This window comes from Amycolatopsis sp. ATCC 39116, from assembly GCF_000231075.2.
Lineage (GTDB): Bacteria > Actinomycetota > Actinomycetes > Mycobacteriales > Pseudonocardiaceae > Amycolatopsis_E > Amycolatopsis_E tucumanensis.
Genome location: NZ_AFWY03000060.1, coordinates 1 through 48,302 on the forward strand (window position 1 = coordinate 1; position 48,302 = coordinate 48,302).

Consider the following 48,302-nt stretch of genomic DNA (forward strand, 5'->3'; position numbering starts at 1 on the left):
GGCGCGCTGCCCGCGCTGATCGCCGCGGCCGCCGGCAGCCGGCGCGCCCGCAGCGCGGACACCAGCGCGGCCAACGCGACCACGGCCGGCATCCCGAGCAACGCCGCGACGTCCACCCAGACGTCGATGCCGACCGCTCCCGCGCCGAAGACCTGAAACGCGTCGGCCAGCAGCGGCCGCGCGACCACGTTCCCGAGCACCGTGCCCAGCACGCACCCGACGGCGGACGGGACCAGGACCATCACCAGGTAGACCCCCATCACCTGGTCCGGGGTGAAGCCGAGCGCCTTGAGCATCCCGATGTCGCGGTAGCCGGCCACCACCGCGCCGCCGACCACGTTGGCGACGATCAGCACCGCGACCGCGAGCCCGAGGAACCCGAAGACGACCAGGAACGGCACGTACACCCCGACCTCGGTGACGAGCTGCTGCTTCACCGTGAGGTAGGACTGCGCGCCCAGCAGCGCCCCGGGCGGCAGCCCGGCCGTCACCGCCGCTTGCCCGGCGGCGATGTCCGTGGCGGTCGCGGCCGCGGCGAACCGGTAGAGCACCTGGCTCGCGGTGGGCTGCAGCGCCACCGCCTGGGCGGGGGTGACCCACGCGTCGGCGGACGCGCTCACCGAGTAGGCGAACCCGACGACGGTCAGCGCGCGCTGCCCCGGAACCTCGATCCGGCTCCCGAGCGGCACCAGGGTGGTGCCGGGGACCAGGTTCAGGACGATCTCGCCCGGCGCGGCCGCCCACCGGCCCTCCCACACGTCCACCCGGTCCACCGGCCCGCCGGGGTCCGCGCGCCCCACGGTGGTCAGGGACGGCCCGACGCGTTGCGCGCTCTGCGAGGTGTCTAGGGTCAGCTGGGCGAACGGCCCGGCCACCGCCTCGGCGCCCGCGGCGGCCCTGGTCAGCTGATCGTCGGTCACCTGGGTGCGGTCGAACGCCGCGACCAGGTCCGCGCCGCTCTGCTGCTCGTGCGCCCGGTCGAACGGGGCCGACGACGACACCAGCAGCCCGAGCGCCAGCACGATCGTCGCCGTGGAGATGGTCACGACCAGGCCGATCACCGCGGTCTGGAGCCGTCGGCGCCCCACCGCGGCCCGCGCCACCCGCCACACCGCGCTCACGGCGTCCGCTCCAGGCTGGTCTCGCGCGCGACCCGCCCGTCGGCGACCTCGACCACGCGGCTCGCGCACCGGGTGGCGAGCCGCTCGTCGTGCGTGACCAGCAGCAGCGTCTGCCCGATCTGGTTGAGGTCGAGCAGCAGGTCCATCACCTGCTCGCCGGACCGGCTGTCCAGCGCGCCGGTCGGCTCGTCGGCCAGCAGCAGCGCGGGCCGGTTCATCAGCGCCCGCGCGACCGCGACGCGCTGCCGCTCGCCGCCGCTCAACCGGGCCGGGTAGACGTTGCGGCGCCCGGCGATGCCGAGTTCGCCGAGCAGTTCGAGCGCGCGCTTGCGGGCCTGGCCGGCCGGGGTGCCGGTGAGCTGGGCGGCCAGCGCCACGTTGTCCAGCGCGGGCAGGTCGTCGAGCAGGTTGAAGAACTGGAAGATCATGCCGATCCGGCGACGGCGGAACAGTGCCAGCCCGGTCTCGTTCAGCTTCCCCAGGTCCTCGCCGTGCACGACGACCGAGCCGGACGTCGGGCGGTCGAGCCCGGCCACCATGTTCAGCAGCGTGGATTTGCCGCTGCCGGAGGGCCCCATTACGGCGACCGCCTCCCCGGCCCGGATCTCCAGGGAGACCCCGTCCAGGGCGACCGATTCGCTGTACTCCTTGCGCACGTCGGTCAACCGCACGACTGCGCCGTCATCTCTGGTCACGCCGGCCATCCTGCGGGCAGCGGCCCGATGCGGGCATCGGTCCGGGGAGGTAACTCCCGGCGCGGGTCATCCCGGGGATGTAGTCCGGCGGTGGATGCGCGTCGCTCCGGGTCCTGACACAGTTGCCGGGTGTGGGAACTGGTTGTCGCCGCGCTGGCGTGCCTGGTGGCCGCCGTGCTGGCGGTCCGGCTCGGGCGCGCGCGGCGGGCGTTCGCGAGGGCGCTGGAGGAGCGCGGCTGGCTGCTGGAGCGGGAACGGGAGAGTGCGGCGCGCAGCGCGGTGGACGACGAGCGGGCGCGGATCGCGCGGGAGCTGCACGACATCGTCAGCCACAACGTGAGCGTCATGGTGGTGCAGACCGGGGCCGCGCGCCGGGTGCTCGCGACCGAACCCGCGCAGGCCGCGACGGCGCTGGAAGCGGTCGAGGCGGCCGGGCGGGACACGATGACCGAGCTGCGGAACCTGCTCGGCGTGCTCGCCCCGCCCGCCGACGGTGACGAGACCGCGGACCTGTCGCCGCAGCCCAGCCTGAGCAGGCTCAGCCCGCTGATCGACCGGATCGCGTTCGCCGGGCTGCCGGTGGAGGTCCGCGTGTCCGGCGAGCCGCGGCCGCTGCCGTCCGGAGTGGACCTGACGGCGTACCGGATCATCCAGGAAGCGCTCACCAACGCACTCAAGCACGGCGACGGGCGGCAGGCGGAGGTGACCGTGCGGTACTCCGACCGCTACCTGCGTGTCGAGGTGCTCAACAGCGGGCCCAGCGTGCTGTCCGGGGACGCCCCGGCCCCGTCCGGCGAGACCGAGGAGGGACGCGGCCTGCTCGGGCTGCGTCAGCGCGTGGCCGTGTTCGGCGGCGACCTGGACGCCCGGCGGCGCATCGGCGGCGGGTTCCGGGTCCGGGCGAAGATCCCGCTGGAGCGGCCGTGACCGGGCCGCGCGTGGTGATCGCCGACGACCAGGCCTTGGTGCGCACCGGCTTCCGGATGATCCTCGCCTCCGGCGGCGTCGACGTCGTGGGCGAGGCCGCGGACGGCGCGGAGGCCGTCGCCACCGTCCGCGATCTGGAGCCGGACGTCGTGCTCATGGACATCCGGATGCCGGCGATGGACGGCCTGGAGGCCGCGCGCCGCATCCTGGCGCGCGACCCCGGCTGCCGGGTGCTCATGCTGACCACGTTCGACCTCGACCGCTACGTCTACGACGCGCTCGCCGCGGGGGCCAGCGGGTTCCTGCTCAAGGACGTCACCCCGGAGCACCTGGTGGCCGCGGTGCGCCTGGTCGGCACCGGCGACGCGCTGCTGGCCCCGTCGATCACCCGGCGGCTGGTGGAGCGCTTCGCCGCGGCGCGACCACGTCCGGCGCTGCACCGCGATCTCGCCGTCCTGACCCCGCGCGAACTGGAGGTTCTCACCCTCGTCGCGCGGGGCCGGTCGAACGCCGAGATCGCCGCGGAGCTGACGCTCAGCGAGGCGACGGTCAAGACCCACGTGGCCCGCATCTTCGCCAAGCTGTCGTTGCGCGACCGCGCCCAGGCCGTCGTCCTCGCCTACGAAACCGGGCTGGTCTCCCCCGGCGACTGAACCGGGGTGGTCAGCACGCGGTCGTGCCCGGCCTCGCGCACCGGGCCGGTCAGCTCGAACGCGGCGCGGCAGGGCAGGTCGTCGGCCGAGCGGCCGGCGAACACCTCGATCGTGCCGGGTTCGACGATCCGGCGCAGGTCCAGCCCGGTGAAGGCGAGCCGGTCGGCGTGCAGCCGGAACGTCACCGTCCGCGCCTCCCCCGCGTCGAGGGTGATCCGCGCGAACCCGGCCAGCTGCCGCACCGGGCGGGTCACCTGCGCGAGCACGTCATTCACGTACAGCTGCACCACCTCGTCCCCGGCGCGGTCGCCGGAGTTGCGCACCCGCACCGAGACCTCGACCTCGCCGTCGGTCGGCACCTCACGCGCGCTCAGCGTCAGGCCCTCGTAGTCGAACGTGGTGTAGGAGATGCCGTGCCCGAACGGGAACAGCGGGCTCGGGTCGAGGTTGCTGATGCCCTCGCTGTTGCCGCCGAGCGGGGGCTGCAGGTAGGTGCTCGGCTGCGCGCCTGCCACCCGCGGCACCTGCACCGGGAGACGTCCGCCGAAGTTCGTCCGTCCGGACAGGACACCCGCCAGCGCCGGGCCGCCCTCCTCGCCGGGCATGAACGCCTGCACCAGTGCCGCCGCCCCGGTGTGGTCCCCCAGCGCGTACGGACGGCCGGACACCACGACCACCACCACCGGCGTGCCGGTGGCCAACAGTTCGGTCAGCAGCTCGTCCTGCACGCCGGGCAGCCGCAGGTCCGGGGCGTCGCAACCCTCGCCGGAGGTGCCCTCGCCGAACAGGCCCGCCCGGTCGCCGACCACGGCGATGCACACGTCCGCGTCCCGCGCGGCGTCCACCGCTTCGGCGAAGCCGGACCGGTCCTCGTCGCGGATCGGGCAGCCGGTCGCCGAGGTGATCACCGCGTCCGGCAGTTCCGCGCGCAGCGACTCCAGCAGCGACGGCGCCTCGACCCCGATGCCGTACTCGGGATAGCGCGGCAGCACGTGGTTCGGGTACGAGTAGCAGCCCATGAACGCCAGCGGGTCGTCCGCGCAGGGGCCGACGACCGCGATCCGCTTCGCGCGCAACGGCAGCGTGCCGTCGTTGGCCAGCAACACCACCGACTTCTCCGCCAGCTCCCGAGCGATCGCCCGGTTGCGCGGCGAGTCCAGGTCCACCGGCCGCGCCCGCGGCGCCCAGTCCGCGTCGAGCAGGCCCAGCTCCGCCTTCTGCCGCAGCAGCCTGCCGACCGCACGGTCCACAAGGGACTCCGGCACCTCGCCCGAACGCACCAGCTCGATGAGTTCCTTGCCATAGCACAGGGTGTCCGGCAGCTCGACGTCGATGCCCGCGGCCAGCGCGAGCGCCCCGGCCTGCCCGGTGCTGTCGGCGACCCGGTGCATACTGCCCAGGAACGCGATGGCCCAGTAGTCGGACACCACTACGCCCTCGAAACCCCACTCGTCCCGCAGGATCCCGGTCAGCAGCGGCGCGTTCGCCGCCGCGGGCACCCCGTCGAGGTCGACGTAGGCGTTCATCACCGACCGCGCCCCGCCCTCGCGGATCGCCATCTCGAAGGGCGGCAGGATCACGTCCCGCAGCTCCCGCTGGCCGATCGACACCGGCGCGTGGTTGCGGGCCGCGCGCGACGCCGAATACCCGGCGAAGTGCTTGAGCGTGGCGACGATCCCGTTGCGCTCCAAGCCACGCACGTACGCGGCGCCGAGCGTGCCGACCAGGTACGGGTCCTCGCCGAGGGTCTCCTCGACCCGGCCCCACCGGTAGTCCCGCACGACGTCCAGCACCGGCGACAGGCCCTGGTGCGCGCCGGAGGCGCGCATGTCGTCCGCGATCGCCGAGGCCATCCGCTCGACCAGTTCCGGGTCGAACGTCGCCGCCCACGCCAGTGCCGCCGGGTACACGGTGGCGCCGTAGGTGGTGAACCCGGTCAGGCACTCCTCGTGCACGATCGCCGGGATGCCCAACCGGGTCTCCTCGACGATCTCGCGCTGCAGCGCCTCGACCCGCGCCGCGCCCTCGGCCGCGCTGACCGGCGCCGTGCCGAACACCCGCGTCAGGTGCCCGATGCCGTTCTCCCGCGCCTGCTCGAACGGCACCCCGCCACGCGCGAAGACGTCCTGCATCGGCGCGACGTTGCCGTTCAGCTGCTCGTTGCCCGGCCATGCGCTGCCCAGCTGCGCCACCTTCTCTTCGAGGGTCATCTCCGCCAGCAGCGCCTCGGCTCGGGCTGCGGCGGGCAGCGCGCTGTCACGCCAGGTCGGTTCCGTCATGGTGCTCCTCGCAGGTTCGTCGTCGAATCGCGCACCACCAGGTTGGTGGCCAGCTCCACGTGGTGGGAGTCGAGGGTTTCGCCGGCAGCGAGCCGCATCAGCGTGCGCAGCGCGACGCGGCCCATGTCCTGCAACGGCTGCCGCACCGTGGTCAGCGCGGGCGTGGCCAGTTCGGCGAGCATGGTGTCGTCGAACCCGACGACCGACAGGTCCTCGGGCACCCGCAGTCCCCGCCGCCGGGCCGCTTCCATCACGCCCAGCGCGGTCGCGTCGCTGCCGGCGAACACGGCGGTCGGCGGCTCCGGCAGGTCGAGCAGCCGCCCGCCCATCTCCAGCCCGTCCGGGTAGCCGAACGCGCCGTGCAGGATCAGCCGCGGATCGACGGTCACGCCGGCGTTCTCCAGCGCCGCGCGGTAGCCGTGCTGGCGGGCCTGGCTGCAGGAGGCCTGCACCGGCCCGCCCGCGTAGGCGATGCGCCGGTGGCCCAGCTGCAGGAGGTGCTCGGTGGCGGACACCCCGCCGTTCCAGTTGGTCGCGCCGACGCTGGTCACCTCGACGCGCGGCAGGTTCAGCGGATCGATGACCACGAGCGGCAGCCCGGCGCGCGCGAAGCCCTCGACCTGGGCGCGGGTCAGCTCGGAGGTGACCACGATCAGCCCCTCGCGCCCGGCCAGGCGCAGGCGCCGCGCCCAGTCGTCGTCGTCGGACTCCGGCAGGCGCCCGACCACGACGTCCACCCCGGTTTCCGCGCCCGCCTCGGTGACCCCGCGCAGGACCTCCAGCGAGTAGGGGCTCACCAGGTCGTCGAACACCAGGTCCACCACGCGCGCCGGCCCTACCGTGCGCCGACCGGACTGGGGCACGTAACCCAGTTCCTTCAACACGTCCTGGACCCGCTGCCGGGTCGCCGCCGCCACGTCGCCGCGACCGTTGAGCACCTTGGAGACGGTCGGCAGCGAAACCCCGGCGGCCTCCGCGACCATCGCGAGCGTCGCGCGCTGGGAACCGGCAGGCACCGCACCCTCCAACCACATTTCTTGCCGAAAAGTTTCAGGCGACTATAACGCTATTTTCCTTGCCGAAACAGCTCTTGACGCGTCCGAGTGGGCCGCATATCTTCCGACACACACCAGAGTGTTTCCGAAAACTTTCGGACCTTCGATGGGGAAGGCGCATCATGACACTGGTCAAGCGGCGCACCGCCGTGATCGCGGCCGGACTGGCCGCGGTTCTCTCCCTCACCACCGCGTGCGGCTCCAGCGGTCCGTCCGGCGGGGGCGGCGCCACCGCGTGGGCGCTCACCGGCGGCGACGAGCAGACGTTCCGGACGTCCTTCGAGTCGTCCGGGGTCGACGCGCAGTACTTCGGCAACGACGCGTACAAGCAGAAGATCCGCACCGCGATCGGTGCGAACGAGGCGCCGACGCTGGTCTTCAGCTGGAGCGGCGGCCTGCTCAAGTCCTGGGTGGACTCCGGCAAGATCATGGACCTGTCCGCCGAGGCCGCGAACGACCCGGCGTTCGTGAACCGGTTCCTGCCGTCGGTGGCGCGCACCGGCGTGCTCGACGGCAAGACCTACGCCGTGCCGAACAACGGCATGCAGCCGGTCGTGTTGTTCTACAACAAGGAACTGTTCGACCAGATCGGCGCGCAGCCGCCGAAGACGTGGGACGACATGATGGCCCTGGTGCCGCGGTTCAACCAGGCCGGCATCGCGCCGTTCTCCCTCGGCGGGCAGAGCAAGTGGCCGCAGCTGATGTGGGAGGAGTACCTCGTCGACCGCATCGGCGGGCCCGAGGTGTTCAACAACATCGTCGCCGGCAAGCCCGGCGCGTGGTCGGATCCGGCGATCATCCGCGCCAACACGATGATCCAGCAGCTCGTCGACGCCGGCGGCTTCGTCCGCGGCTTCAACTCGATCGCGACCGACAGCAACGCCGACACCGCGCTGCTGTTCACCGGCAAGGCCGCGATGTACCTGATGGGCTCCTGGGCCTTCCCCACCATCAAGCAGGCCGACCCCGAGTTCATCTCGAGCGGCAAGCTCGGCTGGACCACGTTCCCCACCGTGTCCGGCGGCAAGGGCGACCCGGCGAACATCGTCGGCAACCCGGCCAACTACTGGTCCGTCTCGGCCACCGCGAGCGAGGAGCAGAAGCAGTCGGCGCTGCGGTACCTGCGCGAGGACCTGATGAACGACTCCTACGTCGACTCGCTGCTCGCCGGCGGTTCGGTGCCGCCGCTGACCGGCATCGAGGACAAGCTCGCGAAGACCGAGGACCCGCAGTACCTGTCCTACGTGTACGAAATGGCCAGCAAGGCGCCGAACTTCCAGCTGTCCTGGGACCAGGCGCTCTCCCCCGGCCAGGCCGACGCGCTGCTGACCAACCTGGAGCAGCTGTTCCTCAAGCAGATCACGCCGGAGCAGTTCTCCGCCAACATGAACGCGACGATCGGGCAATGAGCACGGTTCTCGAACAGCGGGACCGGGCGCCGGCACGCACGCCGGCGCCCGGCTGGGGCCGGCTGCGGACCGGCCCCAGCCCGCTGATGGCGGTGCCCGCGCTGGCGTTCTTCGGGGTGTTCGCGATCGTGCCGCTCGGCGGGGTCGCGGTGCTGAGCTTCATGGAGTGGGACGGCATCGGCGACCCGTCGTGGGCCGGGCTGGCGAACTGGGCCGCGGCGCTCGCCGACCCGGCGACCTACCACGCGATCTGGCTGTCCGTGCAGGTGATGGTGGTCAGCTGGCTGGTGCAGACGCCGATCTCGCTGCTGCTCGGCGTGCTCATCGCCGGGCGCGGCCGGTACCGCGCGCTGCTCGGGGTGCTGTACTTCCTGCCGATGCTGCTGTCCGCGGCGGCCATCGCGATCGCGTTCAAGGCGCTGCTCGACCCGAACTTCGGCATGAGCCGCCCGTTCGGTCTGGACTTCCTGTCGCAGGACTGGCTCGGCGACCCGACACTGGCGTTGTACGTGGTGATCTTCGTGATCGCCTGGCAGTTCGTGCCCTTCCACACGCTGCTCTACCAGGGCGGGGTGCGGCAGATCCCGAAGTCGCTGTACGAGGCGGCGGAGCTGGACGGGGCCGGCCGGGTGCGGCAGTTCTTCCACATCACGCTGCCGCAGCTGCGCTACACGATCATCACGTCGTCGACGATGATGCTGGTCGGCTCGCTGACCTACTTCGACCTGGTGTTCGTGCTGACCGGCGGCGGTCCGGGCGACGCGACGCGGATGCTGCCGCTGGACATGTACCTGTCCGGGTTCTCCGGCAACGACATGGGGCGGGCGAGCACGCTGGCCGTGCTGCTGGTGGTCGCCGGGCTCGCGCTGGCGCTGGGGTTGTCGAGGCTGTCCAGCTTCCGGCGGGGCAGCCAGCTGGAGGGGGCGTGATGCGGACCCGTCCGAACTACCTCGGCGGCCTCGCCGGGTTCGTGTGGCTGGCCGTCGTGCTGGTGCCGGTGTACTACGTGGTGGTGACGAGCCTGCGCAACCAGCGCGGGTTCTACGACGCGAACCCGTTGTCGGTGCCCACCTCGCCGACGTTCAGCGCGTACGAGCTGGTGCTGCGCAACGACTTCTGGCGCTACTTCGCCAACAGCGTGGTCGTGACGCTGGCGACGGTGGCGATCGCGGTCGCGGTCGCGTTGATGGCCGCCTACTACGTGGTGCGCGGCACGACGTGGTTCTCGCGGTTCACCTACCGCGGCTACCTGCTGGGCCTGGCGATCCCGATCCAGGCGACGATCATCCCGGTGTACTACCTGATCACGCGGGCGCAGCTGTACGACACGCTGCTGGCGATCATCCTGCCGTCGGTGGCGTTCGCGATCCCGCTGTCGGTGATCATCCTGGCGAACTTCCTGCGGGACGTGCCGAACGAGCTGTTCGAGTCGATGCGGGTGGACGGCGCCGGTGACTGGCGGATGCTGTTCAGCCTGGTGCTGCCGATGATCCGGCCCGCCGTGGTGACGGTCGCGGTGTACGACGGGCTGAACGTGTGGAACGGGTTCCTGTTCCCGCTGATCCTGACGCAGAGCCCGGACCAGCGGGTGCTGCCGCTCGCGTTGTGGTCGTTCCAGGGGCAGTTCCGGGTGAACATCCCGGCGGTGCTGGCGGCGGTCGTGCTGTCGACGCTGCCGGTGCTGGCGCTGTACATCCTGGGCCGGCGGCAGCTGGTCAGCGGCCTGACGGCGGGTTTCGGGAAGTGAGGTCGCGGACGGGCAGGAGTTCGATGGCCGCGCCGGACCGTTCGAGCAGGTGCGCGTGCTCGGCGCGCCTCGGGTCGGCCCGGTAGGCCCCGAACTCCTGCTCGCCCGGGAACCCGACGAGGTGCACCTCGGTGCCGTCGTCGAGGGACCGGACCCGCCGCTCGAGGCGGCCGCCGTACTCGCCCAGGAGGGGCAGGACGGCGTCCTCGTAGGCGTCGAAGGCTTCCGCGCCGCCTCCGGGGAGCCGCGCGATGAGCAGGAACGTGATGGTCATGGGCTCATCCAACCCGGCCACCCTGTTGGGCCGCTCCCACTCCCGGCACCAAGTTGCCGCGCAGCGACACGACCCGCATCACCGCCCGCGCACCACGCCCCGCACATCCGCCGCCGACGGCGCGCCCAGCGCACGCGAGATCCCCCGCGCCGCAGCGGTCATCACCGGCACCAGCGCCCTCGGCTCGCACTCGTCCACGTGCACGACCAAGCCCAATGCGGCCACCACCTCGTCACCGGCACCGCGGATCGGCGCCGCGATCGCCACCGCCTCCAGCGTCAGCTGCTCCTCCGCCACCGCGACCCCGGTGCGCCGCACCTCCGCCAGCACCCGCCGCAGCTCCCGCGCGTCGGTGATCGTCTTGTGCGTGAAGCGCTTCAGCGGCGCCTCCAGCACCTGTTCCTGCACCTCGCGACCCGCGTGGGCCAGCAGCGCGAGCCCGGTCCCCGTGGCGTGCAACGGCCACCGCTGCCCCAGCCGGCTCAGCACCGTCACCGTGCCGCGCGCCCGCAGCGTCTCGACGTACACCACCTCGTGCCCGTCCCGCACCGCCAGGTGCACGTGCGCCCGCGTGGAGTGGAACAGGTCCTCCAGGAACGGCTGCGCCAGTTCGCGCAGTTCCAGCCCGCGCGGCGCGAGCGCTGCCAGCTCCAGCAGGTGCAGCCCGATCCGGTAGCGGCCGTCGTCGTCGCGTTCGAGGGCGCCCCAGTTCACCAGCTCGCCGGCGAGCCGGTGCGCGGTCGTCAGCGAAAGACCCGCCCGTCGGCTGATTTCGCTCAACGTCAGCAGGCTGCGGCCCGGTGTGAACGCGTCGAGCACGGCGAGCAGCCGTCCCGCCGCGGTCATGGGGATCGGTCTCCGCACAGCCCTGTCCACGGCGGCTCCTCCGGGGGTCGGCGCTGACTCCGTCGGTTCCATCCTTGATCGTGTGCCGCCGCTCATACAACGGGCCTTCCGCATGGTGGAAGCCCTGTTGCGCCGTGGTCACACGCGCGAGTGGTCAAGTTGGCTCGATCGAGTTTCCGCGGCGCGCCCGCGGAGGACGACGTGGTTACGTGGCGGACCCCAAACCCCGACCACACCGAGGAAGATCGCTTGTGACGGCAACGACCACCCGGCAGGAAACCGTCCCGCTCACGTTCGGCGGATTCGAGTTCGCGGGCCGCATCGTGCGCGGCGGCGGCAGACTCGCGCCGATCGTCCTGGTGGGCGGCGCGTTCCAGCACAAGGACGCGTGGGGCCGGGTGGAACGCGATCTGCTCCGGCACGCCGACGTGATCACCGTCGACCTGCCCGGCTGGGGCGCGGCGGACCGGCTGCCGCCCGGCTACGGCGTGGACTTCCTCGCCGGCGCGCTCGGCCACCTGCTCGACCACGTCGCGCCGGAGCCGGTGCACGTCGTCGGCGCCTCCTACGGCAGCGGCGTCGCGCACCGGTGGGCCCAGCTGCGTCCCGAACGGGTGCGCCGCCTGCTGCTCGTCGGCACGATGACGCACGTGACCGGGCGGCTGCGCCGGCGCATCGCCCGCAGCGTGGAGCTGGCCGAGCAGGGCAGGCACGCGGAGTTCACCGCCGAGGTGCTGGACCTGATGCTGAGCCGCGCGCCGGGCATCCGGCGGCAGGCCGCGGTCCGCCGGTGCCTCGACAGCCTGGTGGGCGCGATGACCGACGCCGACATCGCCAAGTACCTGGACAACACCCGGCGGCTGCTCGACCACCCCGGCGACGACGGCCGCGTCCTGCCCGTCCCCGTGCTGGTCACCACCGGGGAGCACGATCCGCTGACCACGCCGGTCCTGAGCCGGGCGGCCGCGGCCCGGTGCGCCGACGCCCGCTTCACCGCGATCCACGACGCCGACCACCTCGTGCACCTGGAGCGGCCGGCCGAGGTGGTGGACCTCGCGTTGCGGTTCTTCGCCGGTGAGCCGCTGTCCGGTCTGCCGTACTGCACCCCGGTCGAGCACGTGGTCTGCGGGGTGGCGCGGTGAAGCACGCCTTGTTCGTCAACGTCGCCGACCACGGGCACGTCAACCCCACCCTCGCCGTGGTGTCGGAGCTGGTGTCGCGCGGCTGGCGGGTGAGCTACGCGGTCGGCGCGGACTTCGTCCCGCAGGTGCGCGCGGCCGGTGCTGAACCGGTGGTGCTGCCGGACGTCCGGGACGGCAGCCCGCCGCCGGAGGACCTGATGGCGGGCGTGGCGATGTACCACCGGGACGCCGAGGCCGCCCTCCCCGTGCTGGAGGCCCTCGGCGAGGTGCCCGACGTGGTCGCCTACGACTTCGTCGCGTTCGCGGGCAAGGTCGTGGCGCGCAAGCTCGGCTTGCCGATGGTGCAGCTGTCGCCGACGCACGCGTTGTTCCCCGGCTGGGAGCGGATCGCGTTCGGCGTCGAGAACCTCTCGGACCTGCCGGTGTACCAGCGGTTCCAGCGGTTCCTGGACGCCAACGGCCTCGGCTGTTCGGTCGAGGAGTTCCAGGCGGTGGGCGACCCGAAGGTGGTGTTCGTGCCACGGGCGTTCCAGATTTCGCCGGACCTGCTCGGGCCGGAGCACACCTTCGCCGGTCCCGCGCTGGGCGACCGGTCTTTCCAGGGGTCGTGGCGGCCGCCCGCGGGGAAACCGGTGCTGCTGGTCTCGCTCGGGTCGTGCTTCACCGACCAGCCGGACTTCTTCCGGGCCTGCGTCGACCTGGCCGCGGGCTTGGGCTGGCACACCGTGATGGCGATCGGGCGGCACGTCGATCCGGCGGCGCTGGGGCCGGTTCCGGACGGGGTCGAGATCGCGCCGATGGTGCCGCAGCTCGACGTGCTGGCCGCCGCGTCGGCGTTCGTCACGCACGCCGGGATGGGCAGCCTGCTGGAGGCGCTGTACCACGGGGTGCCGATGGTCGCGGTCCCGCAGATGGCCGAGCAGCGGCTGAACGCGGCGCGCCTCGCCGAGCTGGGGCTGGGTGTCACGCTCGACCGCGCGGAGGTGTCGGCGCAGACGCTGCACAACGCGGTGCTGCGGGTGTCGTCCGACGCCGGCATCGCGGCGAACGTGGCGGGCATGCGGGAGATCGTGCGGGCGTGCGGCGGGGCGGCGGAGGCCGCGGACGTGATCGAGAAGGCCTCGGTCCGGGAAGGAGCCGCGCTGTGACGACCCTGGAGAGCCCGGTCCGCGACGTCATGCTGGAGACCGACCGCGGCCGGTTCGCCGCGTGCCGGGCGGGGTCCGGCGAGCCGGTGGTGCTGGTGGCCGGGTACCTGGGGTCCAAAGAGGACTTCGCGCCGCTGTTGCCGCTGCTGGCCGGCGCCGGGTACGCGGCGTGGGCGGTCGACCACCACGGCCAGCACGAAAGCCCGGGCTCCGACGATCCGAGCGCGTACACGTTGTCCGCGATGGCGCAGGACTTGCTGGCGGTGATCGGCGAGGTCGGCGAGGGCGAGCCGGCGCACGTGGTGGCGCACTGCGCGGGCGCCGCGGTCGCGCACGCCGCCGCGGTGGCCCTGCCGCGGGCGGTGCGCAGTTTCGCGCCGCTGGGCAGCCTGCTGACCGGTTCGGAGAAGGAGACGGCGTTCCTCACCTGGTGCGCGGACGCGGTCGCCGCGGAGGGGGCGGCGGGCCTGCGCACCCTGGTCGACCACTGGGTCCGCACGGATCCGGACCGTGCGGACCTGATGCGGGCCCGGTTGTCGACCACGCGCACCGGTCACCTCATCGGGTTCGCGCGGCTGCTGTGCGGGCCGCGGGCGGGGGTCGGCGAGCTGGCCGGTTCCGGGGTGCCGCTGTTGTTCGTGCACGGCGCGGACGACGAGTTCACCGGTTCGCCCGAGGAGTACCAGCGCACGGCCCGCCGGTTCGGCCGGGACGCGGTCGCCGTCGAAGGCGCCGGCCACTGCGTGCAACTGGACCGTCCACAAGAGACGGCCGAGGCGCTCACCGGGTTCTGGCGCGCAGTTTCAGCAGATCGTCGGCGAGTTCCGGCAGCGGAAGGTCGTTGACCTCGGTCACCGTGCGGACGGCTTCCTCAGGGAACGCGCCCGCGCCGGTGCAGGCGCCCGCGATCGCGCCGGCGATGGCCGCGATGGTGTCCGTGTCCCCGCCGAGGCTCGCCGCCGTGCAGCAGGCCTGCCACGGGTTTTCCGCGTGGCGGAGCACCGCGAACGCGGCGGGCACCGATTCCTGGGTGGCGACGCTGGTGCCGATCAACGCGGGCACGTCGGCCGGATCCATGGTGCGGCTCCAGCGGATGCGCGCGGCGACGTCCCCGGCCGCGACCCAGTTCCCCCGCTTGGCGGCTCGTTCCGCGGCTTCCACGGCGAAGTCGATCGCCTCGGGCAGACTCGCCCCGTCGACGCCCGCACTCACCGCCGCGGCGACCGCGGCAGCCCCCGCGAGGGCGACGCCCGTGTTGTGGGTGACCCAACTGGCTTCGACCACGCTGTCCACGAGCAGGTCGAGGTCGGCCGGATTCGCGATCCCCACCGGGGCGATGCGCATGGCCGCACCGTTCGTGGTGCCGTACTTGCCGGCCTTCTCGAGAGCTTCCCCCGCGGCGACGGCCGTGAGAGCGGCGCGCGTGGAGGGCCCGAGCAACCCCCGGATGCCGCGGCTGCGCAGGTCCCGCTCCCACTCCAGGAGCGCATCGGCGAGCCCGTGCGGATCGATCCGCCCACCCCCGGAGACCAGCAGCCGCGCGACGATCACCGCCTGCTGGGTGTCATCGGTGACACCGCCCGCAGGCAACCCCCGAGCCGCCGCGAAGCCAGTGACAGGTTCGATTTCCGCCGGTGACAGTCCTTCCGTGGGCATACCGAGCGCATCCCCGATGGCCAGACCCGCCAGGGCCGCCAAAGCACGTTCCCTCACCACCCCACGATCCCACCACCGAAGACGGCGCGCCAGCGCCCGCTTTGAACACAACTGAAGCTGGGTGGTCATCCCGTCGCCTGACACCGGCGCGATCACCTTGAGCCAGGGCCGCAACCTCTCTGCCCACCGGCGGCCGGACATGCCAACCTTGCGGCCCTGGCTCAAGGTGATATGCACAAACCGGAAGGCGACGGGATGACCACCCGGCGACCACCCACCCGAGGTGAGCCGAGGCACCCAACCCCTGGTCATCCCGGAGCCTGCCCGTCCGGCGAGGACTCTTTTGATCTTTAAAAGCCACGCTGTCGCGCGGGAAAAGCGCCTCACGGCGCTCGAAAGGTCACCTTCCGACCACCCCCGCCCCCTCTCCCTGAGTGTGTTTCAGTCGCCGAGCAGCCGTGTCAAGGCGGGAAAGCGTGCCTTGACACGACTGATCGACGACCAAAGATCGGCTGCGGATCGGGGGCGGGGGAGGTCTGGTTGGGGTAGTCGCTTGCTTTTCGTTGCCGGGCGGCGGTTAGTGCGTCAGGTATCGCTCTGCCACCACCGTCGGGTACTCGACCGGGCGTCCCTTCGCCACGGACCATGCCAGCCTCAGGTACTGGGCGTGTGTCCAGGCCAGGGGCGTCGCCGAGGCGGTTGGTGTTCCCGGCCGCACCTCTGGGTAGGGCGGGTTCACGTCCCACACCTGCTCCGGTAGCAAGCCCGTCGCACCGGCGCAGGCCGCGATGTCCCGCAACCGTCCCGCCGCTGCTGCCCGGTCGCCGGCCAGCAGCTCGTACTCCCCTCGCTCGCCGGCGAAGATCGGCCACAGCCGGCCGTACGTGCGCAAGACGTCTGCCCTGTTCACGTTCCACGGGCCGCCGTCGGCTTGTTCGCCGTATCCGTCTCCCGAGTACCGGTGCCAGTGCCTGCCCGCCGGGGTCACCGTCGAGATCTGCTCGTCGACGACGGCCAGCGAGTTCACCACCACCGGGTCGTGCGGCTGCCGCATCCCGAGCCGCACCAGTTCCAGGAAACCGGCGTCTACGACCGCTCGCTGGTCGGCCGGGTCCGGGTTGTTGTTGCCCAGGTTGTAGGTGGTCCCGGCGTTCGGGTCGCCGTCCTTGGTGAGGCGCACGAAGTACGGGCGCGGTGCGTGCGGCCCGTTCCGCGTGACCGTCCAGCCGTCGACCGCCGCGTGCCAGCGGTCCGCCGCCTCCAGGAACCGAGCTGGATCGCGGCCCGCGCGCCGCATCAGGTCCGCCAGGCACACCAAGCCCGCGATCACCGACGCGATCGTCGACGGCGAGTACCCGCTCTGCTCCTCCCACCGCTCCTGCTCGGTGTACGGCGACGGGTACCCGTCCTTCGAGTACGACAACAGGAAATCACTACCACGCTCCAGACTGTCCACTGTGGCTGGATCGTCCCGGTCGAGGAGCCACGCCAGCAGCATCGGCGCGGCGGTCTCGTCGAGCTGGATCGACGTCCAGAACGGCTCCCCCGACACCTTGGTGTTCTGTGGCCAGTGCCCGTCCGGCTGCTGGATCCGCAGCAGGTAGTCCAGCGACCGCTCGGCGGCGGCGCGGTCACCGGCGGCGAGCAGGCCCGTCGCGATCTGGTACAGGTCCCGCGGCCACACCAGGTGGTAGGACCCGTACTCCGGCGCCACCGCCCGGTCGAACCCGAACGCCCACGGCATCGACGGCGACGCGATGAACGCGCCCGGGTTCCGCTTGTCCTCGCCGCACGCCAGTGCCACCACGGACGTCGCGTAGATGCGCCGGTCCGCGCCCTCGGGTGCGGCCGGCAGGCTCCGCAGGTACTGCCGCCACCCCGCGGCGTACGCCGACGCGGCGGAGTCGAACCCGCGGCCCAGCGAACCCCGTGCCGCGCGCACCGCGGCGTCACCGTCCGCCCCGAAACCCAGCGCGACCAGCTCGCGGGTCCGGGACGTGCCGTCGAGTCGCAACCGCCCCAGCTGGATGACGTTGCCCGGCCCGGCGGTCGCGTAGTGCCGGTCCAGCCGTCCCCGGCCGGCCACCAGCTGGGTCCAGCCGTCGTTGACGCCCGCGTAGCCGACCGTCGACTCGCTGAACCCGCCGCGCGCGAGGATGGCGCTGGCGGTGGAACCGTCGGACGCCACCAGCGCGCCGGCCTGCGGGAAGGCGCGATCAGCCGTGCCCTCGCCGCCCAGCGCCGGATCGTGCAGCAGGTACACGTGCAACGTCCGCCGCGACCGGAACTCCACGTCGATCAGCACGGAGTCGCGGTCCGGGTCGGTCACGTACCGGGTGGTGAGCGTCCAGCCGGTGCCGCGCGCGGTCTGCCGGTACGCGGGCACCTCCGCGTCGGGCAGCTCCGTGCGGTGCCCGACGTCCGAGACACGCTCCACAAAGGACTCGCCGTCGGTGACGACGATCTGCGTCTCCCGGCTCGCCGGGGTGCTCAGGTCTGGGTGGTAGACCTCGGAGAGCCGCCCGTCCTGGAGGGTGAACCAGACGGGGCTCGCCGAGCGGGCGGTGCCGAACCCGAGCTTGTCCGCCGGGGTGAACGTGGTGTCGGCGCCCGGCCCGCCCGGTGCCGCACCGCCCTGGCCCGCGCTCGCCGGCGCCGGAGCCGCCACCGCCGTCGCCCCCACGAGCGCTGCCGCGCGCAGAAAATCCCGCCTCGAGGTAGTCATCGTCGACCTCCCACAACGTGATGCCCAGCCCTGGCAACAACTACCAGCGCCGCGGATCCCGGGAAAGGGGCCGGTCAGTCGAGGGGCGCGAGCAGGAGTGTGGCGAAGCCGAAGCAGTCCCGGTAGCCGCGCAGCCACCCGTCCCGGTGCGCGGCGGCGATGGCGAGCACGTCGGGCTGGTCGAGGCTGCGGGCGGCGAGTGAGCCGGTCCAGTTCCACTCGTAGTCGTCCAGCTCGTGCCGGGTGCTGAGGTGACCGTAGAGGGGCACCCAGCCGTCGGCGGTGATCGTGTCGACCGTGGTGGGCAGGTCCGCGAGGTCACCGAGGGCCTCGACAGCGGCCGCGCTCGGCTCGCGCTCCCAGTACCCCTCGCCGACGACGACGCGCCCACCGGGCGCGAGGACCTTCCGGGCCGCCGCGAGGGCCGGCAGGAGGCCGCCGAAGGCGTGGGTGGCGCCGACGCAGAAGACGACGTCGGCCGGCTGTTCGGGGACGAAGCCGGCCGCGTTGGACTGGTGGAGCGTGAGCCGCCCGGCGAGACCGCGGCGCTCGGCCTCCCCGCGGGCGTGGTCGAGGGCAGGCTCGGAGACGTCCACGCCTTCCGCCGTGGCCCCGGGCGCCAGCGCCAAGGCGCGCAGCAACCACTCGCCGCCACCGCACCCGAGGTCGAGGAGACGCTCGTCGCCACGCGGCAGGGCCCGCTCCAGCAGGGCGCTCACCGCGGCGTCCCCGAGGGGCGCCGCGATGGGATGGTCGGAATGCGCGAGGCGCGAGATGAAGTCACGTTCCACGACGGCAGCCTGCCCGCTGCCGGGCTGGAGGCGCACTCCAATTTCCGGTGACCGTTGCCGGACCGGACGACGCTCAGCCGGGTCGCGGCCGGACGGAGCAACGGGTGCGCCCGTCCGGCGCCGCTCCCCAGGCGACTGTGGATCAAGAGAACGCTGGGGGTCATCGTCCTCGGCGCCATCGTCTTGATCACCTTGTTTCTGGGCCGAACGATGCTCGGCTGGGTCGCCGCGCGGGCCATGGCGTTCGGCTCACTCGCGGCGCAGGCGGGCGAATCAAAGCCACCAGTAGCCGGCGATCGCGGCGTTGAGTGCGGGGAGCGTGATCCGCATCCACAGCTCCCAGTCGGAGAGGATGCCCCAGACGATCACCTGGAAGGCGACCAGCACAGTCCACCCGATCGCGGCGAGCATCGCGCTCCGCGCCGGGCGGGGGTTGAACGGATCGGGCTCCGGCGGCACCCGATGACGGTGGCAGAAGAACCCCGCCCGGGGAACACCGCCGGACGGAGCAACGGGTGCGCCCGTCCGGCGCCGCTTCGAGAAAGAAGACCCGTGTGGGTGGGCCAAGCCATCCGGTGCCTGCCCCGGCAATGGGCTACCGGCTACCGGCCACCAGCTACCGGCCACCGAAAACGGTGGGCGCAGCAGGGTTCGAACCTGCGACCCCCTCCTTGTAAGGGAGGTGCTCTTCCGCTGAGCTATGCGCCCCGGACCGGCGGCGCCCAACCCGGGGGCACCGCCGGTGCGAGCATCATTCGGGCAGCTCGGCCACCGCTCGCTTCCAGGCGAGCTGGTCGCGCGGCTCGCCCGGCTGGTTGACCTCGGCGTAGCGCACCACGCCGCCCTTGTCGATCAGGAACGTGCCCCGGTTGGCCAGCCCGGCGCCCTCGTTGAACACGCCGTAGAGCTTGGCGACCTCACCGTGCGGCCAGAAGTCCGACAGCAGCGGGAACTGGTAGCCCTGCTGCTCGGCCCACGCCTTGAGCGAGAAGGGTGTGTCCACCGACACACCGAGCACCTGCACGCCCTGGCCGTCGTACTCGGCGAACTCGTCGCGCAGCTGGCAGAGCTCGCCCTGGCAGATCCCGCTGAACGCGAACGGGTAGAAGACCAGCAGGACCGCCTTGTCGCCCTGGAACGACGACAGCGTGACCGGCTGCTTGTTGTAGTCGTTCAGGGTGAAATCCGGAGCTGCTGAACCGACCTCGACCGCCATCGAAGCACCTTTCGCATCGCCAACGTTGCACTTGCCGCACGCTCACCTTAGCGTGCGGCCGCTCAGCGCTGCTTCGACTTCGACTTCGGCGGCACCAGCTTGGTCCCGGCCCAGTTCGGGCCGACGCTGATGTTGGAGGTCTGCGCGAGCCCGACGGTGGGCACCGCCTCGGCGATCTCACTCGGCTCCACGTGCCCCGGCTGCCCGGTCTTGGGCGTCAGGACCCAGATGATGCCGTTCTCGTCGAGGGGCGACCGGGCGTCCATGATCGCGTCGACCAGGTCCCCGTCGTCCTCCCGCCACCACAGCAGAACCACGTCGATGACCTCGTCGGCGTCCTCGTCGAGGAGATCGCCGCCGATATGTTCTTCGATCGCGGCACGCAGGTCGTCGTCGACGTCCTCGTCCCACCCGATCTCCTGAACTACCATGTCCGGCTTGATGCCAAGCCTCTCGGCGACGCTGCTGTACTCAGCGTCTCCAGCGGCGACCACTGCTGTCACTCCTCCAACTCACGACGCGGGCGGCACGGCGCCGCCCACTCGACATACGGATGGGTGTAGCGAACACGCCCGGAGCCTCCGGCGCAACCGTCCACACCGGATCTCTGTCAACTCGTAGCGCAGCGTAGGGCCCCGGGGGACGTGTTCGCGACCGCAAAACGACCCTCGGCGGCACCCGTCCGGGCACACCTGGCCTAGGGTAGGCATAACGCGCGCGCGTGCGCGCGCGGACATAGGTGAACGTTACCGCTCAGTAGCGATGACGGGAAGCCCGGACTAGACGACCATGACAGAGAGGGCACGGCCGAACTGAGGCACCCGTGCCCCGAACGCGAAGTGACAACCGGCGAGGAGATCCCTTGGCCCCCCAGAACGACCAGGCCGCAGGCACCGGCGCCAGCACCGATCGGGCCCCGGCCCGGGTCCGCGTCATCCGTGACGGATTGGCGGCCCACCTGCCCGACATCGACCCCGAGGAGACAGCCGAGTGGCTGGACTCGTTCGACGAGGCACTCGCCCGGGGCGGCCAGCAGCGGGCTCGCTACCTGATGCTGCGGATCCTGGAGCGCGCCCGCGAGCGCAACGTCGGTGTCCCGCCGCTGACCGCGACGGACTACGTCAACACCATCCCCACGGAGAACGAGCCGTGGTTCCCCGGCGACGAGGAGATCGAGCGCCGCTACCGGGCCTACATCCGCTGGAACGCGGCGATCATGGTGCACCGCGCCCAGCGCCCCGGCGTCAGTGTCGGCGGCCACATCTCCACGTACGCGTCGTCGGCGGCGCTCTACGAGGTCGGCTTCAACCACTTCTTCCGGGGCAAGGACCACTCCGGTGGCGGTGACCACGTCTTCATCCAGGGTCACGCCTCCCCGGGCATCTACGCCCGCGCCTACCTGGAGGGCCGTCTCAACGAGCAGCAGCTCGACGGCTTCCGCCAGGAGCTGTCGCACGCCGGCGAGGGCGGCGGCCTGCCGTCGTACCCGCACCCGCGGCTGATGCCGGGCTTCTGGGAGTACCCGACCGTGTCCATGGGCCTCGGCCCGATGAACGCGATCTACCAGGCCCGGTTCAACCGGTACCTGCGCGACCGCGGCATCAAGGACACCTCCGACCAGCACGTGTGGGCGTTCCTCGGCGACGGCGAGATGGACGAGCCGGAGTCGCGGGGCCTCATCCACGTGGCCGCGGGCGAGGGCCTGGACAACCTGACCTTCGTCATCAACTGCAACCTGCAGCGGCTCGACGGCCCGGTGCGCGGCAACGGCAAGATCATCCAGGAGCTCGAGGCGTACTTCCGCGGCGCGGGCTGGAACGTGATCAAGGTCATCTGGGGCCGCGAGTGGGACTCGCTGCTGCACGCCGACCGCGACGGCGCGCTGGTCAACCTGATGAACGTCACGCCGGACGGCGACTTCCAGACGTACAAGGCCAACGACGGCGCCTACGTCCGCGAGCACTTCTTCGGCCGCGACCCGCGCACGAAGGACCTGGTCAAGGACCTGAGCGACGCCGACATCTGGAACCTCAAGCGCGGTGGTCACGACTACCGCAAGGTGTACGCGGCGTACAAGGCGGCGATGGAGCACCACGGTCAGCCGACGGTGATCCTGGCCCACACCATCAAGGGTTACGGCCTCGGCCCGGCGTTCGAGGGCCGCAACGCCACGCACCAGATGAAGAAGCTCACGCTGGACGACCTGAAGCTGTTCCGGGACGCGCAGCGCATTCCGATCAGCGACGAGGAGCTGGAGCGCGACCCGAAGCTGCCGCCGTACTACCACCCGGGCGCGAACTCGCCCGAGATCGAGTACATGGTGGGCCGCCGCAAGACCCTCGGCGGGTTCGTGCCGGAGCGGCGCAACCGGGCCAAGCCGCTGGTGCTGCCGGGTGACAAGGTGTACGAGGCCATCCGGAAGGGCTCCGGCAAGCAGGAGGTCGCCACCACGATGGCGTTCGTGCGGCTGGTGCGCGAGCTGGCCAAGGACGCCGAGATCGGCCACCGGATCGTGCCGATCATCCCGGACGAGGCCCGCACGTTCGGCCTGGACTCGATGTTCCCGACGGCGAAGATCTACAACCCGCACGGGCAGACCTACACGTCGGTGGACGCCAACCTGATGCTGGCGTACAAGGAGTCCGAGCACGGCCAGCTGCTGCACGAGGGCATCAACGAGGCCGGGTCGACGTCGTCGTTCACGGCGGTGGGCACGTCCTACGCCACGCACGGCGAGCCGATGATCCCGATCTACATCTTCTACTCGATGTTCGGGTTCCAGCGCACCGGCGACGGCCTGTACGCGGCCGCGGACCAGATGGCGCGCGGGTTCGTGCTGGGCGCCACCGCGGGCCGCACCACGCTGACCGGTGAGGGCCTGCAGCACGCCGACGGGCATTCGCTGCTGCTGGCGCACACCAACCCGGCTGTGGTGGCGTACGACCCGGCGTGGTCGTTCGAGATCGCCCACATCGTCAAGGACGGCCTGCGCCGCATGTACGGCGAGGGCGGCCCGGAGGGCAACGGCGAGAACGTCTTCTACTACATGACGGTCTACAACGAGCCGTACCGGCAGCCGGCCGAGCCGGAGAACCTCGACGTCGAGGGTCTGCTCAAGGGCCTGTACCGGTACGCGGAGGCGTCGTCGGGTGACGGTCCGGAGGCGCAGATCCTGGTGTCCGGCGTGACGATGCCGGACGCGCTCAAGGCGCAGACGATGCTGGCCGAGGAGTGGGGCGTGCGCGCGGCCGTGTGGTCGGCGACGTCGTGGTCGGAGCTGCGCCGCGAGGCGGTGGAGATCGACCGGGACAACCTGCTGCACCCCGGCGACTCGCCGCGCGTGCCGTACGTGACGCAGGCGCTGTCCGGCGCGACCGGCCCGGTCGTGGCGGTGTCGGACTGGATGCGCGCGGTGCCGGACCTGATCCGCCCGTGGGTGCCGACCGACATGCTCACCCTGGGCACCGACGGGTTCGGCTTCTCCGACACGCGTCCGGCGGCGCGGCGGCACTTCCTGGTCGACGCCGAGTCGATCACGGTCGCCACGCTGGCCGCGCTCGCCAAGCGCGGTGAGGTCGCGCAGGAGAAGGTGGTCGAGGCCGCCCGGAAGTACCGGATCCACGACGTGTCGGCGGCGGGCCCGCAGCTCACCGACGCCGGAAACGCCTGATCCGCGGTTTTTCGAAGGCCACCCGCGTGCTTCGCGCGGGTGCCCTTCGCACGTCGTCATCCCCGATGATGTATCTATGACGCGACGTCGCTTGCCGAGGCCCAGTGAGCTGCAGCAGATCCTGCGACCGAAACCGGTGAAGCTCAACCCGACCGACCGCCGCCTGTCGAACGCCCACACGATCGCCGACCTGCGCACCATCGCGCGCAGGCGCACGCCGCGGGCGGTGTTCGACTACACCGACGGCGCCGCGGAGCTCGAAGACAGCCTGCGCCGCGCCCGGCAGGCGTTCCGCAGTGTGGAGTTCCACCCCAACGTGCTGCGCGGGGTGTCCGATGTGGACACGAGTGTCGAGGTGCTCGGTGAGCGGTCGGCGTTGCCGTTCGCGTTCGCGCCGACCGGTTTCACGCGGATGATGCACCACGAGGGCGAACGCGCGGTGGTCCGGGTGGCGCAGCGGGAACGCATCCCGTACGCGTTGTCGACGATGGGGACGACCTCGATCGAGGACGTCGCGAAGGCCGCCCCGCACGCGCGGAAGTGGTTCCAGCTCTACGTGTGGCGCGACCACGCGGCGGGCGCGGAGCTGATGCGGCGCGCGGAGGAAAGCGGTTACGACACGCTGTTGCTGACGGTGGACACGCCGGTGGCCGGCGCGCGGATGCGGGACGTGCGCAACGGCCTGACCATCCCGCCGACGCTGACGCTGCGCACGTTCCTGGACGGCGCGACGCACCCGGCGTGGTGGTTCAACCTGCTCACGACGGAGCCGCTGGAGTTCGCGTCGTTCGGTTCGTGGGACGGCACCGTCGCGGAGCTGATCAACGCCCTCTTCGACCCGACGCTCAGCTTCGACGACCTGGCGTGGGTGCGGGAAACCTGGAAGGGCAAGCTGGTCGTCAAGGGAATCCAGAACCCGGACGACGCACGGGACGTGGTGAAGCACGGCGCGGACGCGGTGGTGCTGTCCAACCACGGCGGCCGCCAGCTCGATCGAGCGCCGACCCCGCTGGAACTCCTGACGCCCACGCTGGACGCCGTCGGCGGCGACGCCGAAGTGTGGGTGGACACCGGAATCCTGTCCGGCGGCGACATCGTGGCCGCGATGGCGAGGGGCGCGTCGATGTGCCTGATCGGCCGGGCGTACCTGTACGGCCTCATGGCAGGCGGCGAACGGGGAGTCCAGCGCTGCGTGGACATCCTGCGCCAGGAAATCGTGCGAACGATGCAGCTACTGGGCGTGCGAACAATCGACGCCCTACAACCAACCCACGCCACCCTCAAATAACCCCACGGCCCAACCGCCACCCGGCAACGAAAGCCAAAACCCCCCGAACCACTCCCCTCCCGCAACCCGATCCCCAGCCAAATCGGTTGCCGAGCCACCGGGTCAAGGCACGCTTTCCCGCCTTGACGCGGTGTCTCGGCAACCGAACACTGAAAGATCGGGTTCGGAAGGCGCACTTCAATCGGGGCGTAGCGAAGCGAAGCCGGCGATCGAGAAACCCGCGTAGCGCCCGTAGCGCCCGCGCCATCTCGATCAGTGAAACGCCCCCCTTGACGCCCCGCCCGGACAACTGGACCATCCGACCCCACCCCCAGCGGAACCCCACTTCCGCAATGTGGAATCGAGGTCGGCATGTTCGTGCAGGAGCTCGCCCCGCTAGCCGGTTCACTCGGCCTGTCCGCGCTGGTCGCGGCACTCCCACTGGCCACCGTCCTCGTCCTGCTGGGCGTGGTCCGGATGAAGGCCCACCAGGCCGGCCTGATCGGCCTGGCCGTCGCCCTCATCGTCGCCGTCACGATCTTCGGCATGCCGATCGGGCAGGCGATCTCCAGCGGTTTCCAGGGCGCCGCGTTCGGGCTCTTCCCCATCATGTGGATCGTCGTCAACGCGCTGTGGATCTACCGGATCACCGTGCGCACCGGCCACTTCGACGTGCTCCGCCGGTCGTTCGGCCGGGTCTCCGACGATCCCCGCATCCAGGCGCTGATCATCGCGTTCTGCTTCGGCGCGCTGATGGAGGCGCTGGCCGGCTTCGGCGCGCCGGTCGCGATCAGCTCGGTGATGCTGGTGGCGCTCGGGTTCACCCCGGTGCGGGCGGCGGTCGTCGCGCTGGTCGCCAACACCGCGCCGGTCGCGTTCGGCGCCATGGGCACCCCGGTCGTCACCCTCGCGCAGGTCACTGGGCTGCCGCTGGACACCGTGTCGTCGATCGTGGGCCGCCAGACGCCGATCCTGGCGTTGTTCGTGCCGCTGCTGCTGGTCTTCATCGTCGACGGGCGTCGCGGGCTGCGGGAAACGTGGCTGCCCGCGCTGGTGTGCGGCGTGGCGTTCGGGGTGGTGCAGTTCGCCGCCGCCAACTACGTTTCCGCGCAGCTCGCCGACATCGGCGCCGCGCTCGCCGGCGCCGCCGCACTGGTCGCGCTGCCCGCAGCCCGGAAGCCGGCCCGCGAAGAGGTCCGGACCGCCGTGCTCACCGGTGTGGCCACCGAAACGCTGGACCGGCCGGAGGACCGCGGCGAGGTCGTCCGCGCCTACCTGCCGTACGGGCTGATCATCGTGATCTTCTCGATCGGCCAGCTGCCGCCGGTCAAGCGGCTGCTCGACGCGGCGACGTGGAAGTTCGACTGGCCCGCCCTGTCGGTGGCGAACTCGGCGGGCAAACCGGTGTCCGGCAACACGTTCTCGGTGCCGTTCCTGAGCACCGGCGGCACGCTCGTGTTGATCGCGGGCGTCCTGACCGCGGTGTTCCTGCGGGTCCGCGCCCGGGACGCGGTCCGCGAGTGGGGCGGCACGGTGCACGAGCTGCGGTTCGCCATCCTGACCGTGACGAGCGTGCTCGCGCTGGCCTACGTGATGAACCTGTCCGGCCAGGCCACCACGATCGGCTACTTCATCGCGGGCGCGGGCGCCGGCCTGGCGTTCCTGTCCCCGGTGCTCGGCTGGTTCGGCGTGGCGGTCTCGGGTTCGGACACCTCCGCCAACGCCCTGTTCGGCGCGCTCCAGGTGACCGCGGCGCACCAGGCCGGGCTGTCGCCCGAACTGCTCGCCGCGGCCAACTCCTCGGGCGGCGTGCTCGGCAAGATGATCTCCCCGCAGAACCTGAGCATCGCGTGCGCGGCGGCGATGCTGCCGGGCGAAGAGGGCACGCTGTTGCGCAAGGTGCTGCCGTGGAGCGTGGGACTGCTGTTCGTGATGTGCCTGATCGTGGTGGCGCAGGCGAGCTTCCTCAGCGGGATGCTGCCGTGAGCTCCGGGCGCGTGACCGCGGCGCGGTGCCAGCTCCACCAGCCGTGCACGACCAGCGCCGCGAACACGAGGTACACCGCCGCGGAGAAGTACAGGCCCGAGGAGATCTGCAGCGGCACGCCGATCGCGTCGACGACCAGCCACACCAGCCAGAACTCGACCAGGCCGCGGCCCTGGGCGGCGAAGGCGACCAGCGTGCCGATGAAGATCGCCGCGTCCGGCCACGGCGCCCAGGATGCGTCCAGCGCGTCGAGCACCAGTGCCATCACCACGGTGCCGACCACGAACGCGCCCGCCATCACCAGCCGCTCGACGGCCCGGCCGCTGCGCACGACCACCCCGTAGACCGGGTCGCGGCGGCGGGTCCAGGCCCACCAGCCGTAGACCGAGATCAGCAGGATCGCGACCTGCCGGGCCGCGAGCCCGCCCAGGTGCGCGGAGGCGTAGACGGCGAACAGCAGCACCGTCGCGCCGACCTGCACGGGCCAGGTCCAGAGCGTGCGCCGCTGCGCCAGGAAGACCACGGCGAGCGCGCACAGCTGGCCGACCAGCTCCGCGATGGAGATCCACTGCCCGAAAACGGACAAACCGTGCTGCAACAGAACGTGCATGGCGCCTCCCGTCTGGCCGGATCAACCTGCCACAAGCGGCGGTGATTCCCTCACCCGCAGTGAGCCCCGCAACATCATCGGAAAATTACTTGCACGATCGAGTGAGAAGACTGGCGGAAAAATATCCACAAGGTCCATAGTGGACCTACCGGTGGGGACCGGGGAGATGAGGCCGCCCGGCGCTGCGAGAACCGCGATGCGCCGGGCGGCCTCGCGTTTACCGGACGGCCGGTTAGAGTCGGTTCACCATGACCCAGACCCACGGCAGCCAGACCCACGGCAGCCAGACCAGCGGCAGGCGCCTGGCCAAGCACCACGGCCTTTCCGCGAAGACGCTGCGCAGGCTGGAGCGCGCCTCCGGGCGCCTCGCCTCGGCCAGCGTCGCCGCCATGGAGCAGCGGCTGCCGTGGTTCGGGCGGCTGCCCGCGGAGCAGCGGGCGAGCATCCTGCTGATCACCCAAACCGGCGCGGCCGGGTTCGTCGACTGGCTGCGGGATTCGCAGGAGGCGCTCAAGCTCACCACCGACGCCTTCCGCGGCGCCCCCGAGGACCTGTCCCGCTGGATCAGCCTGCGGCAGGCGGTCGGGCTGGTGCGGCTGGCGATCGAGGTGTTCGAGGAGCAGCTGCCGGAATTCGCCGCCACCGAGGCCGAGAACGCCGCGCTCACCGAGGGCATCCTCCGCTACGGCCGCGAGATCGCCTTCGCGACGGCCAACTCCTACGCCGCGGCCGCGGAGGCGCGCGGCGCGTGGGATGCCCGGCTGGAGGCGCTGGTCGTGGACGGCATCGTCCGCGGCGACGCCGAGGAGGCGGTGCTGTCGCGGGCCGCGGCGCTCGGCTGGGAGCCGTCGGCGATGGCGACCGTGCTGGCGGGCCGCCCGCCATCGGACGACCCGCCGAGCGTGGTGTTCGAGGTGCGCCGGCTGGCCGCGCGGCTGGCACGGCCGGTGCTGCTGAGCGTCCAGGGGTCGCGGCTGATCGTGGTGGCAGGCGGCCCGACCGACGGCGACGCCAAGCAGAAGGAGGTCCTCGGCAAGCTGGCGGGCGCGTTCGGCGAGGGCCCGGTGGTGGCCGGCCCGACGGTGGACAGCCTGGCCGAGGCGCACCGCAGCGCGGCCGAGGCGCTGTCCGGGCTGCGCGCGGTGGTCGGCTGGCCGGGCGCGCCGCGGCCCGTGCGATCCTCGGACCTGCTGCCGGAACGAGCGCTCTCCGGCGACGCCGAGGCCGAGCGGCTGCTGATCGAGGAGATCGCGCAGCCGCTGGAGGCCGCCGGGCCGACGATGCTGCAGACGGTGGACGAGTACCTGGAGTCCGGCGGGGTGCTGGAGACGTGCGCGAAGAAGCTGTTCGTGCACCCCAACACCGTGCGCTACCGGCTGCGCCGGGCGGCCGAGCTGACCGGCCGCAACGCCACCGAACCGCGGGACGCGCTGGTGCTGCGGGTGGCCCTGACCGTGGGACGGCTGGCCAGGGCACGCGGCCTCTGGTGACCGGTCTCACTTCCGGCCTGCCCGGAACCGACAACACATCAGCGCTGGATGCGGGCCCGCGGGCGCCATTTTTGTAGGCTCCCTACAAGATCGCCGCTCCGACTTGGTGAACGGCGGCATCCCGGGCCCGCCGGGGAAGCATGTTCCCTAGAGGCGTGACAGCAGTGCTCGCTCCCGGACAGGGCTCCCAAGCGCCCGGCATGTTCTCCCCCTGGCTCGAACTCGACGGCACCCGCGAGAAGCTCGCGCGCTGGTCCGAGCGAACCGGGCTCGACCTGGTCCACCTCGGGACCGAGGCCGACGCCGAGACCATCCAGGACACCGCGATCACGCAGCCGCTGATCGTCGCGCTCTCGCTGCTGGCCTTCGACGCCCTCGGCGACGTCCCGGACGACACCCCGGTCGCCGGCCACTCCGTCGGCGAGCTGGCGGCCGCCGCCGCGGCGGGTGTGCTCACCGCCGAGGACGCCGTCGCTCTCGCGGCCGTGCGCGGCGCCGAGATGGCCAAGGCGTGCGCGATCGAGCCGACGTCCATGGCGGCCGTGATGCTGGGCGACCCGGACGAGGTCGTCGCGTGGCTGGAGGGCCACGGCCTGACCGCGGCGAACCGCAACGGCGCCGGGCAGATCGTCGCCTCCGGCGCGAAGGACGCCATCGAGCGCATCGTCGCCGAGCCCCTCGAAGGCACGAAGGTCCGGCCGCTGAAGGTCGCCGGCGCCTTCCACACCTCCTACATGGCCCCCGCCGAGGAGGCCCTGCGCGCGCACGCCGCGTCGATCACGCCGAAGGACCCGGTCCGCCCGCTGCTGTCCAACGCCGACGGCACCGTGGTCACCAGCGGCGCCGAGTACCTGGAGCGGCTGATCAAGCAGGTCACCCGCCCGGTGCGCTGGGACCTGACGATGGACGGCTTGGTCGAGCTGGGCGTCACCGCGACGGTCGAGCTGCCGCCCGCGGGCACCCTGACCGGTCTGGTCAAGCGCCAGCTCAAGGGCACGGTCACGCAGACCGTCGCGTTGAAGACCCCCACCGACCTGCCCGCCGCGAAGGAGATCCTGTGAGCCCGGTGTTGCGCCAGAAGCAGGGCCCGGCCGCCACCCGGATCCTGGGCGTCGGCAGCTACCAGCCGGACCGCGTCGTCACCAACGACGACCTGTCCCAGATCATGGAGACCAACGACCAGTGGATCCGTGAGCGGGTCGGCATCATCGAGCGCCGCTTCGCCGAGAAGGACGAGCTGCTGGTCGACATGGCGGTCAAGGCGGGCAACGCCGCGCTCACCGACGCGGGCCTGCAGCCGTCCGATGTGGACACCGTGATCGTGCCGAACTGCACGATGCCCGCGCCCATCCCGAACGCGGCCGGTCAGGTCGCCGACCGGATCGGCGTGAAGGCGGCCGGCGCGTTCGACCTCAACGCCGCGTGCGCCGGGTTCTGCTACGGCCTCGGCGTCGCCTCCGACCTGATCCGCGCCGGCTCCGCGGGCAAGGTGCTGGTGATCGGCGCGGAGAAGCTGACCGACGTGGTCGACCCGGTGGACCGCGCGAACGCGATCATCTTCGCCGACGGCGCCGGCGCCGCGGTGGTCGGCCCGTCCGACGAGCCGGGCATCGGGCCGGTGTCGTGGGGCAGCGCGGGCGACCTGGTCGACACGATCTACATGCGCGACCACAAGTACATCTACCAGGAGGGCCAGTCGGTCTTCCGGTGGGCGACCACGCAGATCGCGCCGATCGCGTTGAAGGCGGTCGAGCTGGCCGGGCTGGAGCCGTCGGACATCGACGTGCTCATCCCGCACCAGGCGAACCTGCGGATCGTGGACGCGATCGCCAAGCGGCTCAAGGCCAAGGGCGCGCGGGAGGACCTGGTCGTCGCCGACGACATCAAGTTCTCCGGCAACACCTCGTCCGCGTCGATTCCCATGGCGCTGGACCACATGCGGAAAGCGGGCACCGTCAAAACGGGTGACGTGGTGCTGATGGTTGGATTCGGCGCGGGCCTGTCCTACGCCGGACAGGTCGTCATCTGCCCGTGATACCACTATCGCCGGCAGGCGCGGGCCTGCCGGTGTCGAACCCCCAGAAAGGAAACACCATCGTGGCGGACAAGCAGGAGATCCTCAGCGGCCTCGCGGAGATCGTCGAGGAGGTCGCGGGTGTCGCGCAGGACGACGTGAGCCTGGAGAAGTCCTTCGTCGACGACCTGGACATCGACTCGCTGTCGATGGTGGAGATCGCGGTGCAGGCCGAGGACAAGTTCGGGGTCAAGATCCCGGACGACGAGCTGGCCAACCTGAAAACCGTCGGCGACGCGGTGGACTACGTCGCCGCGAACGCCAAGTAAGCACGAGCTGAATTCTTCGTCTGAACCTCGGGGAGACTCCTCATGAGCAACATCGACGTCGTGATCACCGGGATCGGCGCGACGACGCCACTCGGCGGGGACGTCGCGTCCACGTGGGAGGGCTTGCTCGCCGGCCGCAGCGGCATCCGGCGGATCGAGGCCGACTGGGTCGAGAAGTTCGACCTGCCGGTCAAGATCGGCGCCACGCTCGCCGAGGATCCGGCGGAGAAGCTGCCGCGCGTGCAGGCGCGCCGGCTGGACCGGTGTGAGCAGATCGCGCTCATCGCCGCCCGGCAGGCGTGGGCCGACGCCGGTTTCGAGCAGCCCAGCGACGAGCGCACGGACGTCGACCCGGACCGGCTCGGCGTGTCCATCGGCACCGGCATCGGCGGGCCGCTGACGCTGCTGGCGATGGACGACCTGCTCGAGCAGGAGGGCATCCGGAAGGTCTCGCCGCTGACCGTGCCGATGCTGATGCCGAACGGGCCTGCCGCGCACGTCGGCATCGACCTCAAGGCCAGGGCCGGGGTGCACTCGCCGGCTTCGGCGTGCGCCTCCGGCGCCGAGGGCATCGCCAACGGCTACCAGATGATCCAGAACGGTCGGGCCGACGTCGTGGTGGCGGGTGGTGCGGAGTCCTGCATCCACCCGATCACCGTGGCCGGTTTCGCGCAGGCCCGGACGGTGTCGACGCGCAACGACGAGCCCGAGCGCGCGTCGCGCCCGTTCGACACCGACCGGGACGGGTTCGTGCTCGGTGAGGGCGCCGGTGTGGTCGTCCTGGAGCGGGAGGACCGGGCGAAGGCCCGCGGCGCGCGGATCTACGGGCGGCTGGCCGGGTACGGCATCACCTCGGACGCGCACCACATCACCGGCAACCACCCGGAGGGCATCGGCCAGATCGCCGCGATGGCGAACGCGATGACGATGGCGGGGCTGACGTCGGCGGACGTGGGGCACGTGAACGCCCACGCGACGTCCACGGTGGTCGGCGACATCGGCGAGGCCGCCGCGATCCGCAAGGCCGTCGGTGAGCACCCGGTGGTGACGGCGCCGAAGTCCGCGCTGGGTCACCTGGTCGGTGGCGCGGGGGCGGTCGAGGGCATCCTCACGCTGCTCTCGATCTACCACGGTCTGGTGCCGCCGACGCTGAACCTGGAGAACCTGGACCCGAAGGTCGGGCTCGACGTCGTGGCCGGTGAGCCGCGGAAGGTCGAGCTGACCGCGGCGCTGAGCAACTCGTTCGGCTTCGGCGGTCACAACACGGCGCTGCTGTTCACGGGCGCCTGAGTTTCGCTGGCATTGGGAGAACCCCGGCCCTTGGTGGCCGGGGTTTTCTCGTGTGTGCGGTCAGCAGCGGGAGAGTTCGGGGGTGGTGGAGCCGGTGACGGTGTCCACCTTCCAGGCGCCGGATTCCAGGGTCAGCGGGAGCACGAGGCGCCAGTGCACGCAGGGTTCCGGGAGTTCGGCCGGGGCGTCCTTGACGTCCTGGGTGCTGGTGAAGCCGACGAGGGCGCGGAGTTCGTCGTCGGCGACCGGGTCGATGCGGTAGACGAGGATGCTGCCGTCCCTCGTCGTGCGGTAGTCGTTGAGCCAGGTGCTCTTCGACTTGGCCTGGACTCGCTCGCGGGTGACGGCCGATTTCCACAGCTCGTAGTCGCGGTTGTTGATCGAGTCGAAGTACGTCTGGAGCAGCGCGCGGACCGTGGTGTTCTGCGGGTGAGCCGCGGCGTCCGGGGTGAGCTCGACGGTGCCCGGCCCTGGCTGCTGCGCGAGCGGCCGAGCGGTCGACGACTGGGCGAGGATCGCGTCCGGGGCCGCTTCGGGCAGCCGGTACAGCTCGCGGGCCAGCAGACCCCCACCGACCATGATCGACACCACGACGATGACGACGGGCACCAACCATCGCGGCGGTGCTGCGGAAGGCGCCGGCATGGCTGTCACATCGGCAGCGTAGTGGTGATCGTTACCGAGTGCTGTCTTTTGCGCGGAGTGGGCTGGGGCGGTTGGGCCGGGCAGGTGAAGGGGCTCGGCTGTTGTGGGGTTGTTGTGGCTGGGGTGAGTGCGGGTGGTGACGGCGGTGGGGGTTGGGTTCGGGGGCGGGGTTTGGTTCGGGCGGGTTGGTTCGGGGCCGGAGTTGGTTCGATGAACGGCCCCGTTCATCGCCGCACCACTGGGCACCTCGCGCGGCTACGCGGCGCAAGGCATGAACGGCCCACTCATCACCGCACGACTGGACACCTCACGCGGCGCAAGGCATGAACGGACCATCCATCACCACACGACCGGCCACCTCGCGCGGGCCGAAGCCAGGAACGGTCCGTTCATCGGCGCGCGAGCGGACACCTCGCTGGGGGAAGCAATGAATGGACCGTTCATCGCCGCACCACTGGGCACCCCACGCGGCTACGCGGCGCAAGGCATGAACGGCCCACTCATCACCGCACGACTGGACACCTCACGCGGGCCGAAGCGATGAACGGTCCGTTCATCGCCACACGAGTGGGCACCTCACCGCGCACCGCGCCGAAGCGCCGAGCACCGCTGGGCATCTCACCAAGCACCAAGCACCAAGCACCAAGCACCAAGGCAGCCAACCAAAGCCACCCAAAGCCACCCACCCGACTCGCCCGAAGACTCACCCCACCCGGTGCAGCCAGGTGACCGGAGCCCCGTCCCCGGCGTGCCGGAACGGCTCCAGCGCCTCGTCCCAGCTCGAAGCCAGCAGCTCGTCGAGCTTGTGCGCCAGCTGCTCCCCCGCACGACAGGTCGCCACGAGGGTGCGCAGCTGGTCTTCCCCGACGACGATGTCTCCGTTGGCGCTCGTCCGCCCGCGCCACAGTCCCAGCCCCGGCACGTAGCAGAACCGCTCGCCGTCGACGCCGGCGCTCGGCTCCTCGGTCACCTCGAAGCGCAGCATCGGCCACGCCTTGAGACCGGCCGCCAGCTTGGCGCCGGTTCCGGCGGGCGCGCTCCACGTGCACTCGGCGCGAAGCTGCCCTGGAGCGGCGGGTTGCGCCGTCCACTTCAGATCCACTCGGGTACCCAGGGTGCCCGAAATCGCCCACTCGACGTGCGGGCACACCGCAGACGGCGACGAGTGGACGTAAACCACGCCACGGGTGCTCACTGCTGACCTCCGCTACTCGACGAGGGGCGTCTTCCCCTACGACCTCGCGAGCTCGGAGCCTGCGTTCAAGCATCCCTGCCGTGACTGCCCATATTGTGCACCCCGGCGATGGCATTTCGCCACAGGAACCTCAGATGTCGCACGACCACCACTGGACGGAAAGCCGTCAGGCCCCGGCGAGCGCCCCCACGGCGGCGACCGTGTCGACCAGCCCGGCACCCTTGTCGAAGCTCGAACCGCCCTGGTACGGCGCGCCGTCACTGTACTTGTACGCCGTCGACTTGATCGCGGCCTCGATCTCGCCCGGCGTGGCGTCCGGCCGGGACTGGAACAGCTGCGCCACGATGCCGGTGATCTGCGGCGTCGCCATCGAGGTGCCGCTGATCACGTTGTAGGTGCCGAGGTCGAGCATCCCCGGCCCGTTCGACGGCTGCAACCCCGTCGCGCAGATCACCAGGTACGGACGGCACGCGGACAGGATGTTCTCGCCCGGCGCGGACACGTCCGGCCACGTCGACGGGTCCGACGCGAGCCCCCGCGAGGAGAAGTCCGACACGGTCCCGTCGCGCGTCCCGGTGCCCTGGTCGTTGTAGGAGGCCACCGAGATCACGCCGGGCGTCGGGTCCTTGCCCGGCGGGTTCGACAGGTCCGCCGAACCGTCCCCGCCGTCGTTGCCGTTCGCCCACACCGTCACGACCCCCTCGGCCGCGAGTGCGCGCTGGAGCTTGACCGTCGCCGACTCCGGGTCGAACTCGCCGCCGCCGCTCGGGCCGTACGAGTTGTTGATCACCTTGATCGGCGGGCACACCGTCGCCGGCACCCCGGCCCCGCACGGCGCGGCGTGGTTCTCCAACACCCAGTTCAGGGCGGCGTCCGTGCCCAGCACCAGGATCGCCAGCCCGGTCGAGATCGACACGATCTTCGCGCCCGGCGCCGAACCGCCGACAAACGAACCGTCGGCCAGCGTGTACGGCGCGCCCGCCGCGATCCCGGCGACGTGGGTGCCGTGCCCGCCGAGCGCGGTCGCGTCGGTGTCGACCGAGGTGGGCACGTCGACGATGCACGAGGTGGTGGTGCCGTCGAGGCACAGGCTCTTCAGGTTGCGCACCACGCGGGTCGACCCGTCGGCGCCGCGGAACGCGGGGTGCGTCGGGTCGATCCCGGTGTCGATGATCGCCACGGACACCCCGCGCCCGTCCAGCGGAGCGCCGTCCGCGCCGGTCAGCGTGGTGCGTGCTTCGGCGCTGCGGGTCGCGGTCGTGCCGGACGAGCCGAACGCGACGAGCGGGTCGTTGTTCTCGACGTAGGTGACGCCGGCCGCCTTGCGCACCGCGGCGACCTGCGCGGCGGTACCCGTCGCGGCGACGACGCCGATGCGCGGGAACCGGGTGATCTCCCGCATCCCGGCCGTCCGCACGGCCTGTGCGGCGGTGCCCGCGTCCGTCGCGTGCACGAGGGTCGTGACCGGGGTCAGCGCGGTCGCCGTGGCCAGCACCCGGTCCAGCGTGTCCGACACCGGCGCGAGCGGGACCTGGGCGTTCGCCGCGGGGACGGCGCCGGTGAACGGGAGGACGAGCACGGCGGCGGCGATCGCCACCGCCCGCGTGGAGCGCCATCGCATCGGGGTCCCCTATCTCTCCAGCCAGCCCTACGATCTACTAACGAGTAGCAACCAAATGGGGTGACCCCGATCACTGTCAATGATCAATTACCCGCACGGGTGTGCTCGAAAGCAGACACCTTCCGCGAGTGATTTTCACACCATCGAGGGTCAGCGACTGCACAGCGCGCTAGCGTAAGCGCGCACGTGAACGGGACCGGGGAGGTGCGAGGTGCGGCTGATCCGCCTGGAACGACAGCCCTCGCGCGTCGCCGACGACGTGCGGGCCGCGCTCGCCGCGCTCGGCCGCGGGGACGACTTCGCGGGCGGTATCGCGCTGGCCGGGGCCCGGCCGCTGCCGGACCGGCCGCCGGTCGAGGCGGTCGTCGTCCTGCCGACCGTCGTCCTGGTCGTGATCGGCGTCGACCTGCCGGACCCGGCGATCCGCCTCGAAGCGCCCCTGACCGGCCAGTGGAAGGCCGACGGCTGGCCACTCGTCGCCGACGGGGACGTCGTCAACCCCGCGGCGGACGCCCTCGCGCTCGCCGACGCCGTCATCGAGCGGCTGCGCCCGGACGTCCCGGAGCACCTGCCGATCGCCACGATCCTCGCCGTCGGGCCGTTCGTCGAGGAGATCGAGCAGCCGCCTGCCGACCTCGCCGGCAACGTCCGCGTCCTGTTCCCGACGCAGAACAGCCTGCTCGCGGCCATCGCGTCGCTGACTCCCGCGCCATGGCCCTGCACCCCGGCGCAGGCACGCACCCTGATCGGCAAGCTCGCCCCGGACACCGGTCTCAGCGACGACGAACTGGCCGCGGAAGGCTTCACGGTCACGGAGGAGTCGGCGACGGTGAAGCTGGCGCCGGTCAAACCCCGCCCCCGGCGGCACCGCCAGGCCGAACCCGCCGCCGTGCCGCCGATCGTCCCGCCCGCCGAGGTGACGATGCCGGTGCCCCGGATCGCCGCGGCCGCGCCCGTGCGCGCGATCCCGGCTTCCGCGCCCGTGCCGTGGCGGCCGGTCGCGGCGATCGCGGTGGCGCTGGTGCTGCTGGCCGTCGTGCTCGTGCTGGTCACGACCGGCGGGGACGACGAACCGGCCACCGCGTCCGCGCCGACCACCGCGGTCACTCCCGCACAACAGGCCGTCGCGGGCATCGAGTTCACCAAGCGCGCGTCCGGCACGGAACGCACCTGCGCCGCCCGCGCCTACGGCGACCTGCAGGCGCGGTTGCAGGCAAGCGGTTGCGCGGGCATGGAACGCGGCAGCTTCGAGGCCACCGTGGACGGGCGGGCGGTCGCCGTGTCGGTCGCGGTGCTCACCTTCGGCAGCGACGAACAGGCCGCGGCCTTCAAGCAGCTCGCCGACACCCCGGGCAGCGGCGGGATCGCCGATCTCGCCACGGAGACGCACCAGTGGCCGCGCGAGCCGGACACCGCGGGCGCGGCGTACCAGAGCGCGATCTCCGGCCCAGCCGTCCGGCTGGTGCTGGCCGCCTACGTGGACGGCAAGTCCGCGCCGGACGACCCGGCCCTGCTGCGTGCGGCGGGCGCCGCGCTGGGCGTGCGGATCAGTTAGCCGATCGCCGCGGCGAGGATCTCCTCGGCGTGGGTCCACAGCAGAGCGCCGCCCGCGCCGGGCACCACGTGGCGTCGCGCGCCCGGGATCCGGGAGGTGAGCAGCGCGCCGAGGTCCGGTGAGTGCACGCGGTCCCGATCGCCGAACCACACCTGCACCGGCACCCGGATCGCGGCCCAGTCCAGCTGCCACCGCGACATGGCGATGATCGTGTCGGTCGCGTAGCCCGCGCCGTCGTTCGCGAACCCCTCCCGCAGAGCCGCGCGGTACCGGGCCAGGAACACCGGGTCCTGGTACACCTCGCGGTCGGCCGGATCCGAGCCGTCCAGCACCATCCGTTCCATCCCACCGGGGCCGAGCCGGGCGAAGAACTCCCGCGCGGCCGCCGGGTCCTCCCGCACCCGCGTGACCACGTCCCGCACCGGGCCGGGCAACTGCGCGAACACCCGGGGATCGGCGACCTCGTCGGCCGGGGACACCAGCAGCAGCCGGGACGCGATCCCGTGCTCGGCGGCCGCGAGCCCGAAGACCGCGGCCTGCGAGTTCGCCACGACCGGCACCGGCCCGGCGAGCCGCGTCACGAGTGCGGCGAGGTCGGCGGCGGTGGACGCCGCAGACCGGTGCGGGTCGGGTGTCGAGGCGCCGATGCCGGGGCGGTCCACGGTCACCAGCCGGACCCGGGACCCGTCACCGAAGACCATGGACCGGCCGGTCGCGGCGCCGGCCAGGAACAGGACCGACGGGCCGTCCCCGGGCCCGGTCTCGGACCAGGCGAGGACCCGGCCGCCGGGGAGCGGCAGCTCATGATCAACGCGCACACGCGAAGCGTCGGCCAGGGCTGCCCTTCCCACAACCGGTTTTCAGAGCCCGTACTCCTCCAGCAGCCGCAGCCACACCTCGCTGATCGTGGGGAACGACGGCACCGCGTGCCACAGCCTGCCCAGGGGCACCTCGCCTGCGATGGCGATGGTCGCCGAGTGCAGCAGCTCGGCGACGTCCTGGCCGACGAACGTGACGCCGACGAGCACCTCGCGCTCGGTGTCGGCGATCATACTGGCCTTGCCCGCGTAGCCGTCCGCGTGCAGCGACGACCCCGCGACGGCGATGTCGATGTCGACCACCCGGTGCGGCGCGCCCGATTCCGGCTCGGTCAGGCCGACCGACGCGACCTCCGGGTCGGTGAACACGACCTGCGGCACCGCGTGGTGGTCGGCGGTGGCGCTGTGCTTGCCCCACGGGCGGGTGTCCACCGGCTTGCCCGTGGCCCGCGCGGAGACCACGTCGCCGACCACGCGGGCGGCGTACTTGCCCTGGTGCGTCAGCAACGCGCGGCCGGTGACGTCACCCGCCGCGTACAGCCACTCGCCGTCCACTTCGGACACCAGACCGCTGTCGTCGACGGTGAGCGGCTTGCCCGGGGCGAGACCGATGACCTCCAGGCCGAGGTCGTCGGTGGCCGGACGCCGCCCGGTCGCGACGAGCACCTGGTCGGCCGTGACGACCGCGCCGCCCTTGAGCTCCAGGCGGGCGGCACCGTCCACTTGGGACGCTCGCTCCAGTCCGGAGTCGGTGTGCACGCGCACGCCGTCGGCCCGCAAGCCCTCCGCGACGGCGTCGCCGGCGAAGTCCGGGTACCGGGGCAGCGGGCGCGGGCCGGTGACGATCAGGTCCACCTGCGCGCCGAGGCGGGCCCAGGCCTGCGCCATCTCGACGCCGACCACCCCGCCGCCGACGACGGCCAGCCTCCCCGGCACCGTGCTGCTGGACGTGGCTTCGCGGGATCCCCACACCGGCACCTCGTCCAGGCCCGGGATCGGCGGCGTCTTCGGCACGCTGCCGGTACAGACCACCACGGCGTGCCGCGCCCGCAGGACCCGGCCGCCGTCCACAGTGATCTCGCGCTCACCGGTGATGCGGCCACGACCGCGGATCGTCGTGATGCCCGCGCCGCGCGCCCACTCGACCTGGCCGGTGTCGTCGCCCTTGCCGGTGAAGTAGTCGCGGCGTTCGAACACCGCCGCCGGGTCGAGCGCTCCGCCCACCGGAACGCCGGGCAGCCGCCGGGCCGCGGCGAGCGCGTTTCCCGGTCGCAGCAAGGCTTTGCTCGGGATGCAGGCCCAGTAGGAGCACTCGCCCCCGAACCGTTCCTGCTCGACCAGCGCGGTGGACAGGCCGCCCTTGACCGCCCGGTCCGCCGCGTTCTCCCCCACTGGTCCGCCACCGATCACGATGACGTCAAAAGTCTCCTCGGACATGGGTCACAGCGCACACCAGCCCGGCGCCCGGCGCAAGTGGGGCGGGTATTCTCAGCGGCAAATCGTAAGTACTGGAGGTTATCGGTGGCGAAGAACACCGCGGTGCAACTACTGGACGACCTGAACGGCGAACCGGCCGCGGAGACGGTGCGGTTCGGCCTGGACGGCGTCGAGTACGACATCGACCTCTCGGACTCGAACGCGGGCAGCCTGCGCGAGCTGCTGGCCACCTACGTGCAGGCGGGCCGCCGCACGGGTGGCCGCAAGCGCCCGCCGCGCCGCCTCGCCCCGGCGAAGCGCACGCGCCGCACGGCGAACTCCAGTGCCGCGACCGCGCGGAAGGCCGCGGAGTCCCCGGCGAAGAGCACCCGCGCGACCGGCGCCACCGGGGCGAAGGCTGCCGGTGCTGTTGGGAAGCGCACGGCGGCCGCGGGCAAGACCACGAAGGCGGCCAGCGCTGCCAAGGGCAAGACGGCGGCGGCTGCCGAGGCCACCACCCCCAAGCCGGCCACGCGGCGCAAGGCCACCGCGGCGGCGCCGAAGACCACCGCTGCCAAGGGCAAGAAGGCGGCGGCTGCCGAGGCCACCACGCCCAAGCCGGCCACGCGGCGCAAGGCCACCGCGGCGGCGCCGAAGACCACCGCTGCCAAGGGCAAGAAGACGGCGGCTGCCGAGGCCACCACGCCGAAGCCGGCGACCCGGCGCAAGGCCACTCCGGCGCCGAAGATCACCACGAAGGCCGCGGCGAACACCAAGAAGACCACGCCCGCCGCGAAGCCGTCCCGCGCCAAGGCGAAGGCCACCGAGACCGCAACCGCCAAGGCGAACGCTGCCAAGACCGCGCCCGCCAAGGCGAAGGCCACCGAGGCCGCGCCCGCGAAGGTGAAGGCCACCGAGACCGCAACCGCCAAGGCCGCGCCCGCGAAGGAGAACGCGACCGCCAAGAAGCCGGCCACCAAGAAGGTCGCGCCGGCGGAGAAGGCGCCACGCAAGAGCGTGCGGAAGGCGCCGCCCGTGGTGTTCTCCGCGGCCACGAACTGAGCCGGACATCCGCGCCGGGGCGCTCCAGCAAAGCGCCCCGGCAACTGACCGGGACGTCCGGCGCCACGGCGGCGAGACGCCGCAGACCCCAGCGGCATCGACCATCTACCGCGACACCCGGTCGCACTCGACGAGGGCCCTAGGTCCATACGGCCCTCCCGCCGCCGGGCGCTCCGATCGTCCCGGTCACTGACCGCGCCAACCTGGCGCCAGGGCGCGCTCAGCGATGCCGCAGATCCCTCCGGCATCAAGCATTCCCGCCGCCGGGGCGCTCCAGCAAAGCGCCCCGGCGTGGTTGCGCGGCCCCCGGACTCACCGGTCGATGCCGAGGTGCTCCCGCAGCGTGGTGCCGCTGTAGTCGGCGCGGAAGACGCCCCGCTCCTGCAACAACGGCACCACCTTGTCCGCGAACGGGTCCAGCCCGCCGGGCGTCACGTGCGGCACCAGGATGAACCCGTCGCTCGCGTCCTCCTGCACGTACGTGTTGATCGCCTCCGCGACCGTCTCCGGCGAGCCGACGAACGTCTGCCGTCCGCTGACCTCGACCACCAGGTCCCGGATCGACAGGTTCTTCGCCTCCGCGAGCTCCCGCCATTGCCGCACAGTCGCCACCGGGTCGCGGTACATGCGCGTCTGCGCGCGCCCCTTGGCCACCGCCTCCGCGCCGACCGCCGGCTCGACCTCGGGCAGCGGGCCCTCCGGGTCGTAGCCGGACAAGTCGCGGTTCCACACCTGCTCCAGGAACTTGATCGCCGTCTGGCCGCTCACCTGCTGGTACCGCACGACGTTGGCCAGCTCCTCGGCCTCCGCGTCGGTGTCGCCGAGCACGAAGGTCGCCGCGGGGAGCACCAGCAGCTGGTGCGGCTCGCGCCCGTAGGCGGGCAGCCTGCGCTTCACGTCGGCGTAGAACTTCTGCCCCGCCTCCAGCGTCCCGTGTCGCGTGAAGATCGCGTCCGCCGTCGCCGCGGCGAACTCGCGGCCCTCGTCCGAGTCGCCTGCCTGCAGGATCACCGGCCTGCCCTGCGGCCCGCGCGGCACGTTGAACCGGCCCGCGATGTCGAACTGCGCGTCGTGGTGCTCGAACGCCCCCGCGCGGGCGTTGCGCAGGAACACCCCGGACGCCTTGTCCGCGGCGATGTCGTCCGCGCCCCAGGAGTCGAACAGCTCGAACGCCGTCTGCAGGAACAACTTCGCGCGCTGGTAACGCTGTTCCTCGGGCAGGTAGCCGCCGCGGCGGAAGTTCTCGCCGGTGAACGCGTCCCACGAGGTGACCACGTTCCAGCCGGCGCGCCCCTCGGACAGGTGGTCGAGGCTGGCGAACTGGCGGGCCACCTCGTACGGCTCGTTGAACGTCGAGTTGATCGTCCCGGTCAGGCCGAGCCGGTCGGTGACCGCGGCGAGCGCGGCCAGCACGGTGAAGGTGTCCGGGCGGCCGACCACGTCCAGGTCGTAGATCTTGCCCGCGTGCTCGCGCAGCCGCAGCCCTTCGGCGAGGAAGAAGAAGTCGAACTTGGCTCGCTCGGCCGTCCGCGCGAGGTGCGTGAACGAGGAGAACTCGATGTGGCTGCCCGCCTCCGGGTCGCTCCACACGGTCGTGTTGTTGACGCCGGGGAAGTGCGCGGCGAAGTGGATCTGCTTCATCGCGTCGCTCCTGCGTAGCGGTTGGCGGGGCGCTCCAGGCCGAGCAGGCCCCGCAGCGTGCCGGCCTCGTACTCGCGGCGGAACGCGCCGCGCTGCTGCAGTTCGGGGACGAGCCCGCGGGTGATGGCGGTCAGGTCGTGCGGCAGGGCGCCCGGACGCAGCCGGAAACCGGACAGGCCGGCGTCACGCCAGGCCAGCAGCTGGTCGGCGAGCTGGGCCGGGGTGCCGGTGAAGACCAGCGCGTCGGAGGTGAACTCGGCGCGGTCGTCCAGGCGGGCCTTGCGGTCGCGGGCGGCCTGCTCGGTCTCGTCGAGGAACACCACGACGTCGCCGAACACCAGCAGGTCCTCGCGCAGGCCGCGCACCTCCTGCCCCAGTGCGCGCGCGTCGTCGGCGTCCTGCGGGGTGAGGAACACGAGGTCGGCCGAGCGGGCGGCGAGCCGGTGGATCTCGGTGACGTGCGAGAGCACCGCGACCGGCGGCTGGCCCTGCGGCGGGCGCGGCGTGATCGACGGGCCCTTGACGCTGAAGAACGGCCCGGTGAAGTCGATGTAGTGCAGCTTGTCCCGGTCGATGAACCGGCCGGTGGCGGTGTCGCGGATCTCGGCGTCGTCCTCCCAGCTGTCCCACAGCCGCCGCACGACCTCGATCCAGTCGCCGGCCTCCTCGGCCAGGTCGGGCAGCGGAACCGGGAACTCGCGGCGGCCGAAGTGCGCCGCGTCGTCGGGGCTGCTCGCGATCCGGACGCGCACACCGCCGCGCCCGGTGGACACGTAGTCGAGCGTCGCGATCGCCTTGGAGAGGTGGAACGGTTCGGTGTGCGTGGCGATCGCCGTCGGCAGGAACCCGATGTGCCGGGTCAGCGGCGCGACGCGGGCGGCGATCAGCACGGCGTCCAGCCTGCCGTCCACCCGGTCGGTGCGGCCGTCCCGCGGCGCGCCCAGTGAGTCCTCGATCGTGACGAAGTCCAGCAGGCCGTGTTCGGCCTCGATCACCAGATCGGCCCAGTACCGCGGGCGGAACAGCTCGTCCGGGCGCGCGTCGGGCTCCCGCCACGCGGCCGGGTGCCAGCCCGCGCCCTCCAGTGCCACCGCGAGATGAACCATGCCTCGCTCCTTTCGCCTCCCCCGGTCCAGCGATCGGGCGGCCCGCGCTATTTCGCGTACCACCCGTTGGGACGCCTACGGTGGAGGCATGTACTCCAAGGAGATCGAGGTGAAGACCGGCGGCCGCGCCGTGGTGCACGACCTGACCAGGGAGGCCGAGGCGTTCCTGGCCGAAGCGGACGCGTCGGACGGCCTGCTGCACGTCTTCGTGCCGCACGCCACCGCGGGCCTGGCGATCCTGGAGACCGGCGCGGGCAGCGACGACGACCTGCTCGCCGCGCTGGACGAGCTGCTGCCCAGGGACAACCGGTGGCGGCACCAGCACGGCAGCAAGGGCCACGGCCGGGACCACGTGCTGCCCGCGCTGGTGCCGCCGTACGCGAGCGTTCCCGTGCTGGGCGGGTCGCCGGCGCTGGGCACCTGGCAGTCGATCTGCCTGGTGGACACCAACATCGACAACCCGGTCCGGCACGTCCGGTTCAGCTACCTCGCCGGCTGAAGCTCCGGCGCCGCCTCCACCGGCGCCGCCGGCTTCGCCCGGACGGGCCAGAGGACGACCACCAGGCCGGCGACCAGCATCGCCCCGAGCACCCAGATGCCGGTGGTCACGTCCGGCGCGTTCGGGGTGCCCTGCAGCAGGCTGCGGGTGCCCTCGGTGGAGAAGCGGAACGGCGTCCACGACCACAGCAGGGCCCGGTAGGCCGGGTTGAGCAGCTCCGGCACCTGCCCGGCGACGTTCGGCGCGAGCAGGTAGAGCGGCGCGAGGATCGCCATGGCGCGGATGCCCAGCAGGCGCAGCAACGCGGCCTGCACGGCCGCGAACGCCGCGGCGACCAGCAGGATGTAGCCGAGGACGTCCCAGCCGAGCGGCAGGGAGGAGTCCCACAGCGCGAGGAACCCGGCCGCGACCCCGGTGATCAGCACGGCGGTGACCGCGACCTGGGTCAGGCGCGCCGCGACGCCGATCCGCCGCCCGGTCCGCTCGGCGACGACGACCAGGATCGCGCCCGCGGCCAGGCTGCCGACCCAGGCGAGGATGCTCACCGCGAGCGGCGCCGTCCGGCCCGCGGGGCTCGCCGGGTGCACGGTCTCCACCCGCACCGGGGCGGACGGGGTGCCGGTGGCCTGGCTCATCGCGGTCGACAGCGCCTGCCCGGCGCCGGTGAGCGCCTGTTGCACGACCTGGGTGCCGCTCGGGTTGACAGCGCCGGACACCACCACGCCCACCTGTCCGGGCGCCAGTTCCAGCACGCCGTAGACGTCCTTGTCGTCGAGCAGCGTCCTGGCTTCGGCGGGTGTGGTGACCCGCCAGCTGAGGGCCTCGCCGCCCTGGCTCGTGAGCTGCCCGGCCGCGGCGCGCAGCTGCGGCGGAGCGTTGTCCGGCACCGCGACCGCCACCGGCAGCCCGTCCGGTTCGACCGACGCCTGGACCCCGACGGTCAGGAATCCCAGCACCACCGCGATCACCGCACCGGCCAGGGCCGCCAGCCCGGCCACCGGCCTCCGGGATGTGCCAGCCATGGGGACCTCCCCTAAATTTCTTCGACTGTTGAATTCAATGGGAACGGTAGCCCTGCGCTCGATCGAAGTCAACGCTTGATGAATAACGGTCTTGGTAGCGTCGGCGGACGTGACGAGCAGTGCGCACCGGCTGGTGCTGTGGGACATCGACCAGACCCTCATCGACCTGCGCGGGGCGGGCCGCGGCTGGTACCGGCAGGTGCTCGAGGAGGTGACCGGCGTCTCGATGACCGCGATGCCGGACTTCTTCGGGCGGACCGAGCGCGCGATCACCGCGGAAGTGCTGACGCTGCACGGGATCGAGCCGACCGAGGAGCTGATCCAGCGGATGTGGGCGGCGCTGACCGCGGTGTCCGAGCTGGCGCTGCCGGAGCTGGCGAAGCGCGGCCTGGCGCTGCCGGGCGCGGCGACGGCGCTGGCGGGGGTGGCCGCGGCGGGCGGGGCCGTGCAGTCGCTGGTGACCGGGAACCTGCGGGAGATCGCGTGGCACAAGCTGTCCGCGTTCGGGCTGCACACGCACTTGGACTTCGAGATCGGCGGCTACGGGAACCTGTCCGCGCACCGGCCGGACCTGGTGGCGTACGCGGTCGACCGCGCCCATGCGACGCTCGGGCGGCCGTTCGAGCCCGCGTCGGTCATCGTGGTGGGCGACACGCCCCACGACATCGACGCGGCGCGCGAGCACGGTGCGGTCGCCGTGGGCGTGGCGACGGGCCGGTTCGACGCGGACGCGCTCCGGGAGGCCGGGGCGCAGGTGGTGCTGCGCGATCTCAGCGACACGAAGCTGGTGCTGGCGGCGGTTTTCGGGGAGGGCTGAGCGTCTCGGCTGGGCGCCGGGTCAGTGCGGACGCCCGCCTGGGGCGACCACGCGTGCGGCACCGCCGGTGCGCCCACTCGCGCCGGCGGCCGCGTTCAGCCAAAACTGACCGCCCCGACCGGGCCGCGCCAGGCAACCGCGACCTCAACGACGCCAGCTCGCACTTCGCCGCCGCGTTCGGCGAGGGCCGACACGGCAACGGGCCCGCCGCGAAAAGCGACGGGCCCGTTGCCGGAAAGGCGGTTCAGCCGCGGACGAGCTTGACCAGGTGGTCGACCACCGCGTCCACCGCGATCTCCTCGCGGTCGCCCGTCTTGCGGTCCTTCACCTCGACGACGCCCTTCGCCAGGCCGCGCCCGACCACGAGGATCGTCGGCACCCCGACGAGCTCCGCGTCGGCGAACTTGACGCCCGGCGTGGCCTTCCGGTCGTCCAGCAGGACCTCCACACCGGCCGCGTCGAGGTCGGCGGCCAGCTTTTCCGCGCCCGCCGCGATCGACTCGTCCTTGCCCGCGATCACCACGTGCACGTCGTACGGCGCGACCTCACGCGGCCACACCAGGCCCAGCTCGTCGTGGCTCTGCTCGGCGATCACCGCGACCAGGCGCGACACGCCGACGCCGTAGGAACCCATCGTGATGCGGATCGGCTTCGAGTCCGCGCCGAGCGCGTCCAGCTGGAACGCGTCGGTGTACTTGCGGCCCAGCTGGAAGATGTGCCCGATCTCGATGCCGCGCGCCGCGACCAGCGTGCCCTGTCCGTCGGGCGAGGCGTCGCCTTCGCGCACCTCGGCGGCCTCGATCGTGCCGTCCGGGTGGAAGTCGCGGCCCACGACGAGGTCGACGACGTGGTGGTCGGCCTTGTCGGCGCCGGTCACCCACGCCGTGCCGGTGACGACGCGCGGGTCGACCAGGTACCGGACCCCGTTGTCCTGCAACGCCTTCGGGCCGATGTAGCCCTTGACGAGGAACGGGTTGGCGGCGAAGTCGGCTTCTTCGAGCAGCGCGACCTCGGCCGGCTCCAGCGAAGCTTCGAGCCGCTTCTGGTCGACCTCGCGGTCACCGGGGATGCCGATGCCGAGGATCTGCCAGTCCTTCTCGCCCGGCTGGCGGATCTTCACCATCACGTTCTTCAGCGTGTCCGCGGCGGTGAAGGTGCGGCCAAGGTCGGCCTTGTCGTTGAGGTAGTCGACCAGCGTCTGGATGGTCGGCGTGTTCGGCGTGTGGTGAACCTGCGCCTGCGGTTTGTCCTCGATGGACTGAGCGGGCGGCGCGGGCGTGACGACGGCCTCGACGTTGGCCGCGTAGCCGGACGCGTTGCTGCGGACGTAGGTGTCCTCGCCCGTTTCGGCGACGGCGAGGAACTCCTCGGACGCCGAGCCGCCCATCGCGCCGGACGTCGCCGCGACGATCACGTACTCCAGGCCCAGCCGGTCGAAGATCCGGATGTAGGCGTCGCGGTGCAGCTGGTAGGAGCGGGACAGGCCGTCGTCGTCGAGGTCGAAGGAGTAGGAGTCCTTCATGACGAACTCGCGGCCGCGCAGGATGCCGGCCCGGGGGCGCGCCTCGTCGCGGTACTTGGTCTGGATTTGGTACAGGATGACCGGGTAGTCCTTGTACGAGCTGTACTCGCCCTTCACGGTGAGGGCGAACAGCTCCTCGTGCGTCGGGCCGAGGAGGTAGTCGGCGCCCTTGCGGTCCTTGAGGCGGAACAGGGCGTCGCCGTACTCGGTCCAGCGGCCGGTCGCCTCGTAGGGCTCGCGCGGCAGCAGCGCGGGGAACAGGATCTCCTGCCCGCCGATCGCGGCCATCTCCTCGCGGACGACCTCCTCGATCTTGCGCAGCACCCGCAGGCCCAGCGGCAGCCACGAGTACCCGCCCGGCGCGACCCGGCGGACGTAGCCTGCCCGCGTCAGCAGCTTGTGGCTGGGAACCTCGGCGTCGGCCGGATCCTCACGCAGCGTGCGCAGGAACAACGACGACATCCTGGTGATCACTGGGCTGCTCCTCGGTGTCGAAACGCGGTGTGAACAGGGTAGTCAGGGGCGTCCAGCGGTTTTCGGGCGGGCCGGGATTGTCGGTGGGGCGCGCTACCGTGCCGAGATGACTCTCGAACTGGGGATGGTGACCGTGGACTGCGCGGATCCACGGCAGATGGCGGCGTTCTGGTGCGCGGCGCTGGGCGTGCGGGTGGACCTGGACTGGGGCGAGTACCTGGTGCTGACGCCCGCGCGCGAGGGCGGCGTGCGGCTGGGGTTCCAGCAGGTGCCCGAGGAGCGGGCCGGGAAGAACCGGCTGCACCTGGACCTGGCGACCACCGACCGGGACGGCGAGGTGGCCCGGCTGGTGGGCCTGGGCGCGGCGAAGCTCGCGGAGCACGAGGTGCCCGGCCTGGCCTGGACGGTGCTCACGGACCCGGAGGGAAACCAGTTCTGCGTGGGCGAACCGCACTGAGTTTTCGCGGTTGCCGGCCCGGCGCGGTGGGTTCCACGGCTGGGCCGGCAAGTTCCCGTGCGCGGGGCGGTGGGTTCCACGGCTGGGTCGGCAAGTTCCCGTGCGCGGGGCG

At 72.0% G+C, this 48,302-nt stretch carries 43 protein-coding genes and 1 tRNA gene; 21 read left to right on the top strand and 23 right to left on the bottom strand.

What is annotated here, in order from left to right; translation table 11 throughout:
* Together AMY39116_RS0336160 and AMY39116_RS0336165 are read right to left on the bottom strand one after the other, a co-directional pair.
* A partial coding sequence (locus AMY39116_RS0336160) for an FtsX-like permease family protein (RefSeq protein ID WP_020422471.1) occupies positions 1-1,121 on the bottom strand: 1,121 nt, incomplete at its 3' end.
* A complete protein-coding gene (locus AMY39116_RS0336165) occupies positions 1,118-1,816 on the bottom strand; it encodes an ABC transporter ATP-binding protein (protein ID WP_235716285.1) in 699 nt (232 codons plus the stop codon). The genes AMY39116_RS0336160 and AMY39116_RS0336165, both read right to left, overlap by 4 nt.
* Positions 1,817-1,945: 129 nt before the next feature.
* Between AMY39116_RS0336165 and AMY39116_RS0336170 the strand changes: the two genes are divergently transcribed.
* Both AMY39116_RS0336170 and AMY39116_RS0336175 read left to right on the top strand, forming a co-directional pair.
* A complete protein-coding gene (locus AMY39116_RS0336170; RefSeq protein ID WP_020422473.1) occupies positions 1,946-2,743 on the top strand; it encodes a sensor histidine kinase in 798 nt (265 codons plus the stop codon).
* A complete protein-coding gene (locus tag AMY39116_RS0336175; protein WP_020422474.1) occupies positions 2,740-3,396 on the top strand; it encodes a response regulator transcription factor in 657 nt (218 codons plus the stop codon). Before AMY39116_RS0336170 ends, AMY39116_RS0336175 begins: the two co-directional genes overlap by 4 nt.
* On the opposite strand, the gene AMY39116_RS0336180 is transcribed toward AMY39116_RS0336175, so the two are convergent.
* The gene (locus AMY39116_RS0336180) at positions 3,363-5,675 is read right to left on the bottom strand and encodes a glycoside hydrolase family 3 N-terminal domain-containing protein (RefSeq protein WP_020422475.1); all 2,313 of its coding nucleotides are present in this window, start codon (positions 5,673-5,675) and stop codon (positions 3,363-3,365) included. The two genes, AMY39116_RS0336175 and AMY39116_RS0336180, sit on opposite strands and share 34 nt — an antisense overlap.
* Positions 5,672-6,691 carry a LacI family DNA-binding transcriptional regulator gene (locus AMY39116_RS0336185; protein WP_027936531.1) on the bottom strand — a complete coding sequence of 340 codons (1,020 nt, stop codon included), beginning with the start codon at positions 6,689-6,691 and terminating at the stop codon, positions 5,672-5,674. Before AMY39116_RS0336185 ends, AMY39116_RS0336180 begins: the two co-directional genes overlap by 4 nt.
* A gap of 161 nt (positions 6,692-6,852) precedes the next feature.
* On the opposite strand from AMY39116_RS0336185, the gene AMY39116_RS0336190 reads away from it, so the two are divergent.
* Genes AMY39116_RS0336190 through AMY39116_RS0336200 form a run of 3 tightly spaced genes read left to right on the top strand, consistent with a single transcriptional unit; the run spans position 6,853 to position 9,886 of the window.
* Positions 6,853-8,139 carry an extracellular solute-binding protein gene (locus tag AMY39116_RS0336190; protein WP_020422477.1) on the top strand — a complete coding sequence of 429 codons (1,287 nt, stop codon included), beginning with the start codon at positions 6,853-6,855 and terminating at the stop codon, positions 8,137-8,139.
* Complete coding sequence (locus tag AMY39116_RS0336195) at positions 8,136-9,068, top strand: carbohydrate ABC transporter permease (RefSeq protein WP_020422478.1); 933 nt, start codon at positions 8,136-8,138, stop codon at positions 9,066-9,068. The genes AMY39116_RS0336190 and AMY39116_RS0336195 overlap by 4 nt, the downstream gene beginning before the upstream one ends.
* Positions 9,068-9,886: a carbohydrate ABC transporter permease gene (locus AMY39116_RS0336200; protein ID WP_020422479.1), complete on the top strand. Its 819-nt coding sequence runs from the start codon at positions 9,068-9,070 to the stop codon at positions 9,884-9,886. The genes AMY39116_RS0336195 and AMY39116_RS0336200 overlap by 1 nt, the downstream gene beginning before the upstream one ends.
* On the opposite strand, the gene AMY39116_RS0336205 is transcribed toward AMY39116_RS0336200, so the two are convergent.
* Both AMY39116_RS0336205 and AMY39116_RS0336210 read right to left on the bottom strand, forming a co-directional pair.
* Positions 9,855-10,160, bottom strand: a complete 306-nt coding sequence (locus AMY39116_RS0336205) for a hypothetical protein (RefSeq protein WP_020422480.1) — start codon at positions 10,158-10,160, stop codon at positions 9,855-9,857. The two genes, AMY39116_RS0336200 and AMY39116_RS0336205, sit on opposite strands and share 32 nt — an antisense overlap.
* A gap of 78 nt (positions 10,161-10,238) precedes the next feature.
* Positions 10,239-11,006, bottom strand: coding sequence for an IclR family transcriptional regulator (locus tag AMY39116_RS0336210; protein ID WP_020422481.1), 768 nt, complete (start codon positions 11,004-11,006; stop codon positions 10,239-10,241).
* A gap of 251 nt (positions 11,007-11,257) precedes the next feature.
* Between AMY39116_RS0336210 and AMY39116_RS0336215 the strand changes: the two genes are divergently transcribed.
* Genes AMY39116_RS0336215 through AMY39116_RS0336225 form a run of 3 tightly spaced genes read left to right on the top strand, consistent with a single transcriptional unit; the run spans position 11,258 to position 14,141 of the window.
* Positions 11,258-12,148 carry an alpha/beta fold hydrolase gene (locus AMY39116_RS0336215; protein ID WP_020422482.1) on the top strand — a complete coding sequence of 297 codons (891 nt, stop codon included), beginning with the start codon at positions 11,258-11,260 and terminating at the stop codon, positions 12,146-12,148.
* Entirely contained in the window at positions 12,145-13,296 is a 1,152-nt protein-coding gene (locus AMY39116_RS0336220; RefSeq protein ID WP_020422483.1) for a macrolide family glycosyltransferase, read from the top strand. Before AMY39116_RS0336215 ends, AMY39116_RS0336220 begins: the two co-directional genes overlap by 4 nt.
* Entirely contained in the window at positions 13,293-14,141 is an 849-nt protein-coding gene (locus AMY39116_RS0336225; protein ID WP_020422484.1) for an alpha/beta fold hydrolase, read from the top strand. Before AMY39116_RS0336220 ends, AMY39116_RS0336225 begins: the two co-directional genes overlap by 4 nt.
* On the opposite strand, the gene AMY39116_RS0336230 is transcribed toward AMY39116_RS0336225, so the two are convergent.
* From AMY39116_RS0336230 to AMY39116_RS0336260, 7 genes are all read right to left on the bottom strand, one after another.
* Positions 14,077-15,012, bottom strand: a complete 936-nt coding sequence (locus AMY39116_RS0336230) for an ADP-ribosylglycohydrolase family protein (RefSeq protein ID WP_039791959.1) — start codon at positions 15,010-15,012, stop codon at positions 14,077-14,079. The two genes, AMY39116_RS0336225 and AMY39116_RS0336230, sit on opposite strands and share 65 nt — an antisense overlap.
* Before the next feature lie 517 nt (positions 15,013-15,529).
* Positions 15,530-17,677: a glycoside hydrolase family 15 protein gene (locus AMY39116_RS0336235; protein ID WP_084506214.1), complete on the bottom strand. Its 2,148-nt coding sequence runs from the start codon at positions 17,675-17,677 to the stop codon at positions 15,530-15,532.
* Positions 17,678-17,751: 74 nt separating this feature from the next.
* The gene (locus AMY39116_RS0336240) at positions 17,752-18,468 is read right to left on the bottom strand and encodes a cyclopropane-fatty-acyl-phospholipid synthase family protein (protein ID WP_027936532.1); all 717 of its coding nucleotides are present in this window, start codon (positions 18,466-18,468) and stop codon (positions 17,752-17,754) included.
* Between the two features lie 273 nt (positions 18,469-18,741).
* The gene (locus tag AMY39116_RS0336245; protein ID WP_020422488.1) at positions 18,742-18,927 is read right to left on the bottom strand and encodes a hypothetical protein; all 186 of its coding nucleotides are present in this window, start codon (positions 18,925-18,927) and stop codon (positions 18,742-18,744) included.
* A gap of 177 nt (positions 18,928-19,104) precedes the next feature.
* Positions 19,105-19,176: transfer RNA gene (locus AMY39116_RS0336250), tRNA-Val, on the bottom strand.
* 43 nt (positions 19,177-19,219) lie between these two features.
* Positions 19,220-19,684 carry a peroxiredoxin gene (locus AMY39116_RS0336255; RefSeq protein WP_020422489.1) on the bottom strand — a complete coding sequence of 155 codons (465 nt, stop codon included), beginning with the start codon at positions 19,682-19,684 and terminating at the stop codon, positions 19,220-19,222.
* Between the two features lie 62 nt (positions 19,685-19,746).
* Positions 19,747-20,178, bottom strand: a complete 432-nt coding sequence (locus tag AMY39116_RS0336260) for a DUF3052 domain-containing protein (protein WP_017984111.1) — start codon at positions 20,176-20,178, stop codon at positions 19,747-19,749.
* A 368-nt stretch (positions 20,179-20,546) separates the two neighbouring features.
* Here AMY39116_RS0336260 and aceE point away from each other — a divergent pair, with 368 nt between their 5' ends.
* The 3 genes from aceE (at position 20,547) to AMY39116_RS0336275 (ending at position 26,607) form a co-directional block, all read left to right on the top strand.
* Positions 20,547-23,354: a pyruvate dehydrogenase (acetyl-transferring), homodimeric type gene (gene aceE, locus AMY39116_RS0336265; protein WP_020422490.1), complete on the top strand. Its 2,808-nt coding sequence runs from the start codon at positions 20,547-20,549 to the stop codon at positions 23,352-23,354.
* A 76-nt stretch (positions 23,355-23,430) separates the two neighbouring features.
* Positions 23,431-24,642: an alpha-hydroxy acid oxidase gene (locus AMY39116_RS0336270; RefSeq protein WP_027936533.1), complete on the top strand. Its 1,212-nt coding sequence runs from the start codon at positions 23,431-23,433 to the stop codon at positions 24,640-24,642.
* Between the two features lie 351 nt (positions 24,643-24,993).
* Entirely contained in the window at positions 24,994-26,607 is a 1,614-nt protein-coding gene (locus AMY39116_RS0336275) for an L-lactate permease (RefSeq protein ID WP_020422492.1), read from the top strand.
* Here AMY39116_RS0336275 and AMY39116_RS0336280 read toward each other — a convergent pair.
* Positions 26,588-27,217: a nicotinamide mononucleotide transporter family protein gene (locus tag AMY39116_RS0336280; RefSeq protein WP_020422493.1), complete on the bottom strand. Its 630-nt coding sequence runs from the start codon at positions 27,215-27,217 to the stop codon at positions 26,588-26,590. The two genes, AMY39116_RS0336275 and AMY39116_RS0336280, sit on opposite strands and share 20 nt — an antisense overlap.
* Positions 27,218-27,465: 248 nt before the next feature.
* On the opposite strand from AMY39116_RS0336280, the gene AMY39116_RS0336285 reads away from it, so the two are divergent.
* The 5 genes from AMY39116_RS0336285 (at position 27,466) to AMY39116_RS0336305 (ending at position 32,340) form a co-directional block, all read left to right on the top strand.
* On the top strand, positions 27,466-28,707 hold the full coding sequence (locus AMY39116_RS0336285) for a CdaR family transcriptional regulator (protein ID WP_020422494.1): 1,242 nt from the start codon (positions 27,466-27,468) through the stop codon (positions 28,705-28,707).
* A gap of 140 nt (positions 28,708-28,847) precedes the next feature.
* On the top strand, positions 28,848-29,768 hold the full coding sequence (locus tag AMY39116_RS0336290) for an ACP S-malonyltransferase (RefSeq protein WP_084506215.1): 921 nt from the start codon (positions 28,848-28,850) through the stop codon (positions 29,766-29,768).
* The gene (locus tag AMY39116_RS0336295) at positions 29,765-30,742 is read left to right on the top strand and encodes a beta-ketoacyl-ACP synthase III (RefSeq protein WP_020422496.1); all 978 of its coding nucleotides are present in this window, start codon (positions 29,765-29,767) and stop codon (positions 30,740-30,742) included. Before AMY39116_RS0336290 ends, AMY39116_RS0336295 begins: the two co-directional genes overlap by 4 nt.
* Positions 30,743-30,804: 62 nt before the next feature.
* The gene (locus AMY39116_RS0336300) at positions 30,805-31,050 is read left to right on the top strand and encodes an acyl carrier protein (RefSeq protein ID WP_017984121.1); all 246 of its coding nucleotides are present in this window, start codon (positions 30,805-30,807) and stop codon (positions 31,048-31,050) included.
* A 42-nt stretch (positions 31,051-31,092) separates the two neighbouring features.
* Complete coding sequence (locus AMY39116_RS0336305) at positions 31,093-32,340, top strand: beta-ketoacyl synthase (protein ID WP_020422497.1); 1,248 nt, start codon at positions 31,093-31,095, stop codon at positions 32,338-32,340.
* A gap of 60 nt (positions 32,341-32,400) precedes the next feature.
* Here the strand turns inward: AMY39116_RS0336305 and AMY39116_RS0336310 are convergent, their stop codons facing one another.
* From AMY39116_RS0336310 to AMY39116_RS0336320, 3 genes are all read right to left on the bottom strand, one after another.
* The gene (locus AMY39116_RS0336310) at positions 32,401-32,949 is read right to left on the bottom strand and encodes a hypothetical protein (protein ID WP_020422498.1); all 549 of its coding nucleotides are present in this window, start codon (positions 32,947-32,949) and stop codon (positions 32,401-32,403) included.
* Positions 32,950-33,688: 739 nt separating this feature from the next.
* Positions 33,689-34,180: a DUF3145 domain-containing protein gene (locus AMY39116_RS0336315; protein WP_027934727.1), complete on the bottom strand. Its 492-nt coding sequence runs from the start codon at positions 34,178-34,180 to the stop codon at positions 33,689-33,691.
* A 166-nt stretch (positions 34,181-34,346) separates the two neighbouring features.
* A complete protein-coding gene (locus AMY39116_RS0336320) occupies positions 34,347-35,801 on the bottom strand; it encodes a S8 family serine peptidase (RefSeq protein WP_027936535.1) in 1,455 nt (484 codons plus the stop codon).
* Positions 35,802-36,012: 211 nt separating this feature from the next.
* Here AMY39116_RS0336320 and AMY39116_RS0336325 point away from each other — a divergent pair, with 211 nt between their 5' ends.
* Complete coding sequence (locus AMY39116_RS0336325) at positions 36,013-37,356, top strand: hypothetical protein (protein ID WP_020422501.1); 1,344 nt, start codon at positions 36,013-36,015, stop codon at positions 37,354-37,356.
* Here AMY39116_RS0336325 and AMY39116_RS0336330 read toward each other — a convergent pair.
* Positions 37,353-38,174, bottom strand: coding sequence for an alpha/beta hydrolase (locus AMY39116_RS0336330; RefSeq protein ID WP_020422502.1), 822 nt, complete (start codon positions 38,172-38,174; stop codon positions 37,353-37,355). The two genes, AMY39116_RS0336325 and AMY39116_RS0336330, sit on opposite strands and share 4 nt — an antisense overlap.
* 42 nt (positions 38,175-38,216) lie before the next feature.
* Complete coding sequence (locus tag AMY39116_RS0336335) at positions 38,217-39,611, bottom strand: NAD(P)/FAD-dependent oxidoreductase (RefSeq protein WP_039791960.1); 1,395 nt, start codon at positions 39,609-39,611, stop codon at positions 38,217-38,219.
* A gap of 84 nt (positions 39,612-39,695) precedes the next feature.
* Here AMY39116_RS0336335 and AMY39116_RS47020 point away from each other — a divergent pair, with 84 nt between their 5' ends.
* Positions 39,696-40,652 carry an Lsr2 family protein gene (locus AMY39116_RS47020; protein ID WP_020422504.1) on the top strand — a complete coding sequence of 319 codons (957 nt, stop codon included), beginning with the start codon at positions 39,696-39,698 and terminating at the stop codon, positions 40,650-40,652.
* Between the two features lie 312 nt (positions 40,653-40,964).
* Here AMY39116_RS47020 and AMY39116_RS0336345 read toward each other — a convergent pair whose 3' ends face one another.
* On the bottom strand, positions 40,965-42,293 hold the full coding sequence (locus tag AMY39116_RS0336345) for an NtaA/DmoA family FMN-dependent monooxygenase (RefSeq protein WP_020422505.1): 1,329 nt from the start codon (positions 42,291-42,293) through the stop codon (positions 40,965-40,967).
* On the bottom strand, positions 42,290-43,399 hold the full coding sequence (locus AMY39116_RS0336350) for an LLM class flavin-dependent oxidoreductase (RefSeq protein WP_020422506.1): 1,110 nt from the start codon (positions 43,397-43,399) through the stop codon (positions 42,290-42,292). Before AMY39116_RS0336350 ends, AMY39116_RS0336345 begins: the two co-directional genes overlap by 4 nt.
* Before the next feature lie 88 nt (positions 43,400-43,487).
* Here AMY39116_RS0336350 and AMY39116_RS0336355 point away from each other — a divergent pair, with 88 nt between their 5' ends.
* The gene (locus AMY39116_RS0336355) at positions 43,488-43,898 is read left to right on the top strand and encodes a secondary thiamine-phosphate synthase enzyme YjbQ (RefSeq protein WP_020422507.1); all 411 of its coding nucleotides are present in this window, start codon (positions 43,488-43,490) and stop codon (positions 43,896-43,898) included.
* Here the strand turns inward: AMY39116_RS0336355 and AMY39116_RS0336360 are convergent.
* A complete protein-coding gene (locus AMY39116_RS0336360; RefSeq protein ID WP_039791961.1) occupies positions 43,883-44,920 on the bottom strand; it encodes an ABC transporter permease in 1,038 nt (345 codons plus the stop codon). The two genes, AMY39116_RS0336355 and AMY39116_RS0336360, sit on opposite strands and share 16 nt — an antisense overlap.
* Positions 44,921-45,029: 109 nt before the next feature.
* Between AMY39116_RS0336360 and AMY39116_RS0336365 the strand changes: the two genes are divergently transcribed.
* Positions 45,030-45,737, top strand: a complete 708-nt coding sequence (locus AMY39116_RS0336365) for a haloacid dehalogenase-like hydrolase (protein WP_020422509.1) — start codon at positions 45,030-45,032, stop codon at positions 45,735-45,737.
* 244 nt (positions 45,738-45,981) lie between these two features.
* Here AMY39116_RS0336365 and AMY39116_RS0336370 read toward each other — a convergent pair whose 3' ends face one another.
* Positions 45,982-47,733, bottom strand: coding sequence for a proline--tRNA ligase (locus tag AMY39116_RS0336370; protein WP_020422510.1), 1,752 nt, complete (start codon positions 47,731-47,733; stop codon positions 45,982-45,984).
* Positions 47,734-47,839: 106 nt separating this feature from the next.
* Between AMY39116_RS0336370 and AMY39116_RS0336375 the strand changes: the two genes are divergently transcribed.
* Positions 47,840-48,190 (top strand): VOC family protein, encoded by a 351-nt coding sequence (locus tag AMY39116_RS0336375; RefSeq protein WP_027936537.1) that lies wholly within the window; start codon positions 47,840-47,842, stop codon positions 48,188-48,190.
* Positions 48,191-48,302 lie beyond the last annotated feature (112 nt).

Coding starts and splice junctions, on each gene's coding strand:
- AMY39116_RS0336180 (WP_020422475.1), bottom strand. CDS start 5,675: ATGACGGAACCGACCTGGCGTGACAGCGCGCTGCCCGCCGCAGCCCGA.
- AMY39116_RS0336190 (WP_020422477.1), top strand. CDS start 6,853: ATGACACTGGTCAAGCGGCGCACCGCCGTGATCGCGGCCGGACTGGCC.
- AMY39116_RS0336195 (WP_020422478.1), top strand. CDS start 8,136: ATGAGCACGGTTCTCGAACAGCGGGACCGGGCGCCGGCACGCACGCCG.
- AMY39116_RS0336200 (WP_020422479.1), top strand. CDS start 9,068: ATGCGGACCCGTCCGAACTACCTCGGCGGCCTCGCCGGGTTCGTGTGG.
- AMY39116_RS0336205 (WP_020422480.1), bottom strand. CDS start 10,160: ATGACCATCACGTTCCTGCTCATCGCGCGGCTCCCCGGAGGCGGCGCG.
- AMY39116_RS0336210 (WP_020422481.1), bottom strand. CDS start 11,006: ATGACCGCGGCGGGACGGCTGCTCGCCGTGCTCGACGCGTTCACACCG.
- AMY39116_RS0336235 (WP_084506214.1), bottom strand. CDS start 17,677: ATGACTACCTCGAGGCGGGATTTTCTGCGCGCGGCAGCGCTCGTGGGG.
- AMY39116_RS0336255 (WP_020422489.1), bottom strand. CDS start 19,684: ATGGCGGTCGAGGTCGGTTCAGCAGCTCCGGATTTCACCCTGAACGAC.
- AMY39116_RS0336270 (WP_027936533.1), top strand. CDS start 23,431: ATGACGCGACGTCGCTTGCCGAGGCCCAGTGAGCTGCAGCAGATCCTG.
- AMY39116_RS0336275 (WP_020422492.1), top strand. CDS start 24,994: ATGTTCGTGCAGGAGCTCGCCCCGCTAGCCGGTTCACTCGGCCTGTCC.
- AMY39116_RS0336280 (WP_020422493.1), bottom strand. CDS start 27,217: ATGCACGTTCTGTTGCAGCACGGTTTGTCCGTTTTCGGGCAGTGGATC.
- AMY39116_RS0336285 (WP_020422494.1), top strand. CDS start 27,466: ATGACCCAGACCCACGGCAGCCAGACCCACGGCAGCCAGACCAGCGGC.
- AMY39116_RS0336290 (WP_084506215.1), top strand. CDS start 28,848: ATGTTCCCTAGAGGCGTGACAGCAGTGCTCGCTCCCGGACAGGGCTCC.
- AMY39116_RS0336305 (WP_020422497.1), top strand. CDS start 31,093: ATGAGCAACATCGACGTCGTGATCACCGGGATCGGCGCGACGACGCCA.
- AMY39116_RS0336320 (WP_027936535.1), bottom strand. CDS start 35,801: ATGCGATGGCGCTCCACGCGGGCGGTGGCGATCGCCGCCGCCGTGCTC.
- AMY39116_RS0336335 (WP_039791960.1), bottom strand. CDS start 39,611: ATGTCCGAGGAGACTTTTGACGTCATCGTGATCGGTGGCGGACCAGTG.
- AMY39116_RS0336345 (WP_020422505.1), bottom strand. CDS start 42,293: ATGAAGCAGATCCACTTCGCCGCGCACTTCCCCGGCGTCAACAACACG.
- AMY39116_RS0336350 (WP_020422506.1), bottom strand. CDS start 43,399: ATGGTTCATCTCGCGGTGGCACTGGAGGGCGCGGGCTGGCACCCGGCC.
- AMY39116_RS0336355 (WP_020422507.1), top strand. CDS start 43,488: ATGTACTCCAAGGAGATCGAGGTGAAGACCGGCGGCCGCGCCGTGGTG.
- AMY39116_RS0336360 (WP_039791961.1), bottom strand. CDS start 44,920: ATGGCTGGCACATCCCGGAGGCCGGTGGCCGGGCTGGCGGCCCTGGCC.
- AMY39116_RS0336375 (WP_027936537.1), top strand. CDS start 47,840: ATGACTCTCGAACTGGGGATGGTGACCGTGGACTGCGCGGATCCACGG.